This window comes from Pseudomonas asplenii (assembly GCF_001293465.1).
Taxonomy (GTDB): domain Bacteria; phylum Pseudomonadota; class Gammaproteobacteria; order Pseudomonadales; family Pseudomonadaceae; genus Aquipseudomonas; species Aquipseudomonas fuscovaginae_B.
Window position 1 is genome coordinate 1 of sequence record NZ_JSYZ01000020.1, and the last position, 57671, is coordinate 57671.

Genomic DNA, 57671 nt, shown 5'->3' on the forward strand with positions numbered 1-57671 from the left:
CTATTTCAGGACTAGACATGGGCATCCATGGCCATGTGCAAGGACCGACTGGCCTCTTCGCGGGCAAGCCCGCTCCTACAGGTTGTGTAACTTGCAGGAGCGGGCTTGCCCGCGAAGAGGCCCTCAAGCCTTGCTCGCAAACAGGGAAACAGTGCTATCCCTCAAAGGCCTGCAAGGCAGCGCGGTCGCTTTCATCACCCAGCTCAGCCGCCCTTTGGTGATAGGCCAGGGCCATCGCCCGAATCGTCGGATCACGAGCCGCCAGCAGCGCCTGGCGACTGACCCGGAGAAACTTCAGATTGCCCCCCTCCAATGCCCGCTCCAGCCACTGCCGGGCCGCCGCGACCTGGCCCTGATCGGCCAGCACCGCCGCATGGCTGAACTGCCCGCGAAAATCCCCCGCCTCTGCAGAACGTCGATACCATTCATGGGCCGCCGCCAGGTCAGCCGGGCAGAACCGCCCATCTTCGAGGTAACGCCCCAGCAGGTTCATCGACTTGGCATGCCCCATCTCCGCTGCCTGCCGATACCCCGCCAGCGCCTGCACCTGATCCTCGGCCACCCCACGCCCGGTCGCCAGCAGGTTGGCATAGTTGTACAGGCCCCAATCCAGACCGGCCTGGGCAGCCATCCGATAATGCCGTGCCGCCTGCCGGGCGTCGGCCTCGCAACCCCAGCCATGCTCATGACAACGTCCAAGCATGTTGCGCGCCATCGCGTGACCGCCGTTGGCGGCGATGCCGAACCAGCGCACGGCCAGCGCCGGGTCCTGCTCGATGCCCTGCCCCTGCAGGAGAATCTGCCCCAGCAGCGCCTGGGCCTCGACGATCCCCTCGCCGGCCGCCAGCAGAATGGCCTGCGCGGCGCGGGCCGGATTCTCCTCCAGCATGGCCTTCAACGACTCGCCATCGAGCACTTCTTCGCGGCGCAACTGAAAGCCCATCGCCTACACCTCGACCCAGCGACGCAGCAGGTTGTGATAGGTACCGGTCAGCTGGATCAGGGCCGGGTGATCGGGCACGTCACGGGTCAGGCTCTGGATCGCATTGTCCATGTCAAACAGCAGGGTGCGCTGGCTGTCCTCGCGGACCAGGCTCTGGGTCCAGAAGAACGCCGCATACCGTGCCCCACGCGTTACCGCGTTGACCTTGTGCAGGCTGGTGCCCGGGTAGAGCACCAGGTCACCGGCCGGTAACTTGACCTGCCGCGTGCCGTAGGTGTCCTGGATCTCCAGCTCGCCACCGTCGTACTCGTCCGGGTCACTGAAGAACAGCGTGGACGACAGGTCGGTACGCACCCGCTCCGGATTGCCCCTGGGCTGGCGTACCGCGTTGTCGATATGAAAGTCGAAACTGCCGCCCGCCGTGTAGCAGTTCAGTAGTGGCGGGAACACCTTGTGCGGCAGCGCCGCGGACATGAACTGCGGGTTTTTCCACAGCCGTTCCAGCATCGCCGCACCGATCTCCTTGGCCAGCGGATGCCCTTCGGACAGTTGCAGGTTGTGCTTGGCCTTGGCCGACTGATACCCCGCGGTGACCTTGCCATCGGCCCAATCGGCCTGTTCCAGCGCCTCGCGAATGCGCAGCACCTCTTCGCGGGAGAACACGCCAGGGATGTGCAACAGCATGAGGGAGATACCTTAAAGAGAAATTATCGCAATGGTATTTGATTCTTATTGGACCTGTAAAACGCCGTTCGGCAACGCCGACGAACGAGAGCGTAAAAACCGTAAGGAAAATTTGTAAAGAATGTAAATTATCTGCGAATAGCAATTTATCGCAATTGATACAAATACTTGTTTACCCTATATTCCGCCGCCTCAAAACCCTGGGGAGGGCACTTCCGATGTCACGCCAACAACGACAAATACCGAACGGTTCACCACGTCTGCTCGCCTCGGCGATCGGCATGGCCATCACCGCCACCTCGGCTGCGCACCTGGCCCAGGCGGCCGAGGAAACCGACAGCAAGGCTCAGCGCAACGTGCTCTCGCTCGGTGCCACCAACGTGACAGGCGAAGCCCAGGAGTCAACCTCCTATCAGGTCGAAAAGGCTTCTTCGCAGAAGTACACCGCGCCCCTGGTCGACACCCCGCGCTCGGTCACCGTGGTGCCGCAGCAGGTGTTGAAGGACACCGCCGCCACCTCGCTGCAGGATGCCCTGCGCACCGTCCCGGGCATCACCTTCGGCGCCGGCGAAGGCGGCAACCCGCAGGGCGATCGGCCGTTCATCCGTGGCTTCGATGCCCAGGGTGATACCTACGTCGATGGCGTGCGCGACACCGGCGCACAATCGCGGGAAATCTTCGATATCGAATCGATCGAGGTGAGCAAGGGCCCCAACTCCTCCTTCGGTGGCCGCGGCTCCGCCGGCGGCAGCCTGAACCTGGTCAGCAAGCAGCCCAAGCAGGCCGATTTCACCAACGGCGGCTTCACCTACGGCTCCGATCAGACCCGCCGCTACGTCCTCGACGTCAACCGTCAGTTCCTCGACAGCGCCGCGTTCCGCCTGAACCTGATGAGCCACGAGCAGAACGTCGCCGGCCGCGACTCGATCAACTACGACCGCTGGGGCGTCGCCCCCTCGCTGAGCTTCGGCCTGGGCACCGACACCCGCGTGAACCTCAGCTACTACCACATGCAGAGCGACGACCTGCCGGACTCGGGCATTCCCTACGGCTACGGTTCGGCGACCGCCACCGCCCACGTCCACGACAAACCGAACGACGGCGGCGACAGCAGCAACTTCTACGGCCTGAAGGACCGCGACTTCCGCAAGACCCGCACCGACATCAGCACTTTCGCCTTCGAGCACGACCTGAACGATGCGATGACCCTCAAGAACACCCTGCGTCACGGCAACACCGGCCAGGACTACATCCTGACCCAGCCGGACGACAGCAAATTCAACGTGAACCGCTACGGCACCGTCTGGCGCCGCGCCAACACCATGGTGTCGAACACCGAGACCACCACCAACCAGACCGACCTGTTCGGCAACTTCCAACTGCTGGGCATGAAGCACAGCTACTCCACCGGTGTCGAATTCAGCCGCGAGGAAAGCCAGGTCAGCAGCTACAACGTGGCAGGCAACACCGCCAAGGTCTGCAACCCGGGCACGACACCGAGCTGTACTTCGCTGAGCAACCCGAATCCGAACGATGCCTGGACCGGCGCCATCACCCGCAACTACGCGGGCACCGACACCACCGGCGACACCCGCGCGGCCTACGCCTTCGACACCATCGAGCTGGACCCGAAATGGCAGCTCAACGTCGGCCTGCGCTATGACTCGTTCAAGACCAAGGCCAAAAACACCACGACCGGCAAGACCAGTAACGACAGCCATTTCTGGAACTGGCAGAGCGGCCTGGTGTGGAAACCGGTGGAAAACGGCAGCATCTATGTGTCCTACGCCACCTCGGCCACGCCACCAGGCGCAATGCTCGGCCAGGGCAGCGACGGCAACCCGCTGACCGCCGGCAACAACCTTGTGCTCAAAAGCGACCTGGAACCGGAAACCACCACCAACTACGAGCTGGGCACCAAGTGGGACGTGTTCCACGACCGCCTGTCCCTGACCGCGGCGATCTTCCGCACCGAGAAGGAAAACACCCGGATCCTGGTCGCCCAGAACATCTACCAGAACGCCGGCGAATCACGGGTTGACGGCGTGGAGCTGTCGGCCAGCGGCAAGATCACCGACACGTGGCAGGTGTTCGCCGGCTACAGCTACCTCAAGAGCGAACTGGTCGACGCCGGCCTGACCGGTCGCAACGGTGCGGTCACCGCCGGTGCCGCCCAGGCCAGCGGCAACCAGATGCCGAACACGCCGAAGAACAGCTTCAGCCTGTGGACCACCTACGAGGTGATGCCCAAGCTGACCCTCGGTGGCGGCGCCTTCTATGTCGACCAGGTCTACGGCGATGCCGGCAACACCGTCTACGTGCCGTCCTACACCCGTTACGACGCCATGGCCGCGTACAAGCTGACCCGGAACATCGACCTGCAACTCAACGTGCAGAACCTGACCAACGAGACCTATTACGACAAGGCCTTCTCGACCCACTTCGCCAACCAGGCGCCCGGTCGTACCGCCCTGTTGACCACCAGCTTCCACTTCTAGGTGGATGCGTAGCCGCAAGCCCCGCTCATGCCCGTGAGCGGGGCTTTCGTGCGTCAGGTCCGTTGTAGCGCTGTGTAGCGCAATATTTGTAAAAAGCTAACCAATATGAATTTGTCGCATTCGCACACACGGCATAATGCGCGCCGTGAAGAATCGGTTTGATTGAGCAAGGCGGTCATCGTGTTGAAAAAAACACTGTTCCAACTGCATTGGCTGTTCGGCATCACCGCCGGGCTGGTGCTGGCCTTCATGGGCATCACCGGTGCCGTGGTGTCCTTCCAGGACGAACTGCTGCGCCTGCTCAACCCCTCGGTGCTGCAGGTCGAGGTCCCCGACCATGAGGCCCTGCCCCCTGCCGAGCTGGTACGCAAGCTCGAGGCCACCGAGGGCAAGCGTGTTGCGATGCTGTGGGTCGAGCCCCATGGTGACGAGGCCGCACGGGTGTTCTTCACCGCCCCGCCGGGGGAACGTCGCGGGCAACTGCGCTACTTCGACCCCTATACCGGCGACTACCTGGGCGACGCCGTCGGCCAGGACTTCTTCAACCTGATGCTGCAACTGCACCGGTTCCTCGCCATGGGCGATACCGGCCGCCAGATCACCGGGGCCTGCACCCTGATGCTGGTGTTCTTCTGCCTGTCCGGCCTGTACCTGCGCTGGCCGCGCCAGGCCCTCGACTGGCGCGCCTGGCTGACCCTCGACTGGGCGAAAAAAGGCCGTGCCTTCAACTGGGACCTGCACTCGGTGGCCGGCACCTGGTGCCTGGTGTTCTACCTGCTGTCGGCACTGACCGGCCTGTACTGGTCCTACGAGTGGTACGCCAACGGCCTGAACAAACTGATGTCCGACTCCCCGGCCCAGCAGCGCCGGGGCGGCCGTGGCCCGGCACCGGCAGGCCCGGCGCCCAGCGCCGACTACGACGCGATCTGGGCCAGCATCCGCCAGGCTGCCGGCCCCGGCCTCAGCGCCTACAACATCCGCATGCCACCGGTGGCCGGCCAGCCGGCCACCGTGTACTACATGCTGCAGGACTCGCCCCACGATCGTGCCCTCAACCAGATCAACCTGGATCCGGCCACCGGCACCATCCGCGAGCACTTCCGCTACGCCGATAAAAGCCTCAAGGCGCAACTGCTGACCAGCATCTACGCGCTGCATGTCGGCAGCTATTTCGGTGTCACCGGACGGATCCTGCTGACGGTATCCAGCCTGACCATGCCCCTGTTCTTCGTCACCGGCTGGCTGCTGTACCTGGATCGCCGGCGCAAGAAACAGGCGGTGAAAAAGGCCCGCGAAGGACTCGGCCAGAACAGCGACAACGCCTGCGACTGGCTGGTGGGTTTCGCCAGCCAGAGCGGTTTCGCCGAACAGTTGGCCTGGCAGACCGCCGGCCAGTTGCAGGGGGCCGGCCTGTCGGTACGGGTCCAGCCTCTGGCCGAAGTCGGCGAACGGCAACTGTGCGAGTCACGCCATGCCTTGTTCGTCGTCAGCACCTTTGGCGACGGCGAAGCGCCGGACAGCGCCCGCGGCTTCGAGCGCAAGGTGCTCGGCCAGGCCCTGGCCCTCGATGACCTGAACTATGCGGTCCTGGCACTCGGGGACCGCCAGTACCCGAACTTCTGCGGCTTCGCCCGGCGCCTGCACCGCTGGCTCGACGCCCGTGGCGGCCAGACGCTGTTCGCTCCGGTGGAAGTCGACAGCGGCGACCCGTACGCGCTGCGCTACTGGCAACAGCAGCTCAGCCAGGTCACCGGTGCTGCGCCCGTGGCGGCCTGGCAGGCGCCGCGCTTCGACAACTGGACCCTCAGCCGGCGCGAACTGCTCAACCCGGGCAGCAGCGGCTCCGGGGTCTACCTGCTCAGCCTGACCGCGCCCACACCAAGCACCTGGCAAGCCGGTGACCTGGTGGAAGTCCTGCCACGCCAGAGCAGCGCCGCGGTCGCGCATTTCCTCGGCGGCCTGGGCCTCGATGCCGCCAGCCCGGTGCAGCTCGACGGCCTCTCGGAAACCCTCGCCCAGGCCCTGGCCAGCCGCCAGCTCCCGGACCATCGCGGGCACCTGGTCGGCCTGCATGCCCAGGCGCTGGTCGATGCGCTGGTGCCACTGGCGCAACGCGAGTATTCGATTGCCTCCATCGCCAGCGACGGCGAACTGCAACTGCTGGTACGCCAGGAGCGGCACGCCGATGGCAGCCTTGGCCTGGGTTCCGGCTGGCTGACCGAACATGCGGCCCTGGGCGCCGCCATCAGCCTGCGGCTGCGGCGCAACAGCGGCTTCCATCTGCCGGAGGCACCGTGCCCGCTGATCCTGCTGGGCAATGGCACCGGCCTGGCCGGACTGCGCAGCCTGCTCAAGGCACGCATCGCCGACGGTGAACAACGCAACTGGCTGCTGTTCGGCGAACGCAACCAGGCCCATGACTTCTACTGCCGGGAGGAGCTGCAGGGTTGGCTGGCCCGGGGGGATCTCGCTCGCCTGGACCTGGCGTTCTCCCGCGACCAGCAGGCCAAGGTCTACGTGCAGGATCGCCTGCGGGAGGCTGCGGACGAACTGCGCCGCTGGCTCGCCGAAGGCGCGGCGATCTACATCTGCGGCAGCCTGCAGGGAATGGCCTCCGGCGTCGACCAGACCCTGGTGGAGCTGCTCGGTGCCGAACAGGTCGAACGGCTGATCGAGCAGGGGCGCTATCGCCGGGATGTCTACTAAACGCTCGCCCTTCCTATCCGTGCCGTCAGAGACTCTGACGGCAGGCACTTCGATAACTGATGTGAGACCGACGGGACTCCGGTCGTAGCCGACGTCCCAACCTCCGAACAATGGACAGGATAGTTTCCCGCTTGAGCCTTTTTGATAAGCCCGACCTGATTGACATCCCTTAAATACACTTCCCTGTCGTGCGTTCGGCACGACAAAGATAAAGGTTAAGTAGGATGCTCGGTATAACAGCAACGGTTCGTTCGTCTGTGAACGATACCGGCAAGTTGGTAAAAGGTGGGGCCTGCAGAGTGGGAGATGGGGTGCAATCTGTATCCAACAAATCTGGCTCAATGCAACTTGGAACACTCACTCGCTCTGCTCCCGCCCCAAACGAAAGACCCTCGGAGGTATACTCATACCTGCTGTTACCGAGGCCCGACATCAACAAAATGGTCGATAGGGCGGTCGCCAATCTCAAAGATCAAATAGATCCGACAGACCCCAAAAATCGCGAGGAGTTGGTTGCGGGGTGCTTTACGCTGATCCATGACAACTGTGAAAAACTGGTCGACAAGCAAAAGATGCCATCCGACCAGGCGCTCAGTTTCAAGCAGCAACTAGGCCGTTTGGCCTGGAAAGTCGGCTTGCCGGGAGAAGCGAACAAGCAAGGTGTCTTTGTGCCCAGAGGGGCAGGCAGCGGCGCCAACCCCCTGTTAAACCCCTTGAAAGATTTAATACTCAGGGAGCACGCACATATCTTTAAGCATCCAGTCTTGCGCGAAAAGATTTTTGCGATGGCCGAGAAAAAGATAATTGCGTTTGTATCAGACCATATGAACCCCGAAGAGTCTAAGCGACTCGATTGTTTTCAACACGAGAGAGCCCTCCTTGAAAAGCAGTGGCGGAATGATCCCCCCCAACCCTTTGCCACGGTCAAGTCAGCTGAACTGCACCATATCCGCACTTTCCTCCAATAGAGGCACGCCAACCCAGCACTGTAAACCCGTGTTGATTTTTGTGCCCCCCGTGCAGCCGGCTTCAGACCGGCTGCAGCTTCTGCTCGAACACCGCCACCCCATCCAGATCCCGCAGCACCACACTCATCTCGCCGCTCTGGCCGTCGATATTCACCTCGCCGAAAAACTGGAAACCGGCGAACGGTGAACTGTTCTGCACCGCTGGCGCCTTCTGGAACACCACCCGTGGGCCGAAGGTCTTGTCCAGCACGTTGGGCCCGAAGCTGCCGGCGTTCAGCGGCCCGGCGACGAACTCCCAGAACGGCTCGAAATCCTGGAACGCGGCACGGTCCGGGTGGTAGTGGTGCGCGGCGCAATAGTGCACATCCGCGGTCAACCAGACCGTGTTGTGGACCTTTTGCGCACGCAGGTAGCCGAGCAGTTCGGCGACCTCCAGTTCACGCCCCTGGGCCGGGCCCGGGTCACCGTTGGCAATCGCCTCCCAGCGCGGCACCCCGGGGCTGACCTCGCCATCCGGCACGCCCAGGCCGATGGGCATGTCGGCGGCGATGACCTTCCACTGCGCCCGGGATCCCTTGAGTTCACGCTTGAGCCATTCCAGTTGTTCACGACCGAGAAAGGCCTTTTCCGCGCCGAGGTTGTCATCGTTCGGTCCACGGTAGCTGCGCATGTCGAGCACGAACACATCGAGCATCGGCCCATAGCCGAGCCTGCGGTAGATCCGCCCACCGCCGTCGGCCAGTTGCCGGCGCAGCGGCGCGTATTCCAGCCAGGCCTGGCGCGCGGGCCCGACCAGGCTGTGGATAGCCTTGTTCTTGTAGCGCTCGTCCAGTTGCTTGCTCGGCGACCAGTTGTTGGTCACCTCATGGTCGTCCCATTGCCAGATCTGCGGCACCTCGGCGTTGAACCGCCGCAGGTTGTCGTCCATCAGGTTGTAGCGGTAGTTGCCGCGAAACTCGTCGAGGGTTTCGGCGACCTTGCTCTTGGCCTCGGTGGTGATGTTGCGCCAGATGCGTCCGCTTTCCGTGGTGATCTGCGCCGGGATCGGACCGTCGGCATAGATGGTGTCGCCGCTGTGGATAAAGAAGTCCGGCAGGCGCAGGCGCATGGCTTCATAGATGCGCATGCCGCCGATGTCGGGGTTGATGCCGAAGCCCTGGCCGACGGTGTCGCCACTCCAGACGAAACGGATGTCGCGGCGTTGTTGCGGCACGCTGCGCAGGTGACCGAACCACGGCTCGCTGGAGACGCCGGTCTGGGCGTCTTCGAAACGTACGCGGTAGAAGATCGCCTGGTCGACCGGCAAGCCGCTGAGCTCGACCCGGGCGGTGAAGCCGGTACGGGCGTCGGCCAGCGCCGAGACGAAGCGCCGCGGGTTGCTGAACACGCTGCGGGTGTCCCACTCCACCACCATCCGCGCCGGGCGGTCGGTGCGGCTCCAGACGATCGCCTTGTCGCCCTGCAGGTCGCCGGACTGCACGCCATCGGTCAGTTGCGGACGATCCTTGACCGAAGCGATCACCGCCGGGGCCAGGCCCGGCAGGAGAATGCCGGCACCCACGGCCTGCATGACACGACGGCGTCCGAGATTGAAATCGCTCATGGTGCACTCCCTGGAAAAAGCCAAACGCTGAACTTAGCTGCAGGGAATGAAAGAGGTGTGACAGCCGGCTCCTGATCGTTCCCACGCAGAGCGTGGGAACGATCGGTGATACCGATGCAGATCAGGCCTGCGCCGGCTCCGCGACCAGCTCCACCGCTTCCGGCCGCTTCAGCACGGCATAGACCACTGCCGTCAGCAGGCTGCCGGCAATGATCGCGAGCAGGTAGGGCAAGGCGTGGTTGATCGCATTCGGAATCAGCATCACGAACAGCCCGCCATGGGGCGCCATCAGCTTGCAGCCGAAGTACATCGACAGGGCACCGGTCAGTGCCCCACCGGCGATGCTCGCCGGAATCACCCGCAGCGGGTCCTTGGCGGCAAACGGGATCGCCCCCTCGGAGATGAAGCACAGGCCAAGCACGAACGCCGCCTTGCCCGCTTCGCGCTCGCTCTGGGCGAACTTGCGTCGGGCGATCAGCGTGGCGATGCCCAGGCCGATCGGCGGCACCATGCCGGCGGCCATGGTCGCGGCCATCGGTGCATAACTCTGCGATGCCAGCAACCCGACCGAGAACGCGTAGGCCGCCTTGTTGATCGGCCCGCCGAGGTCGACGCACATCATCCCGCCCAGCAGCACGCCGAGCAGAATGGCATTGGTGGTGCCCATGCTGTCGAGGAAATGCGTCAGCCCTTCGAGCATCCCGGCCACCGGCTTGCCGACCACATAGATCATCACCAGCCCGGTGAACAGGCTCGCCAGCAACGGAATGATCAGGATCGGCTTCAACGCCTCCAGGCTGACAGGCAGCCGGGCATAACGACTGATCGCCTTGGCGCTGTAGCCCGCCAGGAAACCGGCGACGATACCGCCAATGAAACCGGCTCCCAGGGTGCTCGCCAGCAGGCCGCCGATCATGCCCGGCGCCAGGCCCGGACGGTCGGCAATCGAGTAGGCGATGTAGCCCGCCAGCAGCGGCACCATCAGTTTGAACGCGCTCTCCCCGCCGATCTGCATCAGCGCCGCGGCAAGGGTGCCGGGCTCCTTGAAGGCGGTGATGCCGAATACGAACGACAGGGCGATCAGCAGGCCACCCGCCACCACCATCGGCAGCATGAACGAAACACCGGTCAGCAGGTGCTTGTAGACACCCGTCTTCTCCTGCTTGGCCGGCGCCTGGCTGGCACCCGCCGCCGCGGTCTCCGGCTTGCCTTCGGCCAGGGCCCGGTTCAGCGTGGCATCCGGCTGCTTGAGGGCGATACCGGTACCGCAGCGGTAGATCTTCTTGCCGGCGAAGCGCTCGGTGGCCACTTCGATATCGGCCGCCAGCAACACCACGTCGGCCTCGGCAATGGCCTGGGCACTGAGCGGGTTGCGCGCACCGACCGAGCCCTGGGTTTCCACCTGCAGCTCATAGCCCAGGCGCTTGGCCGACTGTTGCAGCGCTTCGGCCGCCATGAAGGTGTGGGCCACGCCGGTCGGGCAGGCGGTCACCGCCACCAGGCGCGCGGCCCGTTGGCCGGTCGCCGTGCTGTCCGGCGTCGGCTCGGGGGCGACATGCACCCTGGCCTCTTCGGCGCCGCAGCTGAGGACACCGTCGACATCCTGCAGAGCCTGGGCTGGCGCGACCTGATAGACGCGCTTGCCGACGAACCGCGACATCTCCACCGGCACGCTGCTGACCAGCAGCACCCATTGCGCCGCCGCGAGGGTGGCCGCCGTCAACTGGCGCTCGGGGTGACGGGGATCGTGCACTTCGACGCTGGTGCTCCAACCCAGGCGCAAGGCCGCCGCTTCCAGCAGGCGGGCGCAGAGCACGCTGGTGACCATGCCATTCGGGCAGGCGGTAACAATGGCTACGTTCATCACAAACCCTCTTATTGTTCTGTCAGGGCGTGCACGCTGACGCCTCGTTCAAGCTGTACCAATTGCGCCCGGTCGCCGATACCGAACCCGATCTGGGTCACCGCCTGGGCGGCGACCGCGGTGGCGGTGCGCAGGGTCTGCCGGGCCGGGTGGCCGCTGAGCAGCCCGTGGAGCATGCCCGCCAGCAACGAATCGCCGGCACCGACAGTGCTCGCCACGTCGACTTTCGGTGGCTGGGCATGCCAGGCCTCGGCCGCCTGGAACCAGTTGACCCCATCGGCCCCCTGGGACACCACCACGTGTTCGATGCCCTGGGCCAGCAGGCTGGCAGCCGCCTCGGCCTGCGCCTGCGCCGTCTCCACCGGACGCTGCAGCACTTCGGCCAACTCCTCGGTGTTGGGCTTGACCAGCCACGGCGCCGCGGCCAGCCCGGCCTGCAGGGCTGCGCCACTGGTGTCCAGGGCGACTCTCAGCCCCAGTTGCTTCAAACGCAGCAACAGCGCCTGCAGCCATTGCGGGCTGAGGCCCCGGGGCAGGCTGCCGGCGACCACCACGGCGTCATGGCCGGGGGCGATCCGCTCCAGGGTGTCCAGCAAGGCCTGCTGGGACTGCCCGTCGACCTCCGGGCCCGGCCCGTTCAGGTCGGTGATGCGTCCGTCCTGCTCGGCCAGCTTGATATTGCTGCGGGTTTCCCCCGGCACACGAACGAATGCATCGACAAAGCCACGCCGGGCAAACAGCGCCTCGAACGCTTGCGGGTTGTCGACGCCGAGAAAGCCGCTCACGGTCAGTTGATGGCCGAGGTCCGCCAGCACCTGGGCGACGTTGACGCCCTTGCCGGCGGCGTGGGTCAGCAATGACAAGGTGCGATTGACCTCCCCGGGCTCCAGCCGTGCCAGTTGCACGGTCAGGTCCAGTGCCGGGTTCAGAGTCAGGGTCAGAATCCGCGCCATTACACCGCCTCCACGAGCGCACGCACTTCATCGGCGCTGCCTACTGCCAGGGCCGAGCGGGCCAGGGCCTGGGCCGCCGGCAGGGCCAGCTCGCGTACCCGCGCCTTGACCTCGGGAATGCTGCGCGCGGCCACACTCAATTCGTCGACGCCGAGCCCCACGAGCACCGGCACCGCCAGCGGGTCGGCCGCCAGCTCGCCGCACACACCGACCCACTTGCCATGGGCATGGGCCGCACGCACGGTGATGTCGATCAGTTGCAGCACCGCCGGGTGCAGGCCGTCGGCCTGGGCCGACAGCGTCGGGTGACCACGGTCGATGGCCAGGGTGTACTGGGTCAGGTCGTTGGTACCGACGCTGAAGAAGTCCACCTCGGCTGCCAGCACCGGCGCCAGCAGCGCGGCCGATGGCACTTCGATCATGATCCCCAGTTGCAGGTCGGCCACCGGGATTTCCCGGCGCAGGCGCTCGGTCATGTCCCGGGCCTGGCGCCACTCGGCGACACTGCCGACCATCGGGAACATGATCCGCAGCGGCCGGTTGTCGGCGGCACGCAGCAGCGCGCGTAACTGGCTCTCCATGATCTGCGGCCGTTGCAGGGTCAGGCGGATGCCGCGCACGCCGAGGAACGGGTTTTCCTCCTTGGCGATCGGCCAGTAGGGCAGCGGCTTGTCGCCGCCGACATCGAGGGTACGCACCACCAGTGGCCGCCCGCCCAGGCCGTCGAGCACGCGACGGTACTCGGCTTCCTGGGTCGCCTCGTCCGGTGCCTGTGGATGGGCCATGAAGATCAGTTCGGTGCGCAGCAGACCGATACCCTCGGCGCCCTGCTCCACCGCCCCGGTAACCCCGGCGCTCTCGCCGATATTGGCGAAGACTTCCACGGCGTGACCGTCACCGGTCAGCGCCGGTTCGTGACGTTGCTCGGCGGCCAGGCGCAGGCGCTGCTCGCGGGTGTCGCGCTCCTGGAGGGCGCGTTGCAGGGCGGCTTCGTCCGGCGCGACATGCAGGCGGCCACGCAGGGCATCGAGCAGCAGCGTGGTGCCCGGTGCCAGCAGCAGAACCTGCGCCCCGGCACCGACCAGCGCCGGAATGCCCAGGGCCCGGGCGACGATCGCGCTGTGGGCGGTGGCGCCGCCACGGGCGGTGAGAATGCCGGCGACCCGTGCCGGATCCAGGCGTGCCACGTCCGACGGGCCGACCTCCTCCATCACCAGCACATAGGGTTCGTCCGGCTCGGCCAGGGTTTGCACGCCGCACAACTGCGCCAGCACCCGTCGGCCGATATCCCGCAGGTCCGCCGCACGTTCGGCCAGCAAGGCATCCTGCAGCGACTCCTGTTGCCGGGCCGCCGCCTCGATCACCGCCATCCAGCCGGCCTCGGCGCTTTCACCGAGCTTGAGCCGGGAATCGACCTCGTCGGTCAGTTCCGGGTCGTCGAGCATTTCCTGGTGGGTCACAAAGATCTCGCGAATCGCCTTGGCCTTGCTGCGCTGGACGAGCCCTTCGATATCCTTGCGGACCTCGCCCAGGGCCTGCTGCAGACGCTGACGCTCGACGGCGGCGGACTGGCCGCGCAGCGGGTAGTCGAATGCCTGGGCGACCTGGACATGGGCCGGGCCGATGGCAATCCCCGGTGCGGCGGCAATCGCCGGGAGCTGGCTGTTGGCCGCCGGCGCCGTCACGACCACGGCCGGCTCGTCCTCCACCGGGGCGCTGACGACAGCCACCTCCGGCAGTGGCTCGACCTCTTCGCCCAGGCCCTCCTCCACTGCGGCCAGCAGGGCCGGCAGCGCATCGGCGGCAATGGTCGGCTCGGCAATGAATTCCAGCACCTGGCCACGCCGGGCACCGAGGCTGAGCAGCTTGCTCAGGCTTTTCACCGAGACGGCGCTGCCCGGCGCATCGACGATGCGCACGCGGATGTCGCCCTCGAAGCTCTTCGCCAGTTGCGCCAGGACTTTCGCCGGGCGGGCATGCAGGCCGTGGGCGTTGGCCAGGCCGATGCGCGCGCTCGGCCAGTCGGCCGGCAGTTCGCCGCCGAGCACTTCCAGTACCGCACGGCTGCTGGTGGCGCGGCCCAACTCATGACCGCGGCCTTCGATCAGCAGCGCGCAAAGCCGTTCGAGCAGGGCCTGGTGGGCTTCGCCGAGGCTGGCGAGGCAGAACAGGCCGTGCAACGGCTGGCCGAGGTAGCGGATCGGCTTTTCCGGGGTGACGAAAGCCAGGCCGGGGCGCTTGACCGTCTGCTCGCTGTGCAGCCACCACAGGCCATCGCCCAGCGGCAGGGCCTCGACCTGCTGCAGCACGGCGGCGAAGCCGTTGCTCACGCAGTCGGCCTGGCGCAGCAGACGGGCGCCGCGCCAGACCAGTTCCTCGAAGTCCTCCGCGACCACACCGAGGCCGATCATCTGCGCATCCAGCGCCAGCTCCTGGGGGGCGCCCTGCAGCAGCTTCAACAGCGCCTCGGCACTGCTGGCACGGCGCAGGGCCTGGCCAAGGTCGGTTTCGCCGAGGGCGCGGGTAAGCAGTTGCAGCAGGCGCAGGTGCTCGTCGGATTTTGCCGCGATACCGATGGCCAGGTAGACGATCTGCCCGTCGCCCCAGTCCACGCCCTCGGGGAATTGCAGCAGGCGCACGCCGGTGGTGTGCACCAGCTCGCGAGTTTGCGGCGTACCGTGGGGAATGGCGATGCCCTGGCCGAGAAAGGTCGAGCCTTGCGCTTCGCGGGCCTGCAGCCCGTAGAGATAGCCCTCGGCGACCAGGCCGTCGGCAACCAGTGAATCGGCGAGCAGTTGCAGGGCGGCAGATTTGTCCACGGCCGACTGGCCCATGGAAATCTGCTCTACGGTGAGCTCGAGCATGCCTTTCTCCTATTCAGCGTCCGCGGCTGGGCGCTAGGTATTGTTTTAGATAAATCAGCTTAGGCGGACGGGCCGGATAAAGGTGCAACAGTCTTTTGGCAGAACCGTGGCACGGACCGTCATCGCCTGGAAATACGCTTGCTGAATCGTTTAATCAGAATGTAGGACACGTTACTCGATTATTGTCCGACGTAGAAGCCCTGCCGGTCGGCAATGTTGCACGAAGGGCTGCGCAGATTCGGGGGGATGGGCAAGGCTTGAGCGCCTATTCGCGGGCAAGCCCGGCTCCTACGGGATGAGGGTGTCCAGCTGTTCGGTGTTCGGTGTTCGGTGTTCGGCAAAACTTGACCAGAACAAGCTTGCCCGCGAATGCGCCTTCAAGGCCGCCAACGGCTTCGCGGGCAAGCCCGCTCCCACAGGTTCTAGCGGTTGCCGTCCAGGGCGACGGCGGTGGATGAGCCCTCCAGCAACGCATCAACCACCGCCCTCGCCATCTCCACCGAATGCAGCAGCCCCCAGAACAGGGTGCGCTCCACCGGATTGGCGTGCAGGCTGATTTCGTCACCGTTCAGCTCGGCGACTGCCAGCAATCTCGATACATAGCTCAGCGCGTCATGGGCACTGACGCCAGGTTGGATGGCAAACAGCGAGGGCTTGAGCGGGTCGGCGGGGTCGACGGTTCTGGCCAGGGTCAACGCGAGGGTATCAAGCAAGCGGGCCGCATCGGGCCGCTGGGGTTTCACGGGATCGTCGAAAACGGGAGGCGGATCGGGGGTGATTTTCTTGGTCATGGTGAATCTCCAACAGGTTAAGGAGATCTCCACTCTCGCTGCGATACAAGGGTGGCGAACTGTACGCAGGTTCGCAGACCGGTCTGTTGGACACCGGCAGGCATAAGCCTCCTGCGCACAGCCCGCCATAACGCAGACATGAAAAAGCCGCTTGCGCGGCGCTGTGCGCCAACAGAAACCGCCGGGCTGCGAAACCCGTATCGCTGATTTGGCAGCGACACCGGGAATGTAGACACGGCACTGAGCGCACTCAATATTCTCCCACGCCAAAAACACGTAGGAAATATAAGTTCTTTTTGAAAGCTATTTCTTCGCATTACAAACGGCCAGAACCCCTGCCCCAGCGGCCCCGCCCGGACGACGGCGACCCAGGTCCAATTCCCGAGCCGCCCCACAGCAGGCACCCTTCCCACTGCCACCTGCCGAAAATAGGATAGGATCAGCCAACATGCAGCCAGCGAGCTACAGCTAACAAGGAATCATCCGCTTGAAACTCAGTGATATTGCCCAACTGGCCGGGGTGTCGGTTACCACCGCCAGTTACGTCATCAACGGCAAGGCCGAGCAACAGCGCATCAGCAGCAGTACCGTGGAACGGGTACGGGCAGTGGTCGAGCAATATGGCTTCACCCCCAACCCCCAGGCTGCCGGGCTGCGCAGTCGCAAGACGCGCACCCTCGGCTTCATCCTGCCGGACCTGGAGAACCCCAGCTACGCGCGCATCGCCAAGCTGCTGGAGCAAGGTGCGCGGGCCCGCGGTTATCAACTGCTGATCGCCAGTTCCGACGATGACCCGCAGAGCGAACGCGAGCTGCTGCAACTGTTCCGCGCCCGGCGTTGCGATGGGCTGTTCGTCGCCAGTTGCCTGCCCGAGGAGGACGACAGCTATCGCCAGTTGCAGGAGCTGGGCCTGCCGATCATCGCTATCGACCGGGAAATGCAGCCGACGCATTTCTGCTCGGTCGTCAGCGATGACCATCAAGCCAGCCTGCAACTGACCCGCAGCCTGCTGCAACCCAAGCCCCGGCATATCGCCCTGATCGGTGCCCGCGCCGAACTGAGCATCAGCCAGCAGCGGGCCGCCGGCTTCCAGGACGCCCTGGGCGGTTTCGCCGGCGAGGTGCTGGTCGAGCATGGCGAAGCCTTCAGCCGCGAGTGCGGCCGCGAGTTGATGCAGGCGCTGGTCGAACGCCTCGGCCACCTGCCCGATGCGCTGGTCACCACCTCCTACGTGCTGCTGCAGGGCGTGTTCGATGCCCTGCAGGCCCAGCCGCTCAACCCGCAACCGCTGCGCCTGGGGACCTTCGGTGACACGCAGTTGCTGGACTTCCTGCCGCTGCCGGTGAACGCCATGGCCCAGCAGCATCAACTGATCGCGGAAAAAGCCCTGCAACTGGCCCTGGCCGCCATCGAGGAGAAGAACTACCAACCCGGCGTCCAGGCCATCGCCCGGACCTTCAAGCAGCGCATCCGCGAGGCTTGAGCATGGAACTGATCGACACCCACACCCACCTCGATTTCCCGGACTTCGACGCCGACCGCGACGCGTTGCTCGAACGCAGCCGCGCCCTCGGCGTCGGGCGGATGGTGGTGCTGGGGGTCTATCGGGACAACTGGCAGCGGGTCTGGGAGCTGGTACAGGGTGACCGGCAACTGCATGCGGCGCTCGGCCTGCATCCGGTGTATCTGGACGATCATCGCCCGGATGACGTGAGCGCTCTGCGCGACTGGCTGGGCCGCCTGGCCGGTCACCCGCAACTGTGCGCAGTGGGTGAATTCGGCCTGGACTACTTTCTCCCGCAGCTCGACCGCGAGCGCCAGCAGGCGCTGTTCGAGGCGCAACTGCAACTGGCCGCGGAGTTCAACCTGCCGGCATTGCTGCATGTGCGGCGCAGCCACGCCGCGACCATCGCCACGCTCAAGCGCTTTCGCCTGGCCCGGGGCGGCATCATCCATGCCTTTGCCGGCAGCCGCGAGGAGGCCCGGGAATACCTCAGGCTGGGCTTCAGGCTCGGCCTCGGCGGTGCCGGAACCTGGCCGCAGGCCCGGCGCCTGGGCAAGGTCATCGCCGACCTGCCGCTGGAGGCCGTGGTGCTGGAAACCGATTCGCCGGACATGGCGCCGGTGATGTACCCCGGGCTGCGCAACAGCCCGGAACACCTGCCGGCCATTTGCGCCGCCCTCGCCGAACTCATGGGCATCAGCCCGCAGGCATTGGCGGCCGCCAGTACCGCCAATGCCTGCGCGGTATTCAACTGGTCGACGAATCCGGCCTGAGCGCGGGCTGCAGGATCAGGGTCATCCGTTGCCGGGCGTGGGCGTAGCGCAGGGTCGCGAAGTACAACAGCAGCGCCAGCAGGGAAAAGTTGAGCTGCTCCATCAGGCTGATCAGCCCGATCCACTCACAGACCAGAGCCACCAGCAGCGAAGCCCCGATCAGCACGACCATGCTGGCCTTGAGCACCGACAGGGCATCGAGCGCCTTGAAGCGCTTGAACTGTTGCGGGCAATCGAGTTGCAGCGGCCTGTTGCAGCAACGGCAGGCAAAGCTCTCCTTGATGGCAATTGCATTCAGGTGCCATGCACTGAGGGGGAAGGTGCCATTGCAGTGGGCACACACCCCGTTGATGCCCATGCGCGTCTCCTTCAAAGCGGTTCCTCCCGAGCGGTCGGTGAAACTGGATCAGCGAATTTTCGCTCATCCTGCGCAGAAAGGTCGGCCGCTAAAGAAAACAGGATTTTGCCTACACACCAAGCAATCAAGTACTACAACCTGTTCCAAGCCTCACACCCGGAAGGCACCGATCAGTTGCTTCAGCTCGACCACCTGGGCCGACAATTGCCGGCTGGCGCTTTCGGTCTGGTGGGCCCCCTCGGCAGTGCGCTCGCCGGCCCGGTTGATCTCGACGATGTTCTGGTCGATGTCGTGGGCCACGGCGGTCTGCTGCTCGACGGCGGCGGCGATCTGCTGGTTCTGGTCGACGATCATGCCGACGGCGCCGAGGATGTTTTCCAGGGCGAGCTGGACCTTTTCCGACTGTCCCACCGTGCCATCGGCCATCTGGTGGCTGACGCCCATGGCCTTGACCGCCGCGCCGACGCCGCCGTGCAGCTTGCCGATCATCTGCTCGATTTCCTCGGTGGATTGCTGGGTGCGCCTGGCCAAGGTGCGGACCTCGTCGGCCACCACGGCAAAACCACGGCCCTGCTCGCCAGCGCGCGCGGCCTCGATGGCGGCGTTCAAGGCCAACAGGTTGGTCTGTTCGGCAATGCTCTTGATCACTTCCAGGATCTGGCTGATGGACTGGCTGTCGATCGCCAACTGGTTGATCACCTGCACCGACTGATCGATCTCGCCGGCCAACTGGGCGATGCAGCCCTGCTGGGATTCCACCAGCGCCCGACCGTTGAGGGTTTCGTCATTGACGCTATGGGCACTGCTGACCGCTGCCGCGGCGCTGCGCGCCACCTCCTGGGCGGTCGCCGACATCTGGTTCATGGCCGTAGCGACCTGTTCGATCTGGCTGCGCTGGCCGGCCACCGCCTGGTTGCTGCGGGCCGACACCGACTCCACCTGCCCGGCCTGGCGTTCGACCTCGCCGACGGTCTGCCCGACCCGCTCGATCAGGTCATGGATCTTCGCCACGGTACCGTTGAACACCGCGCCCAACTCCCCCAGTTCATCACGACTGTGGGCGACAAAATTGACCGTCATGTCCCCGGCCGCGACCTTGTCCATCATCTGGCCGAGACGCCGCAGGGTCGTGCGGGTCGAGGCGTAGAAACCGCCGTAGAGGTAGACGATCGAGAGAAACACCACCGCCAGTGCCGCGACCAGCAGGAGCATCTGCAGGCGCTTGTGCGCCAGCCGTTGCTGCAGTTCCTGGGCGAAATACGCCAGTGTCGCGTCATTGAGCTGGTAGGTCCGGGCCATCAGCGTGCTGACCTGCTCGTAGAACGGCGGCCAGGGCGCCTCCAGGGTTTCGGCCATCACCACCTGCTCCTCGAACAGTTCGCCGGCCTTTTTCAGCGAGGCCTGGCTGGCGTTGGCCAATGTATCCAGAGCGGCGTGGGCGTTGCGGCTACCGCCCAGGGCATCCTGCAGCTTGAGCGCATATTCGGCCTGCAGCTTCTCGATCTGTTGCAGCAGTTCGTCGAAACGGGTGCTCGAGGATGAATTGAGGAAGCCCTGGCCGAGGGAATAGGCCCCCATGGCGCGCCCCTCGCCGAGGGTCTGGGTGACTTGCGGGGTGACACCGGTGACCAGTTCGCTCAACTGGCGCAGGTCGCCCTGGGCATCGCGGCTGAGCCCGGACTGACTGGCGACGATCTTGCTGAAGATCTGCGCCTTGCCCAGCAGCTTTTCGATCAGCGCACTTTTGCTCTGCAGGGAGGTTTCCCCTTGCTGGGCCTTGAACGCGGCGATCAGCTCGTCGCGCTTGGCGGTGAACAGCGCCAGTTGCTCCGGGTCGCCGGTCACCGCCGTCAGGCCTTGCAGGCGGCCGAGCACGCTCTGTTCGAGCTGGCTGATGCGCCCTTCCAGATCCCCGGCCTTGCCGGACTGGCCGAGCACGGCATTGATCTGCACCTGGTTGTTCAGGGTTTCCAGGTCGCGCAGCAGGGTAAGGCTGTTGCCAAGCAGGTCCAGGCTTTGCAGTTCGACCTGGGTGGCGGAGAACTCGCGGTAGGAATCGCGTACCAGATAGAAGTTGGTCACCAGCATCGGCACGAAGAACAGCACACTGATCAGGCTGAACTTCTTCCCGAAGCTCAGGCGGTTCATCAGGGCGACGGCGGGAAATAGCAGACTCTTCACTAGAACGCTCCCTTTCCTATTATTTTTATAGTGGCGGCAGCGGCACAGGCATATAGCCAGTATCCGCAGCTACTGCCTGTATAACTTAATTTGAAAGGGAGTTTTGTAACTTAAGGTTAACCAGACCTGGGAGGTGAGCCCTTGGGGTGGACGACGCCGACCGCTAGCGAATCAACACCGTCCACAGGGCAAACCCGGCATACCAGAGCACCGCCGCCCGCAGCAGCAATTCCCACAGGCTGTCCAGGCTGGAAACGCCATCCGGGCCCTCCGCCGAGGTCGGTACTTCCCCAGCGACCCGCCCGACCTTCTCGATCAGTTGCCGGGCGCTGATGTCCCAGTTGAGCAGTTCGTGCAACATGATCCGGCTGACCGCCACGAAGTTGCCGACCAGCGCCAGGCTCGCCGCCAGCAGGCGCACCGGCAGCCAGTCGAAGGCATGGCGCAGCAGGGTGGCACGTTCGGCCAGCGCCGGGTTCTGGCTGTGCTCCGCCGCCAGGGCCAGCAGGCGATAGCTCAGGGCAGCGACCGGCCCGAGCAGGAAGTACCAGAAGATCGCCGCGAAGAAGCTCTGGTAGGCCTGCCACAGCAGATAGCCCTGGACCTTCTCCAGCAACTCTTCGCCGTTTTCGGCACAGGTAAGGTTCATGTCGCGGCGGGCCACATGCACCCCGGCCTGCAGGTCGCCGCGCCGCCAGGCATCGCGGAACGGTCCCAGCGCCGCCAGCAGGTCACCACGGCCCAGGCTGTAGACCACCACCAGCAGATGCACCGGCAGCGCCAGCAGACCATAGGCCACCGGCTGCAGCACCATCAGCAGCAGGCCGAGCAGGACCACTGGCAACAGCACCAGCAGGCTGAGGATCACCCAGGGCCGTTTCGCCCAGCGCGGGCTGGATTCGAGCCGGGCCAGTTCGGCCAGCCAGGCACCGTCACGCTGGACACGCTGGCGCAAGGCCGAGAACTTCTCGATCCACACCGCCAGCAGCAGCACCAGAAAACTCATTGCGACTCTCCTTTTTCCAGCAGGGCGGCGCGAAAACGCCCCCAGTCAAAGCCTTCGCCCGGATCGGTCTTGCGCCCCGGGGCAATGTCGCTGTGGCCGCAGATCCGTTGCGGCGTGATGGCCGGGTACGTCGCCATGAGCTGGCGAGTCAGGGCAATCAGCGAATGGTACTGCGCCTCGGTGAAAGGCAGATCATCGGTGCCCTCCAGCTCGATGCCCAGGGAAAAATCATTGCAGGTCTCGCGCCCCTCGAAACTCGACACGCCGGCATGCCAGGCCCGTTCCAGACAGGAGACAAACTGCGTGACCTTGCCGTCACGTTCAATCAGAAAATGCGCAGACACCCGTAGGTGGGCGATACCGTCGAAGTAAGGGTGTTCCGTAATATCCAGGCGATTCTGAAAGAACTCCTGCACCTTGCCGGTACCGAACTGCCCCGGTGGCAGGCTGATGTTGTGGATCACCAACAGGGAAACCTCCCCTTCGGGACGCTCATTGAAGTTGGGCGACGGGCAGTGAACGACTGCCTGGCACCAACCCGTGGCGGGATCCAGCTGCATACAGATTCCTTCGAGGATGAAAGCGACCGCCTCAGTATGCCGTGAGAGCGGCCTCGATGGGCAGCGCCCGCGCAGAAAAACCTCAGCGCGTCTTCAGGCGCCGCAAATTGCCGATGACCGAGGCCAGGGCCCGGTCGAACAGCAGCGTGTCGTCCAGCAGGCGGACCGCACCGCGGCGGAACTCGACGGCCAGCCCCCGGGCCGTACGCTCCAGCACCTTCATGCCGGTACGGTTGACGAAAATGTACTTGCCGGTCGGCTCGACGATCGCCGCCAGCTTGCAACGCTGGCCATTCTCTTCGTCTTCGCGGAACTCGACCCAGTTGCCAATGCGCAATTGCCGCACCCACAGCAGGCCGGCATCGTCTTCCGGCAGCTCCATCGTACGCTCTTCACGATGAGCGCCATCGGCGGCACTGAGGACGATTTCCTCGAGCACCTCGACCATCGCCGGTTGCTCCGCCTCGTTCCTGGCCGGCTCGACGCTCTGCCTGGCCAGGCGCTGGAAAACCTGGACATGCAGGCTCTCCAGCTGGCTGAAGAATTCGCTGGTGGCGAACGGATCGAACGCCGCACTGGCCAGGCCGTCCCGCAGCGCCTTGAGCAGGCCGGGCACCAGATCCAGCAGGCGTAGCCGCGCATCGGCCACCCCTTGCGGATCGGCGCTCCAGATCAGTTCATCCATGGTCTGCAGGCCGGCCCGCCACTCGACGGACTGCTCGCCGTGCTTGAGCCAGACCAGCAACAGCACCTTGCTCCAGGCTTCCTGCAGCAGGCGCACCACGACTTCGGGCAGGGTCTTGCCCAACAGTCGCTCGTTCAATACTTCCTGGACCCGTTGGCGCGCCAGTTCGGCCTTGGCCCGGCCCTCCTCGGCATCACGGGTGCGCTGCTCGAGCAGTTCGCTGCGGCGGCGCTCGTCACTGGTGAAGGCGAGGAAGTCGGTCAGCAGCTCGGCGAAGATCGCCGGATCGTCGACGAAGTCGTTCAACAGCCGCTGCACGATCTGCTCGATGCGCAGGTACAGGGCATCACGCTGGTAGTCGTCGCGGGCGCCCCAGCCCAGGGATGCCGAGGCGATTTCATTCAGCAGGCGGCGCGCCGGATGACTGCCGCGGCTGAAAAAGCTCTTGTCCAGCACCGCCACCTTCAGCATCGGGATCTGCAGGCGGCCGATCAGCGCCTTGAGGCAGTCCGGCAGGTTGCGGTCATCGAGGATGAATTCGAAGAGCATCGCGATCAGGTTGATCACGTCCTCGTCCATCCCGCCGACTACCCGCGACTTGCCGCTCTTAACGCTGACCCGGGTCAGCAGTTGCTCCAGCTGATTGCGCAGGTCGAAGTCATCCGTCGCGGCCTGGGCCGGCACGTACTGCTGCAGATGCGAAAGCAGCCGCAACAAGTCGCGGGTGGAAATCGGCTGGATCTCGGACCCCGCATCCAGTTTGGGCGCGACACTGCCGCGCACATGCTGCAACAGGTCCTGCAGGGCCGAGAACACTTCCTGGACGCTGGCGTCGAGGGACGAGGTACCCGGGCGGGCCGACTCGGCCTCGGCGTCGCGGGCCCGCGCATTCGCCGCCGGACGATCGGAGGCGCGCCGGGCCGGGGCGGCCTTGAGTTCGGGCAACACACCGGTGGCGATCAGCAGTTGGTTGGCGTCGGCATACAGGTGATCGGTGTCGCTGAGGACATATTTCTCGAACAGCTTGAGGATGATCAGCTTGACCTTGATCTCCACCCCCAGGTCGCGCCCGGCCTCGAGGAAATACTCGCAGAGCATCGCCGGCCCCATGGGGTTGCTCTGGTCGTCGAGACGCCGGGTGATCAGTACGTTCAGGCGCGCGGTCAACTGTCCGAGGGCCAGGCCGTCCCGACTGAGGACCTTGGCGACCATCGCATCCAGTGCGACGGTTTTCTCCAGTTCGTCATTCGGCACCAGCGCCAGCTTGTCGTAGGACATCGGCGCGGCCAGGGCCACCTCGTGGACGTCGTACTGGCCAAGGGCGGCGAAAGCGTCGGCAAAACGCTCGTGAAAGCCGCGCTCGATGTGCTTGCGCTTGAGCCGCAGGTCGCGCATGGCTTCGAAGAAGGTGTTCTGGTCAACGTTGTTCAGGGCCTTGTCGGCCATTTCGAACAGCGTGTCGTCGGCATTGTCGAACAGCGCCTGCAAGCCCTGCCGGAGTTGCTGGGCCGCCTTGTCGCGCACCTGGAGCAGAACCACGGGCAAACGGGCGAGCGGCGACGGCGTCGCTCGTTCGTCGGTAGCCTTGTGCAAAGGCACTACCTTCCCGTCGTTGTGCATCCAAGCCTCCCTCTGCGGTTCTTTGATCCAGCGTAAACAATCGTTGGGTACGCGGTCGCGGCGCTATCGCCGGCGACCCGCTCCGACACCAGCCCAAGGCCACTGTCGGCTATCGATAATCGGGGAATCACAGAGACGTCAAAGCTATGACGTCAATTACAAGTCATATTATCTTGCAAAAGATGTCACTTTTGCCAGCGAACTCTGCAACTCGTTTTTCACCCTGTCGCTGTGTAGACCGCCGGAGACGTAAAAACGCTCACGCAAAACGACAAAATGTCGGTTCAACGGGCAGCGTTCGATGGGCGCGCCTTGGGTTGGCCGGCGCCTGGGCCCTATAATCGGGAGACTTTGTTTGTGGAGCCCGTTATGCCGAATCTACGTCTCGCCGACCTGACCGCCGAAATCGAAGCCAACGTGCGCCGTGCGTTGCTCGAAGACATCGGCAGCGGCGACATCACCGCGCAACTGATCCCCGCCGAACGGCTGGCCAAGGCCACCATCATCACCCGTGACGAGGCGACCATCGCCGGAACCGCCTGGGTCGATGCCGTGTTTCGCCAGCTCGACCCACGGGTCGCGGTGCATTGGCAGGTACGCGACGGCGAGCGGGTCAAGCCGAACCAGGCACTGTTCCACCTCGAAGGGCCGGCGCGCTCGCTGCTCAGCGGTGAACGCAGCGCACTGAACTTCCTGCAGATGCTCTCGGGCGTCGCCAGCCATGCGCGCTACTACGCCGACCTGGTGGCCGACACGTCGGTGAAACTGCTCGACACCCGCAAGACCCTGCCCGGCCTGCGCCTGGCGCAGAAGTACGCGGTGACCTGCGGCGGCTGCCACAACCACCGCATCGGCCTCTACGATGCGTTCCTGATCAAGGAAAACCACATTGCCGCCTGTGGTGGCATCGCCCAGGCCATCAGCGCGGCGCACAAGATCGCTCCGGGCAAGCCGGTGGAGGTCGAGGTGGAGAGCCTGGACGAACTGAAGGAAGCCCTGGCGGCCGGTGCCGATATCATCATGCTCGACGAACTGAGCCTGGACGACATGCGCGAGGCCGTGCGCCTGAACGCCGGCAAGGCCAAGCTGGAGGCCAGCGGCGGCATCAACGAAAGCACCCTGCGGCCGATCGCCGAGACCGGCGTGGACTACATCTCGATCGGCGCGATGACCAAGGATGTAAAGGCGGTGGACCTGTCGATGCGCTTGAGTCTCTGAGCCGATCCAGCCTTGGGAGCCGCCCATCCCTGTAGGAGCGCGGCTTGCCCGCGAATAGGGCCCAGAGCCTCGCTCAGGACCACAGGCACAGACCCCATCGGCCCTCAATGCAACTGAAAGTGCCGTGCCTCATGTTCCAGCAGCCACTGCTTGGCCGCCAGCCCACCGCCAAAGCCGGTGAGCGTACCGTTGCTGCCGATCACCCGATGACAGGGCACGATCACCGGCACCGGATTGCGCCCATTGGCCGCGCCCACCGCCCGTGAGGCCCTGGGCCGGTTGATCTGCTGGCAGATCTGCCCATAGCTGGTGACGCCACCGTAGGGAATCGTCACCAAAGCGTCCCACACCTCGCGCTGGAACTCGGTGCCGAGCATGTTGAGCTTGAGATCGAACGCCAGGCGCTCACCGGCGAAGTACTCCTCCAACTGCCGTCGTACCGGCGCCAGCTTCTGCGGCGAATGCAGCCAGCCTTCCAGCGGCGTCTGCGGCCGGTAGTCCAGCTCGAAGCGCAACTCGCGCAGCCCGTCGTCATCGGCAACCAGCATCATCGGCCCGATGGGCGAAGCAATCACGTCGTAGTAGATCCGGCTTGTGGTCATTTTTGGCTCCTGCGTATCAATTCCGATTCCACGGCCTGGCGCCACAGGTACATGACCGAATAGGCGCGCCAGGGGCGCCAGTCCTCGGCCAGGGCTTCCAGGGCCCGGGTACTCAGCGGCGGGCCGTCCGTCACCACTTCCCGGCGCAGGATCAGGTCCGCGGCGGGAAACGCATCCGGGTGGTGGAGCACCCGCATGGCAATGTAATGGGCTGTCCATTCACCGATCCCCGGCAAGGCGACCCAGCGCCTGACGAAATCCTCCAGGCGCTGCTCGGTGCGAAAATCCACCCGCCCCTCGAGCAGGGCTCGGGCGATGCCCTGGATGGTCGCGGTACGGGCGCGAATGACGCCGATCGCGCCCAGGTCGGCGTCTAACAATTGCTCCGGCGTCGGGAACAGCCGGTCCAGCCCGGGCGCCGGTGGTGCTTCAAGGACGCTGCCAAAACGGCTCAGCAGGCGCGCGGCCAACGTGCGTGCCGCCGCGACGCTGACCTGCTGCCCCAGGACCGCCCGCACCGACACCTCGAAACCCTCCCAGCCGCCAGGCAGGCGTTGCCCGGGGAAACGCTCGACCAACGGCGCCAGCACCGGACTGGCGCCCAGGGTGGCGGCAATCGCCTGCGGGTCGGCATCCAGGTCGAACATCCGCCGAATCCGCATCACCACCGGCAGCATCTGCGCCGGCGGTACGTTGAACAACTCCAGCTTCAAGGCATGCGCGTCACCGGCCCAAGGGCTGACCTGCAACCAACTGGGCGATTCAACGCTGCCGAATACCCGGCGATAACGGTCGCCCTCGACCACCTCGATACCCGGCAAGGCGCGGCCGGCGAGAAAGGCGAGCAGCGCCTGGAAGTCGTACGGCGGCCGATAGCCGAGGCGCAGGACCAGCGCGTTGCCGGCGGCGACTGGCGGCTTGCGTCGCAACTCCCGTGGTGCCACATGGTTGGCCTCGGCAAACGCCGAATTGAAGCGACGCAGACTCTGGAAGCCCGAAGCCAACGCCACCTCGGTGATCGGCAGGGCGGTTTCGGTCAGCAGTTGCTTGGCGAACAGCAGACGCTGGGTCGCATGCACCGCCATCGGCGAAGCGCCGAGGTGCTGGACGAACAGCCGACGCAATTGCCGACCACCGACGTCCAGGCGCGCGGCCAGTTCGTCGAGGGAATGCTCGGCGAGAAAGCCTTCGTTGATCAGCTTGAGCGCCCGCGCCACGCGGTGCTCGCCGTGCAGCCAGACGCTGTTGCCCGGCGCCAGCTCCGGCCGGCAGCGCAGGCAGGGCCTGAAGCCCAGGGCCTCGGCAGCCGCCGCGCTGGGATAGTACTGCACGTTCTCGACCTTGGGCGGTCGCGCCGGACACACCGGCCGGCAATAGATCCGGGTACTGAGCACGGCGGTGAAAAACACCCCGTCGAACCGCGCATCGCGGCTCAGGCGAGCCTTCTCGCAGATATCGGCAGTGGGAAATGGCGCAGCGGTTGTCCTGTTCATGGGCGCAGGTTAGCACCGGGCATGGGGGCATACTCGCCATTTTCGGACAGCAATGAGCGCAGGTGTCGCGAAATATGCCGGGCAATAAAAAACCGGCCTGATGGCCGGTTTGGAGAGGCTGGTGCGGAGACAGGAATCAAATCAATACATAAGCCTTTGATTTTTAATAATATTGCATGGCGAAACGCTGACTTTTACCTCAAAAATTATCTCAAGAAGTGCTTCGTATTTTGCACGAGACCGAACTGCATACCGCGGCGCTCTTGGTGTGCCGCCCTAACGAACATCTTAATCAAGCGCAGCATCAGCCTATTGCCAGCACCGGTAATCCAGTGCGCTGGAGCTTTGAGACAGGTGTGAGCTATCATTGCATCTATGCTAATCGACCACGAACGCGAAAAACTTATCGAAGCAGTCAAGTTTTTTGCGCAAAACACCCGAAAACTGGGGAAGACAAAGCTTTTCAAGCTCTTGTATTTCCTAGACTTTACCCATTTCCGTGATACTGGACGACCGGTCACAGGACTCGAGTATTTTGCATGGCCAATGGGCCCGGTTCCCACCAAGTTCTTCGAGGAGCTCAAGCGTCCTGACCAGGACTGGGAAGGAAATTGCTCCTTCGAGTTCACTCCTACTGCTAGGGGCCAGATGCTTCGAGTTGACGCCTTGAGCAAATTCGATCCATCGCATTTCTCAAAGCGCGAGCTTCGCATCCTGCACAATCTGGCAGATCAGTTCAAAAATGCTGATGCAGAACAAATGGTGGAAGAAACCCATCTAGAAAATCTGCCATGGCATCAAATTTATGAAGTAGAGGGACAGAAGCAAGCGAGCATCCCGTACCGAATGGCCGTACGCAGTCAGGAAGAAGACGCAGTTATGGGGCTCGCCGCTGATCGAGCAGAAATGGTCGCAACTCTAAGGAAATAATGTGACCCCTGGGACCATCTACCTCCATAAAGAGTTTGTGTTCGCTGACGGTTCAACCAAAGATAAGTTCTTGGTTGTACTCGGCAACTTGAACAATGGAGTAGTTTTGGTTGCAAAAACCACTTCTCAAGGTCATCACTATCGAAATGATTTCGGTTGTCAAAGCGCAAACAGATTTGCTGCTTTCTTTTTCCCTGCAAACTCTACTTGTTTTCAGAAGAACACATGGATTTGTCTAAGTGAATTTTATGAGCTAAGTGAAAATCAGCTAACACAAGGGTTGGCTACGGGCGGCGTTTTCAGGATTGGTCACCTTGGAAACCCTTTCACACGAGATGTACAATTTTGTGCTAAAGGCTCCGATGACATAAGCGCTGTTCAAGAATCTATAATTGAGGGTAGTCTAGCTCCGGCTGAAGCCACCTCGCAATCGTGAAAATGCCATAAAACATTAATCACCCGCTCTTATCCATAAAGCTCAAGCTCGACAGCTACGAACCTCTAATCACGCCTGAAAGGACTAATGGCTCGCAATACCATCAGTCCGTTCAGAGAAAAGTCAACTTACAAAAAAACGCCACCACAGCAACACACAACACTCACTTCAAATTCGTTTCTTTAACATCCTGGTCTCAATCCCACTTAATCTGCTTAGGATCCCAGGATTACGGCTAAGGCGGTCCTTAATAGATTCGATTGTTGTGGCCCCACTCAAACCTCCCGACACTTGAATTATTATAGATCTAGGTATACCAGCATCAGCCAAGAGTATATCTTGCGGCTCAGTACTTCCATACTGGAGCTTGGTAACAAACAATGCAAAGGATATTTTTTCCGAATATACAAAATTTACAATATTCTCAAGCGCAGATATATATTTAGGAAGAGAATATTCAAAATACGTATATATCAGATCGAGAACATTCCTAATCCTCGTATCTTCCTTCACCGCGTGATGCTCTTTTATCAGCTGTTTTATAGACGGACTGTGATACACGTGATACTTAACGAATCTCGAAATATTCCCGGTACTCCAACTATCTCTCTTGTCGGAGTCAGAATAGAGAAAATCATGGACCAAATGAATAATTAAATCGACTTGCTCTTTTCGTGGCGGGTTATGTGCTCCGAGCAGTTCCCTCCTGATTGAGGGGTTTTCCCTGAGGTGCATTATGAGCCGAATTTGATTATCAAGCGACACATACTTATTCTTCTTTAATACCTCTAGAGGAATCATCAAGGACCCAGCAAGATTATTAATTCGCTCTCTTTGATTACGTCCAGCGTCATTCAAATCATCTAGCGATATCTGAATATTGTCTTCTTCTCTCAAATTTTCTGAATCAAATATAGGAAAAGAAATTTCTTCGATATCATCTTGCTCAGCGTGAGGCTCCAAAAATACCGCACGCCCTACGAAATGCTGACCAAATCTACCTGATCGGCCAACTACATTCTTAACTTCGAATCCAGTTAAACTTTGATCAGCCTTTGTAGTATCAAAGAAAACAACGTTTTTCGCAGTGGTATTCACCCCTTCTGTTAATGTGGGCGTACAAACAATCACATCGAGCTCCCCAGCATTAAACAAGTCAACTATCTCTGACTGTATGTATTTTGGGATGCCCGCATGATGAAAAGCGACTCCTGACTGCAAAAAATCAATTAGCCTCCACTCCGTGGATATCGTCTTTTTAATATACTCAACAAGCTCTACTACTGAATCGCTTTTTTGCCGCAACGCCTTAGATTTTATCTCGTGAATTATTTTCGCTCGGGTTTCTGCGGTATCCTTGCGACCCACATATACAATGGTAGGCCCATCGATTTTTTGTAGGACTTGCTTTAGCCTCGCATCTTTACCGGCTCTCACAGGAAGTGTTATTTTTCGATAGGTCGGCGCCCCCCCATCAAAATAGCTTATGATTTCTTTTTGCACGATGTCAGTCTGATATCTCTCAAAATGCCCAGACGTCCTCTCCAAGTATTTCGCGCTAAAACTTTTGAAGTAAGGGCCAATCAGGTAATAATCACACTTACGCTTGTACGCCTTGTACAAACAATTTGAAAATACAGAAGAACGCCCATCATAGTTACCAACCTTATACACCTCATCAAACACAAAGAAATCGAACTGTATCCCATGCTCGTCTGTATACAAATCAAACTTTTCAGGCGTAAATATATAAATAGCTTTCCCTTCTGGGGGTTCAGTATGAGTTGAGAACACCAACGAATACTCAGAAAGCCCTCTATCCTCTCTAAAAGCTTGATAGGTTTCATTCAATAGCGCATTGGTGGGTACGATCATTACCACACACTGATAGGAACTGTGAGAAATAATTTCTCTGACAATGCGAGACTTCCCAAAGGATGTAGGCGCACTAATCACTAACCGCCTTTTTTTCAAGAAAAGATCATATAAATCTTTTTGCTCTTTGGTCAAAATCACATCACTCTCCAAAGAGTAGAATGCCTTTTGAGCCACCTCTAAAAAACCTTCAGCCGACGGAGCATACTGTAATCGTTTCCGCAGCATCTCCTCATATAAAAATATACGAGATGAATTTATACACTGCTCTAGTAGAGCAATCACCATTGGTTCGTTTACTGCAGCCTCGCATGCAAAACAAAGTTTCTGCACACCGAACGTATAGTACTTGGGGGATTGAAGTACCTTGTATATATCTTGAACATGCCTGGCAAATACTTTTGAGTCGCAAGCGAGAGAAATAGCTTGCTCGTCATTCTGCAGTCGTTCGTGCGCCCTATCGGCAATCCTTTGCAAGAAATTCATCTGTAGACCGCCTCAATTTGTTATAACTTGCTCTTTATTGAATCGACATCCGACAGCGGAAGTAACAAAAAGAACACTTCGACATTAGGTGGTATAGTGATATCCCTAGAATTTATGAGCTCATACTTTTTCTCAAATTGTTTCTTTATGCTATCTTTGAAACTTTGGTCGATGGATGTGTGCGCTTTAAGGACTGCAGTCTCATAAGTAACCAATGCAGGAATGACTATTTTAACGTCATCTAGCGTAACCGTACCATCCAAAATGTCGACTACGGAGTCCGGAATATCTACACCACCATTAAACTCTACATTTGGGCAAAGAATTGAAAATTCATTTTTTAAATATTCGCCCTTTGTATGCGCAACAATTTCTTCAACAACGTCATCTAGAGCGCCAGAAAAGGACTTATAAAATTTAACTTCACCCAGCCAGAGAAGAGGTTGCCCATCATCACCGACTGTAAAATGAGCGCAGTCAAAACCCTTTATTTGGTCTTTCACCGAGCTTCTCAGCTTGACCTTTGTGACTAATCGCTCGGTATTATAGAATGACTGCAATAACAAAAATAATAGAAGCTCTCCATAGTCTCCCTTTTTATCTTTTTTTGCTTTTGATATCCTAGAGAATGCAAGTCTATACATCTCATCAATATCGTCCTGGTCTTTTAATCTGCTATATTCTTCCGGCGTTAAAGCAAAGTGCGGCACTGCACCACGAATAATTTTAACTAGATCAGACTCTCTGTAGACACCACTTTCATAGTTCAAATGATAAGGATGTTTACCAACACCACTGTCTTCGATATCTTCATCGAATCTGAATACAAGCTTAGTGAATCGCGTGTATAACTTTTTCAATCACAAGCCTCCACACAGACAGCCGGACTGGTGGGGGCGGCACAGACACAAGCCACAGCACTCATTTGGACTTCCCTTCCGATGGAGCATAGCGGGCGACGAGCGCAGAGGCATTTCGTCATCTAGACCTGAGATTACCAGCTTGAGCGCGCCATCGGAATGCCATCATCGATGCTTTTCATCCGAAAGCACAGACCTTTTTATCCTTAAAGCCGGCCGACCATCAGCCAAGTATCAGCCTATTTCATGGATTCAATCTCTGCCGGTGGACGAGCCGAATACATAGATCTTCTTACTGCTTGAATACCCATGGCTTTTCTAATCGATGCACGATTAGCTGTACCGTAAGGTGGTAGTAATATCGTGTCGCCTCGCTGTTCCGGCATAGGCGATTTTCGAGAAACCAAACCAGGTGCTTTCTCTGCCAAGCCCAAGGCGATCCTCGCTGCCAGCGCTCCGCAATCTCAGCCTGGATGATTTTCGCTTGTCGCACATGGCGTTGCCGAGTTGCGTGCGAGCCCGTCAGCACCGCAGCCAAGAACAACTCCATATCGAAGACCTTACTCATCTGAGACCTCCTACGTAGGAAGCGACCACATCGATCCGAGCGTGCCCCAGCTCATGGCTAATTTGTTTCCGGGCCTGACGATCAAGCTTCCTATCTAACTGGCAACAGTGGCCGCCATTGATAGGCGCGTGGTGTTGGGTGATTTGCTCATAGCGCTCACATGCGTAGGCCGCTCTTAGCTCATGGAAACCTTTGAGGTTGTGTGCATGCAGGATGTCTCGTGCTGGGCGGATGGTTTCCTGCAGCACACCAAGATAGCTTTCGTGTGGAGCAATCAAATTGCGGCTACCAACAGGCGATACCTGCTGTGCAAACCCAAGCGCCTCGCGAACATGGTCGTCCACCACAATCCAGCGGGGTGCCGAGGCACCGGCGCGGCCGCCTTTGGTGCCATCCTGAATATTGATCCTGCCTAGGTCGCTAGCCTCACGGCTTAGCCGTGACAGGTCGGCCAAGATGGCCTCACGCAGGCGCATGCCGGTGGCTCGCGCCAACAGGACGATAGCTGCGACCCGTCTCTGGTCGTGGCTGCAAAGCAAATCGACGATCTGCTTAACCTGTTCGCGGTCTTGGCCCTGCGGCACTGAGTGACGAATCCCGGTGCGCTGCATACCCAGCGCCTTGCTCGGACTTGGCAATTTCACGTACTGATCACCGCGAAGCGCTGCCAGGGTCTTGTTAACACTGGATAGGCGGTTTTGTGCGGTGCTGATGGCGAGATCGCCACGCCCAACCACGTCGCGCAGATACGCCGCATAGTCGACCAACACTTTGCGATCAATCTGCCGCGCATCATTGATGCCGGGCCCCTGTTCGGAGCGGCACCACCTCACGAATGCCAACCATCGATCACTGTGCGCCTTGACCGTGCCGTAGTGGCCACCGCCGAACATGTCTTTCAGCGCCTGCGGCCCCGCGTAGCTCAACTGCCTGCCGTAGCCGAAATTGCGGCCATCGCGTCTACCCACCAATGCCATACCGGTCACCTCATCTCTTGCTCTCCAGTCCTCGCCCCACGTCATCCCGCCAAGAATGTTGAGTGTTATCAGGGATCAAGGCCCCTGCGACCTGTGGGGAATGTCCACTACGCGGGACTGGCGGCTCCTTACGAGCGGGAGCAAGGGCATCTCATGATCTGGCCTCCTGAGCACCGTTACCGGTGGGCGGGTGGAGGCTGCATTGGCTGACGAGACCAGTGCCGCGAGATCCTGAGCCAGGTGCAAGCAGCAATGCGATGACCGGGGCATGCCTGACTGTCAGTCAGGTGCAGTCCATTCCTTGGTCTGCGGCACCATCATCTACAGCGCTGTTGCTGGTGACATCGGCGTTTGTCACGCCGATTGTCACGAGGGGGAATGCCGCAAAGCCATGTGCGATCAGGGCTGCAGCAGTGGTAGAAGTGCCCGTCTCTTTCCAGAAGAAAGAGACGGGCACAGGTTGGCGCAATATTCGGCCAAGCGGATAGGTTGCTGCAGGGCAGCTAGGAACGGTGTATCTGGCGCACGAGCGCTATGTGTGTAAGAGCATCCATCACATGGGTAGTGAGCGGGCGAGCTGCCGGATGCGAATCGCCCTTGGGTAGAGCCACCGCGAGAGCGGCGTGACTTTGAAGGCTCGGGTCACCTGGGGTGCTGTCAACGACAGCCTTTGCACTGTCTTTTCTACGCCCGCAATCCGAGAGGGTCAAGCGACTCGCCCGCGGGATTTTGCGGTTTAAAATGGCATTAGGCGTGTACGGAATCCGGTGGTTTCCAGTGGCCGATTGGGTGCTTTTGATTTTTTAGGTGAGGTCCATCCAAACAGGGCGGCTTCGCAGCCCTGTTTGGATGGACCCGCATAAAAAAGCGGATCACCGAAGCTTCAAAGCCGTGCGCTCACTCGACTGCGCCACGCCTTGCTCGTAGGCTAGAAACGTTTGCCCCGGTCTGATTCGCGAACTCATGCGGCGAGATATGCTCCTGCCGATTCGCTTCGAGGTAACGGCTCCACCAACTCATGATCATTCGCCGTTCCTCCAGGAACTCGGCCTTGTGGATATACGCCGCCCGAACGTTGTTGCGCTCCCTGTGGCTCATCTGCCGCTCAATAGCCGTCTCTGACCACAGCCCGGATTCGACCAAGGCACTGCACGCCATAGACCGGAAGCCATGCCCGCAAATTTCGGTCTTAGTGTCGTAGCCCATGTTCCGCAAAGCGCTGTTGACCGTGTTCTCAGACATAGGCTTCCACGAGCGAGCGTCACTGGTAAACACCAGATCGAAGTACCCCGTGATCGCATGAATCTGTTCGAGTAACGCCACCGCTTGCGGTGACAGAGGGACCAGATGGATATCGCCCGCCATCTTCGTCCCTCTGGTCGAATACGGAACGCCGTCCAACGCGGGTCGCGTATCCGGTATCTCCCATATGCCGCGCTTCAGGTCGAACTCACTCCAACGTGCGAAGCGCAATTCGCTGGAGCGCACGAACACGTGTAGCGACAGCATGACTGTCAGCCGAGTGAGCGTGCGTCCCTTGTAGTTCTCGATGCGATCCATCAACTCTGGCAGACGTGAGAGCGGGAGTGCAGGCCGATGCGTAACCCGTGGCGCGCTGATGAAGCCCTCAAGGTCATATGCAGGGTTCACCGTGATCAACCTCAGCCGCTTCGCCTCACGCATGATGCTCTGAAGGTAGTTTTGTACCCTTAAGGCCACATCGATCGTGCCGCGCTTCTTGATCGCCTCAAGCGGCTGCATGAGGTCGAAGGTATCCAGATCAACGATGGCGCGTGCGCCTAGCAGTGGGAATACGTGAGTCTTCAAGCGACTCAACACGGTTCTTGAATGGCCAGGCGCCCACTTCACGGACATTTCCTTATGCCAGTCCAAGGCAACGCGCTCAAACGTGTGCCCTCTGACAACCGCCTCGGCCTTGGCCTGCTGCTTGGACGCAATCGGATCAATACCTTCAGCCAGCATCCGCTTAGTCTCCAGACGCTTCTGCCGAGCATCTGCAAGCCCGATGACGGGGTAGTTGCCAAACGAGGTCAGCCCCTCTCGCCCATCCGGTTTCACATAGCGGAAGCGCCAGCCTTTGCGGCCATTGGGGTAAACGAGGAGGTAAAGACCGTCACCGTCAAAAAGCTTGTACGGGCGGTCAGTAGGTTTGGCCGAACGGCATGCGGTGTCAGTCAGGGGAGCAGTAGTACGAGCCATAAGGGTAAACCCCTTTATCGAATCGACTTTATCCCAAACGTTACCCCTAAATCGGCTGGCAGCTGTCGGATTCCGACGGAACGCCATAACGAAAAAACCCGCCAGAAGGCGGTTTACGGGGGTTCCAGAGATTTTGGTAGCCTTCGCTGGAACCTGAACTGGTGCCGGAGACAGGAATCGAACCTGCGACCTTCGCGTTACGAGTGCGCTGCTCTACCGACTGAGCTACACCGGCGTGGCGCTAACGCTAGCATCGGGCGACGAACGGAGCAAGCTAATCGGGCTTGATCGCGATCACGCCCTGGGCCCAGAAGCGCGGCTGGAAGTGCCCGCCGTATTGCTGTTGATAGAGCTCGTTGCGCGCGTCCTGATGCGGCAGGTCGCGGATCACGATGAAGACCAGGAACAGCACGGCGGCCGTGCTGATGCCCATCCATGACCAGTGAATGAAGGCGTTCGGTTTGGCGGGCTGACCTTTCCAGACGTGAATGCCCATCAGCCAGCCGACCACCAGGGACAGCCACAACTGGGAGTACGGCATGACGATCACGCCATCGACCATCGATTGGGTCAGGGCACCGATAAGACTGGCGAACAGGCAGACACGCAGCAGGTCGACCGGGTCGTTGGAATCGGCGCGTTCGCGGACCAGGCGGAAGGTGGCCCAGAGTCCGCGGCCGACCAGCCACATCACCAGCAGGGTGGAGGGGATGCCCCACTCACAGGCCCATTGCAGGATGGCCTGGTGCGGGTGCGCGGCGATGGGGTTGTGGATATCGGCGAAGTGCATGGGGCCGAAGCCGAGCCAGGGGCGTTCGCGGATCATGTCCCAGGCTTGTTGCCAGATCACGTCACGGGCCGAGAGCGAGGTGGTCAGACGGTCGCCGGCGAAGTTCACCACCGTTAGGCCTAGGTAATCTGTCAGGACGCGGAACATCAGCCAGAACAGCAAAAGGCCCATTGCAACAGCCGGTAGTTGCCATGAGAACCAACGTCTGCCGCTACGTCCACAAGCAACCATCAGGCAGGCGGCGACTCCCATTCCTAGCCAGGTGCCACGCGTGCCACCGGAGATCGCAATCATCCACCAGAAGAGCAGTAGTATGAATACCCACAGCTTGGCGGAGCGCTTGCTCGCCAACAGTAGGGGAAGAGTCAGCAGCGGCAGGGTGAAGGTCTGAAACTGGCCGTAGAAACGTTTGTTGGAGAAGCCGCTCAGAAACCTGTCGGTATCCAGAATGCCCGTAGCATTGGTGAAAAACGAACGCAATGCCAGCTCCAGGAAGTCGAAACTCTTGAAGGCGCAGATGAACACGATGAACAGCATCAGCACGCGATCAAGGGAAACGTCATCGATTCGACGCGTAAGGGCGACAGCGGCGGCGCAGAGGCCAACTGCCGTGATCAAGGCCATCTCTAAGAGAGACCAGAGCGGTTGCTGCGCACGCAGGGAAGAAATGACGCCAATCAACAGGATCAACCCACCCCCGAAAACGGCAGGTTGATCAATCAGGCCTGCCGAAGACGGCTTTCGACAACACAAGAGGAAGACAAGGGCGGTACCGGCAACGATGACCTGCCCGAGGCGCTGGACAGTATGCCCACCCAAGCTGGGCCCGAGCACCATCACGCCAGAGAGGAACAGCACGAGCAGCAACCATGATCTATTCCGTCCGACCCGTGCGATGTCCATCAGGTATCGAATCACGTTTTCGGGAGCAGCATCAAAGGCGTCTTGGGGCGTGCTCGGTCACAGGCCAGTTGGCTACCTCGATTACATCCAAGTTCAAGGTAGCGTTGGGCTTCATCGGTCTGCCCCAAGCTTTTCAAGGCGTCTGCCATTCCCAAGTAAGGTGTTGCGTAGCTAGACCTGAGATCTATGGCGCGCTCAAATTCCACCTTGGCCTCTGCTGCCTTTCCACGCAAAAGAAAAATCCTCCCCCGCTGATAATGGGCGTACTCATATGTCGGTTTCAGCGCTACTGCTTTTTCAATATTTTCCGACGCCAAATCAACGAATCCGACCTCAAGATAGGTAACTCCCAGATTGTAATAAAGCCGATATCCGCCAAGAAGCCCTGGCGTGTCGCCTTGTCGCTCATAATATTGCACTGCTTCATTCCACACTAATACAGGCGTGGACAGAGTCATCAGGCGATCATAGGAAAGCCCAGACAGATAAAGTGCAAAAACGGGAATCAGGGTGACCAAATAAATCTTCTTGAGTCGTCGCACTCCTAACGCCAAGGCAATAAATAAACCAGGTGCCCAAAGGTAACTGCGATACAGCACAAAAGGCTCCTGCAACCGAACAGATACCAATTCCGTTACAAACAGCACCCATGGAAACAGTAGCGCGAACCCCAGAAGCCCCTTGCTCGCGCCACGCAGCAACAATAGGCAGGATGCCAATCCATAGGCAACGAACGCTGCAAGACCAGCCCAAGCCCACCAGGCACCGTACCCTAGGGGAAAAGCTACCCGAAGGTCGAGCCCCAGCATTCGCCCTTGAGGCAAGAGCAAGGTCGAAAGATATTTGAAGAACAACCCCATCTGATTCAGCACGCTCAGCACATAAAGCGAGCCATCCGGCTGGAAGACCTCATCACTGAGCACTTCTTCAGCCTTGATCTCATAGACAACGCCGATCAAACCCTTGAACCAGAGTATGACGGATATAGCAATGGTCCCCTGAACCGCCAACACCGAAAAAACCTCCCCGGTAGAAAACGACGAGGAGAGTTGGCTACGGCGATGCAGTAGCCATAGCAGGAAACACAAAGCCGGCAACATCACCGCATGCTCCTTGGCATACAGTGAAAGGAACATGCACAGACAGGACGCCCAGAGAGCCCAGCGCTTCCCACATAGCCCTTGCCAGAAAGCCCACAACCCCAACAGGCCAAAAAGCGTGGCGCAGACTATGGTGCGCTGGATTAGGTAACCCTGAGTTTGAATGGTCAGTGGATGGATGACGAATAGAAAAGCGACGATAAAAGCCGCCGTATCAGCATTCAGAAAAAAGGCGGTGCGTCTATCCAAGCTGTTGAGCAACTGGCGAGCAAAACCGAATAACACCAAAGCCGTACATGCATGAAGAATCAGATTCTCGACTCTCAACCAAATAATCTTATCACTCAGATAAACGAAGCTTGCGGCCATGGTGTCGTATACCCATGATCGCGGGCTCAGCCTATATCCGTTGGACAACAAATCCGCAGGACCACCCGGTCGAAAAAAAGGCACATCATCAAAAATCAGGGGATTATTCAAGGAAGAAAAACAAAGCACCAACAGCAGGCATGCAGAAATAAAGGCAAGCAGAAAGAAAACCAATCGACGCAAAACCATAGCGCTCCCACATTCACTATTTCAAACGCTTAGCGATTATGAAAACCGGCATACCCTTAAAGGAATGCCGGCTTTTACTAAACCGCGCTAGGCTCCACGCATAACATCAAATACTATCTGCAGAAACCAGCGTTCACACAGGTGCCGCCAACAGCCCAAGTAATTCCGTTGCCTGTACTTGTAGGTGTAAGCTGATAGGTATAGCCACCCGCAGCTTGCGTCGCGGTCATCAGAATGACCCCGTTGGTGACCGACATCGATTGCACGCTGTTCGACGTCATTGTCGCAGGTACACCATTTGAGTTCGCACTGCACCCAGTACCAGTCGAGTTCCCGGTTTCTACCATGCAAACTGCCACTGCAGTCTTGTACCCGTCCGCAAGCGAAACAACCTCGGCAAAGCGGGCCTTCTGCGTGTAAGTGTTATAAGCAGGCAATGCGATAGCCGCCAAAATACCGATGATCGCCACAACGATCATCAATTCGATCAAGGTGAAACCCTTTTGAGCATTCATATTTCGTCTCCAGACGTGAAAAGGCCGTATGGCTCGAGGTCTTCAAAGCACGCCCCGTGCCATGCTTGATGGAGCCGTCATCCGCCCGCGATAAAGCCCTTCTCTTTTGCAACATCTGCTTCAGAGCAACAAAACCTGACATTTTTTGTCACCCCCCTATCCCGGATTTGGCACCACCGCCCGACTACGCTATAAAACTCGCAATGTCCGTGTCTGGTACCTACATGAACGATATCGCCCTCTCCGGCCTCGCCAAGCAGTTGGTAGCGGCCGAGCTGATTACCGACAAGAACGCTCAGCAGGCGTATCAGCAAGCCCAACGCAATCGGATGTCCCTGGTCAGCTACCTGGTGCAGAACAAGCTGGTGAAAAGCCGCGAGGTCGCGGAGATTGCCTCCGAGCACTTCGGCGTCGCCCTGCTCGACCTGAACGGCCTCGACAAGGAAAGCCAGCCCAAGGGCCTGGTCAGCGAGAAGCTGATCCGCCAGCACCATGTCCTGCCGCTATGGCGGCGCGGCAACAAGCTGTTCGTCGGCATCTCCGACCCGAGCAACCACCAGGCGATCACCGATATCCAGTTCAGCACCGGCCTCAATACCGAGGCGATCCTGGTGGAGGACGACAAGCTCACCGACGCCATCGACAAGTTTTTCGACAGCGGCGCCACCGGTCTCGAAGACATGGCCGATGTCGACCTCGATGGCCTGGACATCGAGTCGATCGATGACAAGAAGAACGACCCGATCGCCGGCCAGGATGCCGACGACGCCCCGGTGGTGCGCTTCGTCAACAAGATGTTGCTGGATGCGATCAAGGGCGGCTCTTCGGACCTGCACTTCGAACCCTACGAAAAGGTCTACCGCGTGCGCCTGCGCACCGACGGCATGCTCCGGGAAGTCGCCCGGCCGCCAATCCACCTGGCAGGTCGAATCGCCGCGCGCCTGAAGGTCATGGCCAACCTGGATATCTCCGAGCGGCGCAAACCCCAGGACGGCCGGATCAAGATGCGCATCTCGAAGACCAAGGCCATCGATTTCCGGGTCAACACCCTGCCGACCCTGTGGGGCGAGAAGATCGTCATGCGGATCCTCGACCCGTCCAGCGCCCAGATGGGCATCGATGCCCTGGGCTACGAGCCGGACCAAAAAGACCTGTACATGACCGCGCTGAAGCAGCCGCAGGGCATGATCCTGGTCACCGGCCCCACCGGTTCGGGCAAGACCGTCTCGCTCTATACTGGCCTGAATATCCTCAACACCGTGGATATCAACATTTCCACTGCCGAAGACCCGGTGGAGATCAACATGGAAGGCATCAACCAGGTCAACGTCAACCCGAAACAGGGCCTGGACTTCGCCCAGGCCCTGCGCTCGTTCCTGCGCCAGGACCCGGACGTGATCATGGTCGGCGAGATCCGTGACCTGGAAACCGCCGAAATCGCGATCAAGGCGGCCCAGACCGGCCACATGGTGCTGTCGACCCTGCACACCAACAGCGCCGCGGAAACCCTGACCCGCCTGCAGAACATGGGTATCCCCGGGTTCAACATCGCCACCTCGGTCAGCCTGATCATCGCCCAGCGCCTGGCACGCAAACTGTGCCCGCACTGCAAGAGGGAAATCGATATTCCCCAGGAAACACTCCTTAAGGAAGGTTTCCCTGCGGATCAGATCGGCAGGTTCAAGGTCTATGAACCTGTGGGCTGCGACCAGTGCAATGGCGGCTACAAGGGGCGCGTGGGAATCTACGAGGTGGTGAAGAACACCCCCGACCTGCAACGACTGATCATGGCCGAAGGCAACTCGATCGAGATCGCCGAACAGATGCGCAAGGAAGGCTTCAACGACCTGCGGACCTCGGGCCTGCGCAAGGCCATGCAGGGGCTGACCAGCCTGGAAGAAGTCAACCGGGTCACCAAGGACTGATTCATGGCGACGAAAGCGGTAAAGATAAGCACCTACGCCTGGGAAGGCACCGACAAGAAAGGTACCAAGGTCTCCGGCGAACTTACCGGCCACAACCCGGCGCTGGTCAAGGCGCAGTTGCGCAAGCAGGGGATCAACCCGGGCCGGGTTCGCAAGAAAGGCTCGTCGCTGTTCAGCAAGGGCAAACGCATCAAGCCGCTGGATATCGCCCTGTTCACCCGCCAGATGGCCACCATGATGAAGGCCGGCGTACCGTTGCTGCAGTCCTTCGACATCATCGCCGAAGGCTTCGACAACCCGAACATGCGCAAGCTGGTGGACGACATCAAGCAGGAAGTCGCCGCAGGCAACAGCTTCGCGACCTCCCTGCGCAAGAAACCGGAATATTTCGATGACCTGTACTGCAACCTCGTCGATGCAGGCGAACAGGCTGGCGCCCTGGAAAGCCTGCTCTCACGGGTAGCGACCTACAAGGAAAAGACCGAGGCGCTCAAGGCCAAGATCAGGAAGGCGATGAACTACCCGATCGCGGTCATTCTGGTGGCGATCGTTGTCTCCGGGATCCTGCTGATCAAGGTGGTGCCACAATTCCAGGCGATCTTCGCCGGCTTCGGTGCGGAGCTGCCGGCGTTCACGCTTATGGTGATCGGTCTTTCACAGATCCTGCAGGACTGGTGGTGGGTGGTGATCCTCGGTCTGGGCGGCGGTATCTATGGGCTGATACGCGCGCACAAGACATCCGAGCGCTTTCGCAACTGGATGGACCGCACGCTGCTGAAAATCCCCATCGTCGGGCCGATCATCTACAAATCGGCCGTGGCCCGCTTTGCCCGTACCCTGTCAACCACCTTCGCCGCCGGCGTGCCGCTGGTCGAAGCCCTGGACTCGGTCTCGGGCGCGACCGGCAACGTGGTGTTCAGAAATGCCGTCAACCGCGTCAAGCAGGATGTTTCCACCGGCATGCAACTGAACTTCTCCATGCGCACCACGGGGGTTTTCCCCAGCATGGCGCTGCAGATGACCGCCATTGGCGAAGAGTCCGGCGCCCTCGACGACATGCTCGACAAGGTCGCGAGCTACTACGAAACCGAAGTCGACAACAGCGTCGACAGCCTCACCAGCCTGATGGAGCCGTTGATCATGGCCGTGCTCGGCGTCATTGTCGGGGGCCTGGTGATCGCCATGTACCTGCCCATCTTCAAGCTTGGCCAAGTGGTCTAAACGATGCCCCTACCCGATTTCCTGGCCAGCCACCCGCTGGCCTTTGTTTTTTGCGCACTCATCCTCGGCCTGATCGTCGGCAGTTTCATCAACGTCGTCGTCTGGCGCCTGCCGAAAATGCTCGAGCGCGACTGGCGCGCCCAGGCTCATGATGTACTGGGCCTGCCGCAGGCCGAGCCCGGCACGACCTACAATCTGCTGCTGCCCCACTCCCACTGCCCACACTGCCGCCATCGCATCCGCGCCTGGGAAAACCTGCCCCTGCTCAGCTATGCCCTGCTGCGCGGCAAATGCTCCAACTGCAAGGCGCCGATCAGCAAGCGCTACCCTCTGACCGAACTGGCCTGTGGCCTGCTGTCGGCGTTCATCGCCTGGCATTTCGGCTTCGGCTGGCCTGCCGGCTTGCTGCTGGTGCTGACCTGGGGCCTGCTGGCGATGAGCCTGATCGACGCCGACCACCAGATACTGCCCGACGCGTTGGTCCTGCCCCTGCTCTGGCTGGGCCTGATCGCCAACCACTTCGCCCTGTTCACCAGCCTGAGCGACGCTCTCTGGGGTGCGGTCGCCGGCTACCTGAGCCTGTGGTCGGTGTATTGGCTATTCAAGCTGCTGACCGGCAAGGAAGGCATGGGTCATGGTGACTTCAAGCTGCTGGCGATGCTCGGGGCCTGGGGCGGCTGGCAGATCCTGCCGCTGACGATCCTGCTGTCATCGCTGGTGGGCGCGGTACTGGGGCTGATGCTGTTGCGCCTGCGCAACGCCCAGACCTCGACGCCAATCCCCTTTGGCCCCTATCTGGCGATTGCCGGCTGGATTGCATTGCTCTGGGGTGGTCAAATAACCACTTCCTATCTGCACTTTGCCGGCTTCCAATGACCACACCCGCGACAAAACCCTGGATCCTCGGCCTGACCGGCGGCATCGGCAGCGGCAAGAGCGCCGCCGCCCAGCACTTCATAGACCTGGGCATCCACGCCGTGGATGCCGACCACGCCGCCCGCTGGGTGGTGGAACCGGGGCGTCCGGCGCTGCTGAAGATCGCCGAGCACTTTGGCCCCGGCGTGCTGCAGGCCGACGGCCAGCTGGACCGGAGCGCCCTGCGCCGGCTGATTTTCGCGGACGCCGAACAGCGGCGCTGGCTCGAAGCGCTGCTGCATCCACTGATTGCCGCGGAGATCGCCAGCCACCTGGCCAAGGCACAGTCGCCCTACGCGATCCAGGTCTCACCGCTGCTGATCGAGTCCGGCCAATACGCCACCACCCAGCGCGTGCTGGTGATCGATGCGCCGCAAGCGCTGCAGGTCGAGCGCACCCTGCTGCGCGACCAGACCAGCGAGGAGCAGGTTCAGGCCATTCTCAAGGCCCAGGCCAGCCGCGAGGAGCGCCTGAAATACGCCGATGACGTCCTGGTCAACGACCGCGACCTCGCCTGGCTGCACAGCGAAGTCGAGCGCCTGCACAACTTCTACCTGACCTTACAAGGAGGCCGAACATGAGCCAGCCCCTGACCGTCGAATGCCCAACCTGCGGAGCCCCCGTGGAATGGAAGGCGACCAATACCAACCGGCCGTTCTGCTCAGACCGCTGCAAGCTGATCGACCTGGGCGCCTGGGCGGCCGAAGAGCACAAGATCCCGGTCGCCCCGGATGCCGAGGACGAGCTGTTCTCCGAAGAACTGTCGCCGCGCACTCACTGATCGCAACGGGATCAGGGCCGCATGAAGCCATAATCCTGATCGTCATCGAGGTTTTCGGCGAGAAACTGCAGCTCGTCGGCCAGATCCTCGGCACTGCGCACCGCCTTGCTCTGCTGCACCACCGCACTGAGCAGGGCGCGCAGCCCCAACCCCGGCTCGAAGCCTGCCGCCTGTGCCGCATCCAGACTGGCCCGCACTTCCTGACGCGCCCATTCGTACACACTCATCACTGCGCCCCTCCCCGGGTGTTTTTCCCAGCATGAGCGCCTGGCGAAGCGGGTCATTTGATGCAGATCAACGGGAGTTTCCGGGCGGCTCGTTGTCCTTCCACGGCGCCGACAGATAGCGCGTGCGGTTGAAGGTCTCCAGCCACTCCGGGCAGAACACCACCAATGCACTGACCACCATGCCGTTGATAAAGGCCTCGGGAAAGATGATCAGCCAGAGGTAGCCGATGAAATCCTCCAGCCACTCCGGCATCGCGAAACGCTCGTCGAACCATAGCAGGGCCAGGCTCGACAGCAGGCACAGCAACGCCGCCAGAGCCGCGGCGAAGAACCCCGAGCAGAAGATGTAGACGAAGGGATTGCGTGGCTGGGCACGCTCGACCAGCATCGCACAGGCCTCGGTGACCAGTACCGGCAGCAGGATCAGCAGCGTACCGTTGACGCCCAGCGCCGCCACGTCCTGCCGTCCCAGCAGCACCAGCCCGAGTTGCGCGGCCAGGGCACCGACGATCGCCAACGGCCAATCGAGCAGCAGAGTGACCGCAGTCAGGCCGATGAAGTGATAGGACACGCCGGTGTCGAAATCACGACGCAGCAGCCAGAGCAGGAACAGGCCGAACACGGTACCGAACAGCAGGTGTTGACGGCGACTGTCAGTGAACAGCTCGACCCAGGGCGAACGCCAGATCGCCCACAACACCGCCGGCAGATAGATCAGCCAGCCGATGAACAGGCTGGTAGGCGACAGCAATTGCGCACTGATCATAAGCACCTCTGCGTCACACCCGGAACTCCCTGCCTGGATAGGCCCTACAGTCTACACGGGTAATACCGCGCCCGGAGAAAGTCCCCCGGGCCACTTCCTGCTGTCATGATTTCAACGCTAAGCTTGGGCCATGGACGACTCGGATTTCTTACGCTTGCTGACCATCCAGGCCGAGCAAGCCAACACGTTTCTTTCCAATGCCCGCAAATGGGAGCGTGAGCGTTGGGTCTGCCAGCGCCTGCTACAAGGGCTGAACGTGCCCTACCGGAACGAGGACTTCCACCCCGCCGGCCAGGAGCCGCCGGATGTGCTGTTTCGCGATGCCCGCTTCGAGGTGTTCTTCGTTCTCGACGAAGGCCGTCGCCTCAATGACGAATGGCGCGAGGAGCTGCAACGCCGCCGCAGCGCCTTCTCCCTGAGCCAGCTGGTGCGCCGCGAGGCAAAGCCGCGGCGTATCCCCGCCTCCGAGCTGCTGTTGCGCCTGGCACCGACCCTGCGCAAGAAATCCCACAACTACAAGGAGCGCGGCCTGGACCTCAGCGAGCTGGACATCATCGCCTTCGCCAGCCTGAAGCGCGAGGTCCTCGACCTCAACAGCCACTTCCCCCCGCCCACCGAATACCTGCGCCAGGGCTGGCGCTCGCTGTCACTGGTGGGACCGACCTTCGCCCGGGTGCTGTTCGCCCACCCGGATGCGCCCGACTTCCTGCGTGGCAACCTGGGGCGCAGCATCGTCTTCGATGTGGGTATCAGCCTGTAGGTTTGTGACGAAATTGCCCGCCTGAATGATACAAAGCGTTATCATTCAGCCAATACGACGAACCTGCCCAGCAGGTGGCTATGCTCAGGTAAACGCTGCGGGATTACCCCTGTAGCGTTTACACACTCGGTAACGTCTACCTGAGGAGACCTTCTTTTATGAGCAGCCGCCTGAACCCGGAAGACCAGAAGCATGTCGAAGAGTACCTGCAACTTTCCCAACACCAGGTCGAGCGCCGGCCCTTTCGGCCGTGGATGCTCCTGGTGGTGGTGCTCGTCGCGGTGATCGGCCTGGGCCTGTTGAGCCGCCTCCTGAGTTATCTGGCGCTATGAGCTGCCTCGCGCTCGCCCGGATAACGCAAGCACAGATTTCCTTTAGCCTTGCGAGATATCCCCATGACCCATCGTATCGTGATCGTTGGCGGCGGCGCCGGCGGCCTGGAGTTGGCGACCCGCCTGGGTAAGACTCTGGGTAAACGCGGCACGGCCAGCATCGTGCTGGTCGACGCGAACCTGACCCACATCTGGAAGCCCCTGCTGCACGAAGTGGCCGCCGGCTCCCTGAACTCTTCGGAAGACGAACTCAACTATGTCGCCCAGGCGAAATGGAACCACTTCGAGTTCCAGCTGGGCCGCATGAGCGGGCTCGATCGCACCGGGAAAAAGATCCAGTTGGCGGCGACCTACGACGAAAACGGCGTGGAACTGCTGCCGGCCCGCGAGCTGGCCTATGACACCCTGGTGATCGCCGTCGGCAGCACCACCAACGACTTCGGCACCCAGGGCGCGGCGCAGCACTGCCTGTTCCTCGACACCCGCAAGCAGGCCGAGCGCTTCCACCAGCAATTGCTCAACCACTACCTGCGCGCCCATGCCGGGCAGAACGACGCACCGGAGCAGATGATCAGCGTCGCCATCGTCGGTGCCGGCGCCACCGGCGTCGAGCTGGCCGCCGAACTGCACAACGCCGCCCATGAACTGGCGGCCTATGGCCTGGACCGGATCAAGCCGGAAAACATGCATATCACCTTGATCGAAGCCGGTCCACGGGTGTTGCCGGCCCTGCCGGAGCGGATCAGCGGGCCGGTGCACAAGACCCTGGAGAAACTCGGGGTACGGGTCATGACCAACGCGGCGGTCAGCGAGGTGACCAACGAAAGCCTGATCACCGCCGATGGCCAGGTGATTCCGGCCAGCCTGAAAGTCTGGGCGGCCGGTATCCGCGCGCCCGGCTTCCTCAAGGAGATCGACGGGCTGGAGACCAACCGGATCAACCAGCTCCAGGTCCTGCCGACCCTGCAGACCACCCGTGACGAGAACATCTTCGCCTTTGGCGACTGCGCGGCCTGCCCACAGCCTGGCAGCGACCGCAATGTACCGCCGCGCGCGCAAGCGGCCCACCAGCAGGCATCGCTGCTGGCCAAGTCATTGAAACAACGGGTCGAGGGCAAGGTCGGAGCGCTTCCGGAGTATCGCTACACCGACTATGGCTCGCTGATTTCGCTGTCGCGCTTCTCGGCCGTAGGCAACCTGATGGGCAACCTGACCGGTAGCGTGATGCTGGAAGGCTGGCTGGCGCGGATGTTCTATGTGTCGCTATACCGCATGCACCAGATGGCGCTGTATGGCACCTTCCGTACGCTGATGTTGATGCTGGGAAGCCGGATTGGGCGCGGGACGGATCCGCGGTTGAAGCTGCACTGAGTCCATTGGAGTCCCACGGGTTGCGCTTGCTGCGAGGCTGGCAGCCAAGCGCAGCCCATGGCTCCTGGATGTCTACAAAAGTATCTATCCGACCTTTTTCATCTTTTCAGTATGAAGCGCATAGTCCGCTCCCACGCCAGGGCAGGGCAACAGGACAACAAGTGATTTCAACAGTCGGCAGACTCTTGCCTTCAGCAGAATCTTCGCGAGCGTCCGCTTGATCGATGAAACATCATTTCTGAAGAAAAGTATAAAGCCGCCACTAACCACAAAAGAATAGCCATGTTTATTGGCGATCAGCTCAATAGCCTGATGGCTATAAAAGAAGATATGCTGCCCTGAATCAGGAGTAAGGTACCACCACTCCTCTGCCTGACCGGCATAGAGCTCCGTACTGAGCAGGACGAATCTCGATTTATATTTGAAAATATCCTCAAGATCCTCAGCAGGATTAGCAAAGTGCTCCATTACCTCGAAGCCGAGCACCAGATCGGGTGTTTCGAAATCAGGATCAGTAAATCCTTGCGCATAGTTAGGAGAGGCATACCGATCTTTGACGTAGCAATTCAGTCCATGATCGCGCAACAACCGGCAAAGCAAGCCATCACCTCCGCCCATATCGATAACGTTCCTGACACCGAATAGTCTTGAAATGACATAGCAGGCTGCCCAATTGTGAATGTTGCGCTGCGCTGCTCCCGTATCCAGGCTCGACAGGTTTTTCCCGTATGCCTCACCCAACCAGTAAGCTGGTTCAGTTTGCAATGAGTGGCATTCGGTGCACTTGAAATAGTCGACTTCGTATTTTTGCAATAGGGTCGATTTGAATACTCGCTGTAGCAGGCCATGACAAAGCCGACATTGCCCTGCCGTCGACACCGCTGCCTTGAGAGATTGATTCTGCATTTGACTCCACGCCCATTGTAAGTAGATAGACGATAACACTCAGGTTCCCCGATACGGAGGAGTAGCAAGACTTCCGCTGCCTATCTCATCCACATGTCACATCCGCCTTTCTGAAAAGTCCTTAGCTGTCAGTGCCAAGGCACTATCGACACTTACCTTGGGCACCCAGCCGAGCAAGGCCCTGTTTTTATCGATATCCACCTGCAGTGATCCGAACAGGCGCTGGGAGAGCGCCGCCTTTCCCAATGCCTTAGCCAGAGCCGTCAACAGCCATACAGGGATCGGCATAAGTCTCGCCGGCTTGCCAAGCGCCGTCCCCAGGCGCCGCAGAAGCGAAGTGGTCGATAGGTCTTCACCATCACTCGCCAGAAATACCTGATTGGCAGCAGCCGGGTGGTCGATGCACGTCACGATGAGATCAACCAGATTTTCCAGGGCGACCAGGCTTCTCTTATTGGTGATAGCTCCAAACGGCAAGGGAAAGCCTTTCTCCAACCAGGCCATCATGGTCCGGAAATTGGCCTTTACCCCAGGCCCATAGACCAGGACAGGACGAATGATAACGACCTCCATGCCTGTCTCCTCCGCTATCGCCAACAGCCCCTGTTCGGCTTCCAGTTTGGAAACCCCATAGGCCCCCTGAGGAGCCGGAATGTCGTCGGCACGATAAGGCCTCCCCGGTAACGTACCCTCTCCATTGACCTTGATCGAACTGATAAACACGAACCGCTTGACCCCTGCCAGGGCGGCATCACGGGCGAGAGCCAGCGTGCCCCTGGTATTGACCTTGCGAAACTCGTCCAGCGCCTCGGGCCCCTCTCCATTCATGATATGCACGCGAGCCGCCGCGTGAATCATGACGTCAACTCCGAGCAGATCAGGTCCCGTGAAAAGAAGACTGTCCTGCTTTCCTATGACCTGGGCCACCGACTCGGGGATCCGACCGCTGCACTTGCGAACACCGGCAATTACCCGGCAATCGGTAGTACGACTCAAGTGCTGCAAGACCGCGCCGCCGACAAAACCAGTTCCACCGGTAAGGAAAACCGTAGGCATCACGCAGCATCCTTTGGGCGTTTACGTAACTCCCAGAGCTTGAATGGTAACTTCAGGAGCAGAATTAGCAGATTGGTATACACACCATTGCTTCGGCAAGCACTGACAATCTCCCGGTTCAACCTCAGGCTGCTCCTCAGACCCGCCGTGCTGGCTCCGCCGGCGCGCATGCGAACCAGTACCTTGTCCAGGTACGAATAACTGAGACGGTGAATAAGGAAGAAACGGACAAAAAACTCGTAATCTGCTGAAATCCTGTATTGCAAGGCATAGAGACCTACTTTTTGGTAGGCCGCTCTACGGATAAAGCACGCCGGGTGGGGAGGCATCCAGCCAAAACGCAACTTCCAGGGCGCGAAACGGTTACCCCGATAGAAACGCGTGATTTTCTGAAGATTATCAGCATTGACAAAAACAACATCGCCAAAGACCACGTCACTCCCCGGATGAGCCTGAAACACCTCGACCACAGAGGAAATGATCCCCGTTTCCTCATAAAAGTCATCAGAGTTCAGAATACCGACCATATCTCCGCGAGCCAGCGCCACTCCCTTGTTCATGGCATCGTAAATGCCCTTGTCCGGCTCGCTGATGTAGGTACTGATACGGTCGCCATATGACTCTACAATCGCCTGAGTGCCATCCGTCGAGCCGCCATCGACCACGATATACTCAATATCACCATAATCCTGTGCAAGGACGGACTCGATGGTGTCCCTGATCGTAGCCGCGCTGTTATAGCAGACCGTAATGATTGATAACTTCAAAACTACCTCTTACTTACGGCCATAGACATCTTCAAAGCGCACGATATCGTTTTCTCCCAAATAGGAGCCCGATTGGACCTCGATTAGTTCCAGCGGGATCACTCCAGGGTTTTCCAGCGTATGAACCTGACCGATTGGAATGTAGGTCGACTGGTTCTCAGTAACGAGGTAGGTTTTTTCGCCATTGGTCACCCTGGCCGTACCGCTGACCACCACCCAGTGTTCTGCACGATGGTGGTGCATTTGCAACGACAGCTTGGCACCTGGTTTCACGGTGATGCGTTTCACTTGGTAGCGACTGCCCTTATCGATGGAGTCGTACACCCCCCAAGGCCGGTAGACCTCACGATGATCCATCGACTCCCCACGGCCGGCACTTTTAAGCCTGTCGACAATCTTCTTCACGTCCTGCACACGGTCCTTATGAGCGACCAGGACGGCATCCTTGGTTTCAACGATGACCAGATCATCGACACCCACGGTACTGACAAGACGACTTTGCGAGTGGATCAGTGTATTGCTTGTCTGCTCGACCAGCACATCGCCATGACACACATTTCCTTGTGCGTCCTTCTGACCGACTTCCCACAGGGCCGACCACGAACCGATATCACTCCAACCGGCGTCAAGCGGAAAGACCACGGCATCTTCGGTCTTTTCCATGACGGCATAGTCGATGGAGTCCGATGGGCAATCGGCAAACGCCTCGCGCCCTACCCGGGTGAAATGCATGTCCTGCATCCCCGCAGCGAGGGCGCTACGGCAAGCAGCGAGAATGTCCGGGCGGAATTTTTCCAGTTCATCCAGATAGCGACAGGCACGGAACATGAACATGCCACTGTTCCAAAGATAGTGGCCACTGTCCAAATAGGCTTGCGCGGTCTGCTCATCCGGTTTTTCCACAAAGCGGGCAACCTCAAAACCACCGGTCTCCAGGGTGCTGCCCTTTTCAATGTAGCCATAACCCGTCTCGGCCTGCGTCGGCACAATACCGAAGGTGACGAGTTTACCGGCAAGTGCCAATGGCATCGCCCGCTCGACACTCTGCTGGAATACCGCCACGTCTCGGATCAGATGATCCGCAGCCAGCACCAGCAACACGGGATCCTGGCCCTCACTGGTTGCCTGCAGAGCAGCCAGTGCCACGGCAGGCGCGGTATTGCGCCCCATGGGTTCCAGCAGGATATTGGCATCTTCCAATCCCAGACGTCTCAATTGCTCGGCGGCCAGAAAACGATGCTCTTCGTTACAGATGAGGCTAGGCAAACCCACATCGAGCCCATCCAATCGCCTGATCGTGGCTTGCAACATTGACAACTCGGCATCGGCCAGGCAGAGAAATTGCTTGGGATTGAGCTGACGCGACAGCGGCCAGAGGCGGGAGCCAGAACCACCGGCCATGATTACCGGGATCAACATTTAATCATTCCTTGCATTCAATTCGTTTTTCGCGCCAGCCAATGGCTGAGCCGCGATGTCCAGCATGGTCTGCGCCACGGTCTCCCAATTCCTGGGTATCGCTTTCAACTGCTCGCTCCAATCAGGCCAATAGCCTGCCGACAGCTTTCCATGCAGCTCATCAACAGCATTTTTCAAAGAGGCCAAGTCATTCACCCGAAAGTAAATCGCCTCGTCCCCACACAAGACCCGTGCATACGGCAGGTCAGGACAAATGATCGGCAAACCTGCAAACATCGCCTCCACAAGCGGAAACCCGTAGCTCTCGTCAGTCGATAGAAACAGAAGGGCATCCACTCGGCCATAGGCATCAAGCATCTGTTGCGGTGAAAACACACCGCGGCAATGCAGCCATGGAACACCAGGGGCCGGATTGCTTTTTTCCGTCAGGGTGAGATCAAGGCTCTCGACCGGCCATTGCATCACATCGCCACTACCAATGGCAGCCAGCAGCTTATGATTTTTGTGCGGATATCCCGCAGCCGGATAGATCAAGCGCAAGGGCTTGTCCAAGGACTCGATACGCCCAGTACGCTTAAGCCCGGAGCGCAACAACCAGACAGGGACAGGTTGTGGCACAACATGCACACGGGACTGCAACGAAGGGTATGAGTCAACCAGAGCGTCACGCATCAGCGTCGTTTGTACGATGAACGCCTCGGCGTATCGCAGGTTCATGCGGAAAATACATCTGAGCACTGCCAACTTGAGGCCTGAAACGCTCCAGGAGTTCGCCGCTGGACGCAGAAGGTGGGAATTCTGGACAAAAACCGTTTGCTGGGTGCGGCAACGAATAGGCAGATCGCCCATGACCAGCAAGGGGACATCCCCACTGAAACACCGCCCCAGAAACAGACACTCCACCACACGGGAAAGAGCATTGGGCAGATAGCGCCGATAGCCTGTTACCTTTATCGCCCCCCCGGCACCTTCGTAGGCGGACAAGTCTCCCCTGTCAGGCAGATAGGCTTCTGTGACACGTACATGGGTATTCTGCTCCATGGCTGGCAACAGTGACTTGAGCAGTTGCACAGCGCCCTGCCCGGCGATGTTAGTAAGGTGCAAACGGACAGAATTCCGACTCATGACGATTGTTCCTGGTACCAGGGAGAAACGACGGCTGCCTTTTCTCCAGGCTTGGCACGCAGTACCGCCAGCATGTAGCCTGCTGCGACAGCAGGCTGGATCGCGGCAGCGGCAGCGCGCGTGGCGGCGCGCATTGCAATCAGCCGTTCAGGCTCGGAACAGAGCCCTCCCAGAATGCGCTCGAGCGCCAGGGGATCGTGGGAGTCGAAGACGACTCCCGCCCCAAATTTCTCGACCAGCGTGCGCGCGCCCACCTGGTCACTGCATAGCACCGGCACTCCGACACATAGCGCTTCATTCACAACAACACCCCAGCCATCATAACGACTGGGCAGGACGAGAAGATCGTAAGCGGAAACAACTGATTGCGTATCACCAAACGGAATGGTCCGGCAGTAACGGATCCGCTTGTCATCAAACACGAATGTCGAGGGGTCGCCAGGCCCATAGACATCAAGGGTTATAGATAACTTCGAGCGAGCCACGGCCTCGATCAGGAGATCAAGGCCCTTACGGGCTATCAACGCTCCGACAAAAACGACCCTCAGGTCGGCAGAGCCATGGCCCTTCGCCGATGAAGCTGAAAAGGTTTTTTCGACCGTTGGCACAAAATAGCCAAAAGGAAACAACTTGCTCTTCTGCACTCCTGAATCCGAATACTGCTGCAGTGCTTTCGAGGAGATGGAAAACACCCCTGACAGGTTTCGTTTGAGCAACAGCATGTACAATTTGTAAAGAAGAGGACGAAGCATTGCCTTCAGCTTTTGCCGCGTCATCCCTCCATCGTTGAAATATCCCTGGGCGATGGGCGAATAAGGCTCCGAGACGATATAGAACTCTACACGAAAGAACATTGCCAGCAGCAGGCAATAGAGCATCTTCGGCCCCTGAAAGGCACTGCCGAACAAATGAACATCGTGCCGGTGTTCACGCATTTTTCGATAGCAATACGAGAAGGCACCGCGTTCAGGTATGAGTCGTCGCTCAACCGACTCAACCTGGGTATCGCGCCAACCCTGCTCCCGGCGAGTGGCGTCCTCCATGCTCAACACGTAAGCCAGAACAGGGGTCTCGGCTTGCCGAGACAACTCCTCGTAGGTAAAGGCCTGATGATCTGTCAGCACCGGCTGCCAGGTGACGATCAAAGGTTTTTCGGTCATTGGTGACCACCAAACAGAAAACTGAAGACGGCCTGACCGGCCAACTGTGGAGCACAACGGGCAATGACAGCTTGCTGACCACGCTGGGCACAGAGTTGACTGTCCTCGGGGGACTCGACAATTTCACGGAATAAGCTCGCCAGCTCCGACGGATCATTACTCGTCAGATACATCGCCCCGGTACCGAGCACGGTCCGTACGTCACTGATATCGGTACTCAGCACCAGGAGACCCGCCTCGGCGAACTCGATGACCTTCGATGGAAAGGTCGTATTGGCCAATGGTCCACCTACCGGTTTCAATGCCAATCCCACACTGCATCGATCGAGTACCTCGGCGTACTGCGCATCGGTGGTCCGCCCATGAACGAACACTTTCGGAGCCCCTGGCTCAGATGCAAGACGCTCCAGAGCCTGGAGAGCCTCACCTTTGCCGGTCACTTCAAACTGCAGGTTTTGCACCCAGTCACTTTTCCCCTGGCGCAGCGAACGAACCGTCTCGACCAGGAGGTCCGCACCGGTATCCGCGCTAAGCGTGCCACCCATGAGCACCGAGCGGGGATTGGTAACCGGCCTTACCCCAAATACCTTTTTGGAGGTTGAACCGTAGTAGCAATGAACTGGGCGTATATCTGTCATTCCAGCCAATGCACTACATGCCAGCAGCGCACCATCCGGGCACAGCCGGTCGTAAAGCCAGGTGATCGAACGCCCCAGGAAAGCTTTCAGGCAACCGCTGTTCTGGCCCGCTACCTCACCGTCCTCCAGGTCAAGAAAACGCTTGTAGCCGGCGACCGAGGAAGCCAGCAGCAAAGGCAGATAAGCGCCCATCCTGTTATAGAAGATGACAGCCTTAAGTTGACTCGATGACAGTCGAAGCAGGGTACCAATCAGGCAAAACAAGGAAAGGAACTGGGAAAGGAACCGAGTATGGGAGAATGGGGCATACACAACCGGCACGCCCGCTACACGCCTGACAACACGGGGGAAATAGCTGAGCGTGCCGTTGGCACGCCCCCGTCCCAGACTGAGGACACAAGGGCGCGCACCCGCCTCACGCAGAGCCTGGCAAAGCATGAATACCTTGCGAGAGGCTGCCGGGCTATCACTGACAATCCCTCGCTCGATGCGGGTCTTGTCGTCGAGAGCATTACATACCACTAGGACCAAAGGGCGCTTCATGACAGTTGCCTTTTTACGACAGCTGGCACACCAGCAACCAGAGTATTCGCGGGGACATCCCGAACAACCACTGCGCCGGCGGCAACAATGGCACCTTCACCAATCGTAACCCCCCCCAGAATGACGCTCCTTGCTCCGATCCAGCAACCGCTTCCCACCACAATGGAACGAGCAGTGCCCTTGCCTGCCCGTCGCTCTTGCGAACCCAGTTCGTGACTACCCAATATGAACTCGACCCCTGGCCCAATATCGCAGCGCGAACCTATTCGAATATCCGCCTCCTGATGGGTGTGGAAGATCCCTCCCGGGCTGATCCAGGTTCCATCACCGATCACCAGGCGACCGCGCCCATAAATCCATCCGCGACCGCAAAACTTTACGTCCACACCTATACCGATACCGGCGAAACGTAAGAGAGCGGCTCTGGCAGAAAAAAAACGGGAAGGAGGAAAAAGAGAAAGAAGGATGTTGATTAGGTGCCTGATCATATGTACCGGTTAAGCCTCAGTGGGGGATCCCCCAATGGGAGGGGTTGCATCTGACAGAAGAGAAAAACAACTGCAAAGCGCCCCCAGAAAGATAGTGCATATGAACAAGGCATCGGAAGAGGCCATGTCATATGTACTCAAGCTACGCTACCGCGAACGTGCGTCCAGGATATTTTCGGAGAACCAGCTGTAGGCGCCACGCAGACCATCTTCAAGACTGATGGTTGAACTCCACCCCAGTTGCTGGAGGCGCGAAACATCCATCAACTTTCTCGGTGGTCCATCGGGCTTGCTCGCATCAAAACTCAGGCGCCCCTTGAAACCAGTCACCCTGGCAACGGTTTCGGCCAGTTCACGGATTGTACAATCCTGACCAGTGCCGACGTTGATATGCGAGAGCATAGGTTGTGTATGTGCCTCATACACCTCACGATCAAGCTCCATGATATGAACCGAAGCACTCGCCATGTCATCTACATGCAGGAACTCACGCATGGGTGAGCCACTGCCCCAGATAACCACCTCTTCGGCGTCTTGCTCGACAGCGTAATGGAAGCGGCGCAGCAGTGCCGGGATGACGTGGGAATTCTCGGGATGAAAGTTGTCATGCGGCCCGTACAGGTTCGTCGGCATGGCACTTCTGTAGTCCCGACCATATTGACGGCTGTAGCTCTCGCACAACTTGATTCCAGCAATTTTGGCGATTGCATATGGCTCGTTGGTAGACTCAAGTACACCTGTCAGCAAGGCCTCCTCAGCCATAGGTTGCTGAACCTTGGCCGGATAGATGCAGGACGATCCCAGAAACAGCATTTTCTGCACGTCGTTCTGATGCGCAGCATGGACGATATTCGCCTGCATCATCAGGTTTTCATAGATGAACTCCGCCGGGTAGGTATTATTGGCATGAATACCACCTACCTTGGCCGCAGCTATGTAAACCTCGTCAATTCTCTTTTCGGCAAAAAAGGCAGCGACCGAACGCTGATCCAACAGATCCAATTGAGCCCTGTCGCGCGTCACAATGTTCGTGTAGCCCAACGCCTGCAGGCGACGAACGATGGCCGAGCCAACCATTCCCTTGTGCCCTGCGACAAAAACACACCTGCTCAATTGACGTGACATCCTAGTTCTCCACTGATACCGGCAGATCGTAGCCATGGTTCTTCAACAGTGCAT

The 57671-nt window shown here is 60.1% G+C and carries 50 protein-coding genes, 1 tRNA gene and 1 pseudogene (1 of these 52 running past the window's edge); 16 read left to right on the forward strand and 36 right to left on the reverse strand.

Features of this window, described 5'->3' with window-relative positions:
• Window positions 1-154: 154 nt before the first annotated feature.
• Together PF66_RS25030 and PF66_RS25035 are read right to left on the reverse strand one after the other, a co-directional pair.
• On the reverse strand, window positions 155-943 hold the full coding sequence (locus PF66_RS25030; RefSeq protein WP_054064112.1) for a tetratricopeptide repeat protein: 789 nt from the start codon (window positions 941-943) through the stop codon (window positions 155-157).
• Window positions 944-946: 3 nt separating this feature from the next.
• A complete protein-coding gene (locus PF66_RS25035) occupies window positions 947-1627 on the reverse strand; it encodes a Fe2+-dependent dioxygenase (protein ID WP_054058521.1) in 681 nt (226 codons plus the stop codon).
• A 218-nt stretch (window positions 1628-1845) separates the two neighbouring features.
• Between PF66_RS25035 and PF66_RS25040 the strand changes: the two genes are divergently transcribed.
• The 3 genes from PF66_RS25040 (at window position 1846) to PF66_RS25050 (ending at window position 7799) form a co-directional block, all read left to right on the forward strand.
• Window positions 1846-4125 (forward strand): TonB-dependent receptor, encoded by a 2280-nt coding sequence (locus PF66_RS25040; protein WP_054064113.1) that lies wholly within the window; start codon window positions 1846-1848, stop codon window positions 4123-4125.
• Window positions 4126-4305: 180 nt separating this feature from the next.
• On the forward strand, window positions 4306-6831 hold the full coding sequence (locus PF66_RS25045) for a sulfite reductase flavoprotein subunit alpha (RefSeq protein ID WP_054064147.1): 2526 nt from the start codon (window positions 4306-4308) through the stop codon (window positions 6829-6831).
• Window positions 6832-7055: 224 nt separating this feature from the next.
• Complete coding sequence (locus PF66_RS25050; RefSeq protein ID WP_081009904.1) at window positions 7056-7799, forward strand: hypothetical protein; 744 nt, start codon at window positions 7056-7058, stop codon at window positions 7797-7799.
• A gap of 61 nt (window positions 7800-7860) precedes the next feature.
• Here the strand turns inward: PF66_RS25050 and PF66_RS25055 are convergent, their stop codons facing one another.
• The 5 genes from PF66_RS25055 to PF66_RS25075 all read right to left on the reverse strand — a co-directional run bounded on the left by PF66_RS25055 (window position 7861) and on the right by PF66_RS25075 (window position 15874).
• Complete coding sequence (locus PF66_RS25055; protein ID WP_054064115.1) at window positions 7861-9402, reverse strand: alkaline phosphatase D family protein; 1542 nt, start codon at window positions 9400-9402, stop codon at window positions 7861-7863.
• Between the two features lie 121 nt (window positions 9403-9523).
• Window positions 9524-11266, reverse strand: a complete 1743-nt coding sequence (locus PF66_RS25060) for a PTS fructose-like transporter subunit IIB (protein ID WP_054064116.1) — start codon at window positions 11264-11266, stop codon at window positions 9524-9526.
• An 11-nt stretch (window positions 11267-11277) separates the two neighbouring features.
• Entirely contained in the window at window positions 11278-12219 is a 942-nt protein-coding gene (gene pfkB, locus PF66_RS25065) for a 1-phosphofructokinase (RefSeq protein ID WP_054064117.1), read from the reverse strand.
• Window positions 12219-15083 (reverse strand): phosphoenolpyruvate--protein phosphotransferase, encoded by a 2865-nt coding sequence (gene ptsP, locus PF66_RS25070; RefSeq protein WP_054064118.1) that lies wholly within the window; start codon window positions 15081-15083, stop codon window positions 12219-12221. Before ptsP ends, pfkB begins: the two co-directional genes overlap by 1 nt.
• 422 nt (window positions 15084-15505) lie before the next feature.
• Complete coding sequence (locus tag PF66_RS25075) at window positions 15506-15874, reverse strand: hypothetical protein (RefSeq protein WP_054064119.1); 369 nt, start codon at window positions 15872-15874, stop codon at window positions 15506-15508.
• A gap of 487 nt (window positions 15875-16361) precedes the next feature.
• Here PF66_RS25075 and cra point away from each other — a divergent pair, with 487 nt between their 5' ends.
• Entirely contained in the window at window positions 16362-17357 is a 996-nt protein-coding gene (gene cra / locus PF66_RS25080) for a catabolite repressor/activator (protein WP_054064120.1), read from the forward strand.
• A gap of 2 nt (window positions 17358-17359) precedes the next feature.
• Entirely contained in the window at window positions 17360-18151 is a 792-nt protein-coding gene (locus tag PF66_RS25085; protein ID WP_054064121.1) for a TatD family hydrolase, read from the forward strand.
• Here PF66_RS25085 and PF66_RS25090 read toward each other — a convergent pair.
• The 6 genes and pseudogenes from PF66_RS25090 to PF66_RS25110 form a co-directional block, all read right to left on the reverse strand.
• A complete protein-coding gene (locus tag PF66_RS25090; protein WP_054058032.1) occupies window positions 18126-18509 on the reverse strand; it encodes a hypothetical protein in 384 nt (127 codons plus the stop codon). The two genes, PF66_RS25085 and PF66_RS25090, sit on opposite strands and share 26 nt — an antisense overlap.
• Window positions 18510-18659: 150 nt before the next feature.
• On the reverse strand, window positions 18660-19373 hold the full coding sequence (locus PF66_RS34035; protein ID WP_425357916.1) for a methyl-accepting chemotaxis protein: 714 nt from the start codon (window positions 19371-19373) through the stop codon (window positions 18660-18662).
• A gap of 144 nt (window positions 19374-19517) precedes the next feature.
• Window positions 19518-20657, reverse strand: a pseudogene (locus tag PF66_RS34040) (HAMP domain-containing protein); the annotation flags it as partial.
• Window positions 20658-20853: 196 nt separating this feature from the next.
• Complete coding sequence (gene ampE / locus PF66_RS25100; protein WP_054058030.1) at window positions 20854-21696, reverse strand: regulatory signaling modulator protein AmpE; 843 nt, start codon at window positions 21694-21696, stop codon at window positions 20854-20856.
• Window positions 21693-22256: a 1,6-anhydro-N-acetylmuramyl-L-alanine amidase AmpD gene (gene ampD / locus PF66_RS25105; RefSeq protein ID WP_054058029.1), complete on the reverse strand. Its 564-nt coding sequence runs from the start codon at window positions 22254-22256 to the stop codon at window positions 21693-21695. Before ampD ends, ampE begins: the two co-directional genes overlap by 4 nt.
• Before the next feature lie 82 nt (window positions 22257-22338).
• Entirely contained in the window at window positions 22339-24561 is a 2223-nt protein-coding gene (locus PF66_RS25110; RefSeq protein WP_054064123.1) for a DUF1631 domain-containing protein, read from the reverse strand.
• A 369-nt stretch (window positions 24562-24930) separates the two neighbouring features.
• Here PF66_RS25110 and nadC point away from each other — a divergent pair, with 369 nt between their 5' ends.
• On the forward strand, window positions 24931-25779 hold the full coding sequence (gene nadC, locus PF66_RS25115; protein WP_054058027.1) for a carboxylating nicotinate-nucleotide diphosphorylase: 849 nt from the start codon (window positions 24931-24933) through the stop codon (window positions 25777-25779).
• A 104-nt stretch (window positions 25780-25883) separates the two neighbouring features.
• Here the strand turns inward: nadC and PF66_RS25120 are convergent, their stop codons facing one another.
• Window positions 25884-26381, reverse strand: coding sequence for a methylated-DNA--[protein]-cysteine S-methyltransferase (locus PF66_RS25120; protein ID WP_054058026.1), 498 nt, complete (start codon window positions 26379-26381; stop codon window positions 25884-25886).
• On the reverse strand, window positions 26378-27874 hold the full coding sequence (locus tag PF66_RS25125) for an AlkA N-terminal domain-containing protein (RefSeq protein WP_054064124.1): 1497 nt from the start codon (window positions 27872-27874) through the stop codon (window positions 26378-26380). The genes PF66_RS25120 and PF66_RS25125 overlap by 4 nt, the downstream gene beginning before the upstream one ends.
• 375 nt (window positions 27875-28249) lie before the next feature.
• Between PF66_RS25125 and PF66_RS25130 the strand changes: the two genes are divergently transcribed.
• Together PF66_RS25130 and PF66_RS32855 are read left to right on the forward strand one after the other, a co-directional pair.
• The gene (locus PF66_RS25130) at window positions 28250-28804 is read left to right on the forward strand and encodes a Panacea domain-containing protein (protein ID WP_054064125.1); all 555 of its coding nucleotides are present in this window, start codon (window positions 28250-28252) and stop codon (window positions 28802-28804) included.
• Window position 28805: 1 nt separating this feature from the next.
• The gene (locus PF66_RS32855; RefSeq protein WP_152973081.1) at window positions 28806-29240 is read left to right on the forward strand and encodes a hypothetical protein; all 435 of its coding nucleotides are present in this window, start codon (window positions 28806-28808) and stop codon (window positions 29238-29240) included.
• 168 nt (window positions 29241-29408) lie between these two features.
• On the opposite strand, the gene PF66_RS25135 is transcribed toward PF66_RS32855, so the two are convergent.
• The 9 genes from PF66_RS25135 to PF66_RS25175 form a co-directional block, all read right to left on the reverse strand.
• Complete coding sequence (locus PF66_RS25135) at window positions 29409-31601, reverse strand: helicase-related protein (protein WP_054064126.1); 2193 nt, start codon at window positions 31599-31601, stop codon at window positions 29409-29411.
• A 20-nt stretch (window positions 31602-31621) separates the two neighbouring features.
• Window positions 31622-32461, reverse strand: coding sequence for a HamA C-terminal domain-containing protein (locus tag PF66_RS25140; RefSeq protein ID WP_081009905.1), 840 nt, complete (start codon window positions 32459-32461; stop codon window positions 31622-31624).
• Between the two features lie 292 nt (window positions 32462-32753).
• Entirely contained in the window at window positions 32754-33029 is a 276-nt protein-coding gene (locus tag PF66_RS25145) for a hypothetical protein (RefSeq protein ID WP_054064128.1), read from the reverse strand.
• Window positions 33026-34006 carry an integrase domain-containing protein gene (locus PF66_RS25150; RefSeq protein WP_054064148.1) on the reverse strand — a complete coding sequence of 327 codons (981 nt, stop codon included), beginning with the start codon at window positions 34004-34006 and terminating at the stop codon, window positions 33026-33028. Before PF66_RS25150 ends, PF66_RS25145 begins: the two co-directional genes overlap by 4 nt.
• 897 nt (window positions 34007-34903) lie before the next feature.
• Entirely contained in the window at window positions 34904-36226 is a 1323-nt protein-coding gene (locus tag PF66_RS25155; RefSeq protein ID WP_054064129.1) for a tyrosine-type recombinase/integrase, read from the reverse strand.
• A gap of 159 nt (window positions 36227-36385) precedes the next feature.
• A tRNA-Thr gene (locus tag PF66_RS25160) sits at window positions 36386-36461 on the reverse strand.
• A gap of 39 nt (window positions 36462-36500) precedes the next feature.
• Window positions 36501-37853, reverse strand: a complete 1353-nt coding sequence (locus PF66_RS25165) for an O-antigen ligase family protein (RefSeq protein WP_054064149.1) — start codon at window positions 37851-37853, stop codon at window positions 36501-36503.
• 77 nt (window positions 37854-37930) lie between these two features.
• Window positions 37931-39577, reverse strand: coding sequence for a tetratricopeptide repeat protein (locus PF66_RS25170; protein ID WP_152973082.1), 1647 nt, complete (start codon window positions 39575-39577; stop codon window positions 37931-37933).
• Window positions 39578-39690: 113 nt separating this feature from the next.
• Window positions 39691-40092 carry a pilin gene (locus PF66_RS25175; RefSeq protein ID WP_054064131.1) on the reverse strand — a complete coding sequence of 134 codons (402 nt, stop codon included), beginning with the start codon at window positions 40090-40092 and terminating at the stop codon, window positions 39691-39693.
• 224 nt (window positions 40093-40316) lie between these two features.
• Between PF66_RS25175 and pilB the strand changes: the two genes are divergently transcribed.
• From pilB to yacG, 5 genes are read left to right on the forward strand one after another with little or no spacing between them, the layout of a single operon-like run.
• Window positions 40317-42017 carry a type IV-A pilus assembly ATPase PilB gene (gene pilB / locus PF66_RS25180; protein ID WP_054058987.1) on the forward strand — a complete coding sequence of 567 codons (1701 nt, stop codon included), beginning with the start codon at window positions 40317-40319 and terminating at the stop codon, window positions 42015-42017.
• A gap of 3 nt (window positions 42018-42020) precedes the next feature.
• Window positions 42021-43238, forward strand: coding sequence for a type II secretion system F family protein (locus tag PF66_RS25185; RefSeq protein WP_054064132.1), 1218 nt, complete (start codon window positions 42021-42023; stop codon window positions 43236-43238).
• A gap of 3 nt (window positions 43239-43241) precedes the next feature.
• Window positions 43242-44114, forward strand: a complete 873-nt coding sequence (locus PF66_RS25190; protein WP_054058989.1) for a prepilin peptidase — start codon at window positions 43242-43244, stop codon at window positions 44112-44114.
• Complete coding sequence (gene coaE, locus PF66_RS25195) at window positions 44111-44734, forward strand: dephospho-CoA kinase (protein ID WP_054064133.1); 624 nt, start codon at window positions 44111-44113, stop codon at window positions 44732-44734. Before PF66_RS25190 ends, coaE begins: the two co-directional genes overlap by 4 nt.
• Complete coding sequence (yacG, locus tag PF66_RS25200) at window positions 44731-44934, forward strand: DNA gyrase inhibitor YacG (protein WP_017905425.1); 204 nt, start codon at window positions 44731-44733, stop codon at window positions 44932-44934. The genes coaE and yacG overlap by 4 nt, the downstream gene beginning before the upstream one ends.
• Window positions 44935-44945: 11 nt before the next feature.
• On the opposite strand, the gene PF66_RS25205 is transcribed toward yacG, so the two are convergent.
• Together PF66_RS25205 and PF66_RS25210 are read right to left on the reverse strand one after the other, a co-directional pair.
• A complete protein-coding gene (locus tag PF66_RS25205) occupies window positions 44946-45161 on the reverse strand; it encodes a hypothetical protein (protein WP_054058991.1) in 216 nt (71 codons plus the stop codon).
• 67 nt (window positions 45162-45228) lie between these two features.
• On the reverse strand, window positions 45229-45927 hold the full coding sequence (locus PF66_RS25210; RefSeq protein ID WP_054064134.1) for an energy-coupling factor ABC transporter permease: 699 nt from the start codon (window positions 45925-45927) through the stop codon (window positions 45229-45231).
• Window positions 45928-46057: 130 nt separating this feature from the next.
• On the opposite strand from PF66_RS25210, the gene PF66_RS25215 reads away from it, so the two are divergent.
• The 3 genes from PF66_RS25215 to PF66_RS25225 all read left to right on the forward strand — a co-directional run bounded on the left by PF66_RS25215 (window position 46058) and on the right by PF66_RS25225 (window position 48390).
• Window positions 46058-46687, forward strand: a complete 630-nt coding sequence (locus tag PF66_RS25215) for a DUF1780 domain-containing protein (RefSeq protein WP_054058993.1) — start codon at window positions 46058-46060, stop codon at window positions 46685-46687.
• Between the two features lie 158 nt (window positions 46688-46845).
• Window positions 46846-47019, forward strand: coding sequence for a DUF3094 family protein (locus tag PF66_RS25220; protein WP_054058994.1), 174 nt, complete (start codon window positions 46846-46848; stop codon window positions 47017-47019).
• A gap of 63 nt (window positions 47020-47082) precedes the next feature.
• Complete coding sequence (locus PF66_RS25225) at window positions 47083-48390, forward strand: NAD(P)/FAD-dependent oxidoreductase (protein WP_054058995.1); 1308 nt, start codon at window positions 47083-47085, stop codon at window positions 48388-48390.
• An 84-nt stretch (window positions 48391-48474) separates the two neighbouring features.
• Here PF66_RS25225 and PF66_RS32255 read toward each other — a convergent pair whose 3' ends face one another.
• The 10 genes from PF66_RS32255 to gmd form a co-directional block, all read right to left on the reverse strand.
• On the reverse strand, window positions 48475-49296 hold the full coding sequence (locus tag PF66_RS32255; RefSeq protein ID WP_081009907.1) for a class I SAM-dependent methyltransferase: 822 nt from the start codon (window positions 49294-49296) through the stop codon (window positions 48475-48477).
• Window positions 49297-49392: 96 nt separating this feature from the next.
• A complete protein-coding gene (locus tag PF66_RS25235; protein ID WP_054064136.1) occupies window positions 49393-50352 on the reverse strand; it encodes an NAD-dependent epimerase/dehydratase family protein in 960 nt (319 codons plus the stop codon).
• The gene (locus PF66_RS25240) at window positions 50352-51119 is read right to left on the reverse strand and encodes a glycosyltransferase family 2 protein (RefSeq protein ID WP_054064137.1); all 768 of its coding nucleotides are present in this window, start codon (window positions 51117-51119) and stop codon (window positions 50352-50354) included. The genes PF66_RS25235 and PF66_RS25240 overlap by 1 nt, the downstream gene beginning before the upstream one ends.
• A gap of 9 nt (window positions 51120-51128) precedes the next feature.
• The gene (locus PF66_RS25245) at window positions 51129-52538 is read right to left on the reverse strand and encodes a mannose-1-phosphate guanylyltransferase/mannose-6-phosphate isomerase (protein WP_054064138.1); all 1410 of its coding nucleotides are present in this window, start codon (window positions 52536-52538) and stop codon (window positions 51129-51131) included.
• Complete coding sequence (locus PF66_RS25250; RefSeq protein ID WP_054064139.1) at window positions 52539-53663, reverse strand: glycosyltransferase; 1125 nt, start codon at window positions 53661-53663, stop codon at window positions 52539-52541. It abuts the gene before it with no gap.
• Window positions 53660-54823: a glycosyltransferase family 4 protein gene (locus PF66_RS25255; protein ID WP_054064140.1), complete on the reverse strand. Its 1164-nt coding sequence runs from the start codon at window positions 54821-54823 to the stop codon at window positions 53660-53662. Before PF66_RS25255 ends, PF66_RS25250 begins: the two co-directional genes overlap by 4 nt.
• A complete protein-coding gene (locus PF66_RS25260) occupies window positions 54820-56004 on the reverse strand; it encodes a glycosyltransferase (RefSeq protein WP_054064141.1) in 1185 nt (394 codons plus the stop codon). The genes PF66_RS25255 and PF66_RS25260 overlap by 4 nt, the downstream gene beginning before the upstream one ends.
• Window positions 56001-56492, reverse strand: a complete 492-nt coding sequence (locus PF66_RS32260; protein WP_081009908.1) for an acyltransferase — start codon at window positions 56490-56492, stop codon at window positions 56001-56003. Before PF66_RS32260 ends, PF66_RS25260 begins: the two co-directional genes overlap by 4 nt.
• 147 nt (window positions 56493-56639) lie before the next feature.
• Window positions 56640-57617 (reverse strand): GDP-L-fucose synthase, encoded by a 978-nt coding sequence (gene fcl, locus PF66_RS25265; protein ID WP_054064142.1) that lies wholly within the window; start codon window positions 57615-57617, stop codon window positions 56640-56642.
• A gap of 1 nt (window position 57618) precedes the next feature.
• Window positions 57619-57671: the 3' portion of a GDP-mannose 4,6-dehydratase gene (gmd, locus tag PF66_RS25270; protein ID WP_054064143.1), read on the reverse strand. It continues 1072 nt past the right edge of the window; only the last 53 of its 1125 coding nucleotides appear in the window; its start codon lies beyond the right edge, outside the window; it ends in the stop codon at window positions 57619-57621.

Coding starts and splice junctions, on each gene's coding strand:
- yacG (WP_017905425.1), top strand. CDS start 44,731: ATGAGCCAGCCCCTGACCGTCGAATGCCCAACCTGCGGAGCCCCCGTG.
- PF66_RS25055 (WP_054064115.1), bottom strand. CDS start 9,402: ATGAGCGATTTCAATCTCGGACGCCGTCGTGTCATGCAGGCCGTGGGT.
- PF66_RS25215 (WP_054058993.1), top strand. CDS start 46,058: ATGGACGACTCGGATTTCTTACGCTTGCTGACCATCCAGGCCGAGCAA.
- PF66_RS25130 (WP_054064125.1), top strand. CDS start 28,250: ATGCTAATCGACCACGAACGCGAAAAACTTATCGAAGCAGTCAAGTTT.
- PF66_RS25175 (WP_054064131.1), bottom strand. CDS start 40,092: ATGAATGCTCAAAAGGGTTTCACCTTGATCGAATTGATGATCGTTGTG.
- ampE (WP_054058030.1), bottom strand. CDS start 21,696: ATGAGTTTTCTGGTGCTGCTGCTGGCGGTGTGGATCGAGAAGTTCTCG.
- coaE (WP_054064133.1), top strand. CDS start 44,111: ATGACCACACCCGCGACAAAACCCTGGATCCTCGGCCTGACCGGCGGC.
- PF66_RS25235 (WP_054064136.1), bottom strand. CDS start 50,352: ATGCCTACGGTTTTCCTTACCGGTGGAACTGGTTTTGTCGGCGGCGCG.
- PF66_RS25050 (WP_081009904.1), top strand. CDS start 7,056: ATGCTCGGTATAACAGCAACGGTTCGTTCGTCTGTGAACGATACCGGC.
- ampD (WP_054058029.1), bottom strand. CDS start 22,256: ATGCAGCTGGATCCCGCCACGGGTTGGTGCCAGGCAGTCGTTCACTGC.
- PF66_RS25210 (WP_054064134.1), bottom strand. CDS start 45,927: ATGATCAGTGCGCAATTGCTGTCGCCTACCAGCCTGTTCATCGGCTGG.
- PF66_RS25125 (WP_054064124.1), bottom strand. CDS start 27,874: ATGAACAGGACAACCGCTGCGCCATTTCCCACTGCCGATATCTGCGAG.
- PF66_RS25170 (WP_152973082.1), bottom strand. CDS start 39,577: ATGGTTTTGCGTCGATTGGTTTTCTTTCTGCTTGCCTTTATTTCTGCA.
- PF66_RS25110 (WP_054064123.1), bottom strand. CDS start 24,561: ATGCACAACGACGGGAAGGTAGTGCCTTTGCACAAGGCTACCGACGAA.
- PF66_RS25120 (WP_054058026.1), bottom strand. CDS start 26,381: ATGACCACAAGCCGGATCTACTACGACGTGATTGCTTCGCCCATCGGG.
- pilB (WP_054058987.1), top strand. CDS start 40,317: ATGAACGATATCGCCCTCTCCGGCCTCGCCAAGCAGTTGGTAGCGGCC.
- ptsP (WP_054064118.1), bottom strand. CDS start 15,083: ATGCTCGAGCTCACCGTAGAGCAGATTTCCATGGGCCAGTCGGCCGTG.
- nadC (WP_054058027.1), top strand. CDS start 24,931: ATGCCGAATCTACGTCTCGCCGACCTGACCGCCGAAATCGAAGCCAAC.
- PF66_RS25150 (WP_054064148.1), bottom strand. CDS start 34,006: ATGGCATTGGTGGGTAGACGCGATGGCCGCAATTTCGGCTACGGCAGG.
- PF66_RS25185 (WP_054064132.1), top strand. CDS start 42,021: ATGGCGACGAAAGCGGTAAAGATAAGCACCTACGCCTGGGAAGGCACC.
- PF66_RS25165 (WP_054064149.1), bottom strand. CDS start 37,853: ATGGTGCTCGGGCCCAGCTTGGGTGGGCATACTGTCCAGCGCCTCGGG.
- PF66_RS25090 (WP_054058032.1), bottom strand. CDS start 18,509: ATGGGCATCAACGGGGTGTGTGCCCACTGCAATGGCACCTTCCCCCTC.
- PF66_RS25255 (WP_054064140.1), bottom strand. CDS start 54,823: ATGACCGAAAAACCTTTGATCGTCACCTGGCAGCCGGTGCTGACAGAT.
- PF66_RS25145 (WP_054064128.1), bottom strand. CDS start 33,029: ATGAGTAAGGTCTTCGATATGGAGTTGTTCTTGGCTGCGGTGCTGACG.
- PF66_RS25060 (WP_054064116.1), bottom strand. CDS start 11,266: ATGAACGTAGCCATTGTTACCGCCTGCCCGAATGGCATGGTCACCAGC.
- fcl (WP_054064142.1), bottom strand. CDS start 57,617: ATGTCACGTCAATTGAGCAGGTGTGTTTTTGTCGCAGGGCACAAGGGA.
- PF66_RS25030 (WP_054064112.1), bottom strand. CDS start 943: ATGGGCTTTCAGTTGCGCCGCGAAGAAGTGCTCGATGGCGAGTCGTTG.
- PF66_RS25260 (WP_054064141.1), bottom strand. CDS start 56,004: ATGAAGCGCCCTTTGGTCCTAGTGGTATGTAATGCTCTCGACGACAAG.
- PF66_RS25245 (WP_054064138.1), bottom strand. CDS start 52,538: ATGTTGATCCCGGTAATCATGGCCGGTGGTTCTGGCTCCCGCCTCTGG.
- PF66_RS32260 (WP_081009908.1), bottom strand. CDS start 56,492: ATGATCAGGCACCTAATCAACATCCTTCTTTCTCTTTTTCCTCCTTCC.
- PF66_RS34035 (WP_425357916.1), bottom strand. CDS start 19,373: ATGAACCAGATGTCGGCGACCGCCCAGGAGGTGGCGCGCAGCGCCGCG.
- PF66_RS25155 (WP_054064129.1), bottom strand. CDS start 36,226: ATGGCTCGTACTACTGCTCCCCTGACTGACACCGCATGCCGTTCGGCC.
- PF66_RS25075 (WP_054064119.1), bottom strand. CDS start 15,874: ATGACCAAGAAAATCACCCCCGATCCGCCTCCCGTTTTCGACGATCCC.
- PF66_RS25135 (WP_054064126.1), bottom strand. CDS start 31,601: ATGAATTTCTTGCAAAGGATTGCCGATAGGGCGCACGAACGACTGCAG.
- PF66_RS25220 (WP_054058994.1), top strand. CDS start 46,846: ATGAGCAGCCGCCTGAACCCGGAAGACCAGAAGCATGTCGAAGAGTAC.
- PF66_RS25190 (WP_054058989.1), top strand. CDS start 43,242: ATGCCCCTACCCGATTTCCTGGCCAGCCACCCGCTGGCCTTTGTTTTT.
- PF66_RS32255 (WP_081009907.1), bottom strand. CDS start 49,296: ATGCAGAATCAATCTCTCAAGGCAGCGGTGTCGACGGCAGGGCAATGT.
- PF66_RS25040 (WP_054064113.1), top strand. CDS start 1,846: ATGTCACGCCAACAACGACAAATACCGAACGGTTCACCACGTCTGCTC.
- PF66_RS25205 (WP_054058991.1), bottom strand. CDS start 45,161: ATGAGTGTGTACGAATGGGCGCGTCAGGAAGTGCGGGCCAGTCTGGAT.
- PF66_RS25250 (WP_054064139.1), bottom strand. CDS start 53,663: ATGAGTCGGAATTCTGTCCGTTTGCACCTTACTAACATCGCCGGGCAG.
- PF66_RS25085 (WP_054064121.1), top strand. CDS start 17,360: ATGGAACTGATCGACACCCACACCCACCTCGATTTCCCGGACTTCGAC.
- PF66_RS25225 (WP_054058995.1), top strand. CDS start 47,083: ATGACCCATCGTATCGTGATCGTTGGCGGCGGCGCCGGCGGCCTGGAG.
- pfkB (WP_054064117.1), bottom strand. CDS start 12,219: ATGGCGCGGATTCTGACCCTGACTCTGAACCCGGCACTGGACCTGACC.
- PF66_RS25035 (WP_054058521.1), bottom strand. CDS start 1,627: ATGCTGTTGCACATCCCTGGCGTGTTCTCCCGCGAAGAGGTGCTGCGC.